55 protein-coding genes (2 of these 55 cut by a window edge) are annotated in these 56,070 nt (G+C 71.9%); 39 read left to right on the top strand and 16 right to left on the bottom strand.

The window, feature by feature from the left end:
• The 6 genes in view from ACFPFQ_RS36055 to ACFPFQ_RS36030 are tightly spaced (at most 31 nt apart) and all read left to right on the top strand, a layout consistent with a single transcriptional unit that may run on beyond the window.
• Positions 1–96: the final stretch of an ABC transporter permease gene (locus ACFPFQ_RS36055; protein WP_379627075.1), read on the top strand. Its footprint begins 1,710 nt before the window's first position; 96 of the gene's 1,806 nt are visible here — the last part of the coding sequence; its start codon lies off the left edge, out of view; its stop codon occupies positions 94–96.
• Positions 96–1,250 carry an ABC transporter ATP-binding protein gene (locus ACFPFQ_RS36050; RefSeq protein WP_379627105.1) on the top strand — a complete coding sequence of 385 codons (1,155 nt, stop codon included), beginning with the start codon at positions 96–98 and terminating at the stop codon, positions 1,248–1,250. The genes ACFPFQ_RS36055 and ACFPFQ_RS36050 overlap by 1 nt, the downstream gene beginning before the upstream one ends.
• Before the next feature lie 31 nt (positions 1,251–1,281).
• Entirely contained in the window at positions 1,282–2,424 is a 1,143-nt protein-coding gene (locus tag ACFPFQ_RS36045) for an ABC transporter substrate-binding protein (protein WP_379627073.1), read from the top strand.
• Positions 2,417–4,531, top strand: a complete 2,115-nt coding sequence (locus ACFPFQ_RS36040) for an acetate--CoA ligase family protein (protein ID WP_379627071.1) — start codon at positions 2,417–2,419, stop codon at positions 4,529–4,531. The genes ACFPFQ_RS36045 and ACFPFQ_RS36040 overlap by 8 nt, the downstream gene beginning before the upstream one ends.
• On the top strand, positions 4,528–5,484 hold the full coding sequence (locus tag ACFPFQ_RS36035) for a hypothetical protein (protein WP_379627069.1): 957 nt from the start codon (positions 4,528–4,530) through the stop codon (positions 5,482–5,484). The genes ACFPFQ_RS36040 and ACFPFQ_RS36035 overlap by 4 nt, the downstream gene beginning before the upstream one ends.
• Positions 5,485–5,502: 18 nt before the next feature.
• Positions 5,503–6,297, top strand: a complete 795-nt coding sequence (locus tag ACFPFQ_RS36030; RefSeq protein ID WP_379627067.1) for an enoyl-CoA hydratase/isomerase family protein — start codon at positions 5,503–5,505, stop codon at positions 6,295–6,297.
• Positions 6,298–6,431: 134 nt separating this feature from the next.
• Here the strand turns inward: ACFPFQ_RS36030 and ACFPFQ_RS36025 are convergent, their stop codons facing one another.
• Positions 6,432–6,854: a cobalamin B12-binding domain-containing protein gene (locus ACFPFQ_RS36025; protein ID WP_379627065.1), complete on the bottom strand. Its 423-nt coding sequence runs from the start codon at positions 6,852–6,854 to the stop codon at positions 6,432–6,434.
• The gene (locus ACFPFQ_RS36020) at positions 6,854–8,455 is read right to left on the bottom strand and encodes an acyl-CoA mutase large subunit family protein (protein WP_379627063.1); all 1,602 of its coding nucleotides are present in this window, start codon (positions 8,453–8,455) and stop codon (positions 6,854–6,856) included. Before ACFPFQ_RS36020 ends, ACFPFQ_RS36025 begins: the two co-directional genes overlap by 1 nt.
• Before the next feature lie 167 nt (positions 8,456–8,622).
• Here ACFPFQ_RS36020 and ACFPFQ_RS36015 point away from each other — a divergent pair, with 167 nt between their 5' ends.
• The 21 genes from ACFPFQ_RS36015 to ACFPFQ_RS35915 all read left to right on the top strand — a co-directional run bounded on the left by ACFPFQ_RS36015 (position 8,623) and on the right by ACFPFQ_RS35915 (position 29,370).
• Positions 8,623–9,798, top strand: a complete 1,176-nt coding sequence (locus tag ACFPFQ_RS36015; RefSeq protein ID WP_379627061.1) for a cytochrome P450 — start codon at positions 8,623–8,625, stop codon at positions 9,796–9,798.
• Positions 9,795–10,043, top strand: a complete 249-nt coding sequence (locus tag ACFPFQ_RS36010; protein ID WP_379627059.1) for a ferredoxin — start codon at positions 9,795–9,797, stop codon at positions 10,041–10,043. Before ACFPFQ_RS36015 ends, ACFPFQ_RS36010 begins: the two co-directional genes overlap by 4 nt.
• A 25-nt stretch (positions 10,044–10,068) precedes the next feature.
• Complete coding sequence (locus ACFPFQ_RS36005) at positions 10,069–10,929, top strand: branched-chain amino acid ABC transporter permease (protein ID WP_379627057.1); 861 nt, start codon at positions 10,069–10,071, stop codon at positions 10,927–10,929.
• A gap of 34 nt (positions 10,930–10,963) precedes the next feature.
• Positions 10,964–12,025: a branched-chain amino acid ABC transporter permease gene (locus ACFPFQ_RS36000; protein ID WP_379627055.1), complete on the top strand. Its 1,062-nt coding sequence runs from the start codon at positions 10,964–10,966 to the stop codon at positions 12,023–12,025.
• Positions 12,022–12,795 carry an ABC transporter ATP-binding protein gene (locus ACFPFQ_RS35995; RefSeq protein WP_379627053.1) on the top strand — a complete coding sequence of 258 codons (774 nt, stop codon included), beginning with the start codon at positions 12,022–12,024 and terminating at the stop codon, positions 12,793–12,795. The genes ACFPFQ_RS36000 and ACFPFQ_RS35995 overlap by 4 nt, the downstream gene beginning before the upstream one ends.
• Positions 12,788–13,555 carry an ABC transporter ATP-binding protein gene (locus ACFPFQ_RS35990; RefSeq protein ID WP_379627051.1) on the top strand — a complete coding sequence of 256 codons (768 nt, stop codon included), beginning with the start codon at positions 12,788–12,790 and terminating at the stop codon, positions 13,553–13,555. Before ACFPFQ_RS35995 ends, ACFPFQ_RS35990 begins: the two co-directional genes overlap by 8 nt.
• Positions 13,552–14,748, top strand: coding sequence for an ABC transporter substrate-binding protein (locus ACFPFQ_RS35985; protein WP_379627049.1), 1,197 nt, complete (start codon positions 13,552–13,554; stop codon positions 14,746–14,748). The genes ACFPFQ_RS35990 and ACFPFQ_RS35985 overlap by 4 nt, the downstream gene beginning before the upstream one ends.
• A complete protein-coding gene (locus ACFPFQ_RS35980; RefSeq protein ID WP_379627047.1) occupies positions 14,745–15,515 on the top strand; it encodes an SDR family NAD(P)-dependent oxidoreductase in 771 nt (256 codons plus the stop codon). The genes ACFPFQ_RS35985 and ACFPFQ_RS35980 overlap by 4 nt, the downstream gene beginning before the upstream one ends.
• Before the next feature lie 60 nt (positions 15,516–15,575).
• Entirely contained in the window at positions 15,576–16,043 is a 468-nt protein-coding gene (locus tag ACFPFQ_RS35975) for a nuclear transport factor 2 family protein (protein WP_379627045.1), read from the top strand.
• Positions 16,040–16,450 carry a GlcG/HbpS family heme-binding protein gene (locus ACFPFQ_RS35970; protein WP_379627043.1) on the top strand — a complete coding sequence of 137 codons (411 nt, stop codon included), beginning with the start codon at positions 16,040–16,042 and terminating at the stop codon, positions 16,448–16,450. Before ACFPFQ_RS35975 ends, ACFPFQ_RS35970 begins: the two co-directional genes overlap by 4 nt.
• The gene (locus ACFPFQ_RS35965) at positions 16,447–17,337 is read left to right on the top strand and encodes an isocitrate lyase/PEP mutase family protein (RefSeq protein ID WP_379627041.1); all 891 of its coding nucleotides are present in this window, start codon (positions 16,447–16,449) and stop codon (positions 17,335–17,337) included. The genes ACFPFQ_RS35970 and ACFPFQ_RS35965 overlap by 4 nt, the downstream gene beginning before the upstream one ends.
• On the top strand, positions 17,337–19,409 hold the full coding sequence (locus ACFPFQ_RS35960) for a hydantoinase/oxoprolinase family protein (RefSeq protein ID WP_379627039.1): 2,073 nt from the start codon (positions 17,337–17,339) through the stop codon (positions 19,407–19,409). The genes ACFPFQ_RS35965 and ACFPFQ_RS35960 overlap by 1 nt, the downstream gene beginning before the upstream one ends.
• Positions 19,406–21,079: a hydantoinase B/oxoprolinase family protein gene (locus tag ACFPFQ_RS35955; protein WP_379627037.1), complete on the top strand. Its 1,674-nt coding sequence runs from the start codon at positions 19,406–19,408 to the stop codon at positions 21,077–21,079. Before ACFPFQ_RS35960 ends, ACFPFQ_RS35955 begins: the two co-directional genes overlap by 4 nt.
• Positions 21,076–22,455: an MmgE/PrpD family protein gene (locus tag ACFPFQ_RS35950; protein ID WP_379627035.1), complete on the top strand. Its 1,380-nt coding sequence runs from the start codon at positions 21,076–21,078 to the stop codon at positions 22,453–22,455. The genes ACFPFQ_RS35955 and ACFPFQ_RS35950 overlap by 4 nt, the downstream gene beginning before the upstream one ends.
• A 59-nt stretch (positions 22,456–22,514) precedes the next feature.
• Positions 22,515–23,168 (top strand): GntR family transcriptional regulator, encoded by a 654-nt coding sequence (locus ACFPFQ_RS35945; RefSeq protein WP_379627034.1) that lies wholly within the window; start codon positions 22,515–22,517, stop codon positions 23,166–23,168.
• Between the two features lie 5 nt (positions 23,169–23,173).
• Positions 23,174–24,352, top strand: coding sequence for a CaiB/BaiF CoA transferase family protein (locus ACFPFQ_RS35940; RefSeq protein ID WP_379627032.1), 1,179 nt, complete (start codon positions 23,174–23,176; stop codon positions 24,350–24,352).
• 71 nt (positions 24,353–24,423) lie between these two features.
• Positions 24,424–25,242: an enoyl-CoA hydratase/isomerase family protein gene (locus tag ACFPFQ_RS35935; RefSeq protein ID WP_379627030.1), complete on the top strand. Its 819-nt coding sequence runs from the start codon at positions 24,424–24,426 to the stop codon at positions 25,240–25,242.
• A 9-nt stretch (positions 25,243–25,251) separates the two neighbouring features.
• Positions 25,252–26,244, top strand: a complete 993-nt coding sequence (gene meaB / locus ACFPFQ_RS35930) for a methylmalonyl Co-A mutase-associated GTPase MeaB (protein WP_379627028.1) — start codon at positions 25,252–25,254, stop codon at positions 26,242–26,244.
• A gap of 158 nt (positions 26,245–26,402) precedes the next feature.
• Positions 26,403–26,789, top strand: a complete 387-nt coding sequence (locus ACFPFQ_RS35925) for an amidohydrolase family protein (RefSeq protein ID WP_379627026.1) — start codon at positions 26,403–26,405, stop codon at positions 26,787–26,789.
• Between the two features lie 125 nt (positions 26,790–26,914).
• On the top strand, positions 26,915–28,489 hold the full coding sequence (locus ACFPFQ_RS35920; protein ID WP_379627024.1) for an acyl-CoA synthetase: 1,575 nt from the start codon (positions 26,915–26,917) through the stop codon (positions 28,487–28,489).
• Positions 28,486–29,370, top strand: a complete 885-nt coding sequence (locus tag ACFPFQ_RS35915; RefSeq protein WP_379627022.1) for an alpha/beta fold hydrolase — start codon at positions 28,486–28,488, stop codon at positions 29,368–29,370. The genes ACFPFQ_RS35920 and ACFPFQ_RS35915 overlap by 4 nt, the downstream gene beginning before the upstream one ends.
• A gap of 57 nt (positions 29,371–29,427) precedes the next feature.
• Here ACFPFQ_RS35915 and ACFPFQ_RS35910 read toward each other — a convergent pair whose 3' ends face one another.
• Positions 29,428–29,925, bottom strand: a complete 498-nt coding sequence (locus ACFPFQ_RS35910) for a hypothetical protein (protein WP_379627020.1) — start codon at positions 29,923–29,925, stop codon at positions 29,428–29,430.
• A gap of 132 nt (positions 29,926–30,057) precedes the next feature.
• Here ACFPFQ_RS35910 and ACFPFQ_RS35905 point away from each other — a divergent pair, with 132 nt between their 5' ends.
• A complete protein-coding gene (locus ACFPFQ_RS35905) occupies positions 30,058–30,783 on the top strand; it encodes a FadR/GntR family transcriptional regulator (protein WP_379627018.1) in 726 nt (241 codons plus the stop codon).
• A gap of 40 nt (positions 30,784–30,823) precedes the next feature.
• Here ACFPFQ_RS35905 and ACFPFQ_RS35900 read toward each other — a convergent pair whose 3' ends face one another.
• The gene (locus tag ACFPFQ_RS35900) at positions 30,824–31,720 is read right to left on the bottom strand and encodes an amidohydrolase family protein (protein ID WP_379627016.1); all 897 of its coding nucleotides are present in this window, start codon (positions 31,718–31,720) and stop codon (positions 30,824–30,826) included.
• A 161-nt stretch (positions 31,721–31,881) separates the two neighbouring features.
• Between ACFPFQ_RS35900 and ACFPFQ_RS35895 the strand changes: the two genes are divergently transcribed.
• The 3 genes from ACFPFQ_RS35895 to ACFPFQ_RS35885 all read left to right on the top strand — a co-directional run bounded on the left by ACFPFQ_RS35895 (position 31,882) and on the right by ACFPFQ_RS35885 (position 35,270).
• On the top strand, positions 31,882–32,997 hold the full coding sequence (locus tag ACFPFQ_RS35895; RefSeq protein ID WP_379627014.1) for a mandelate racemase/muconate lactonizing enzyme family protein: 1,116 nt from the start codon (positions 31,882–31,884) through the stop codon (positions 32,995–32,997).
• An 87-nt stretch (positions 32,998–33,084) separates the two neighbouring features.
• Positions 33,085–34,134 carry a LacI family DNA-binding transcriptional regulator gene (locus tag ACFPFQ_RS35890; protein WP_379627012.1) on the top strand — a complete coding sequence of 350 codons (1,050 nt, stop codon included), beginning with the start codon at positions 33,085–33,087 and terminating at the stop codon, positions 34,132–34,134.
• An 11-nt stretch (positions 34,135–34,145) separates the two neighbouring features.
• Positions 34,146–35,270 carry a mandelate racemase/muconate lactonizing enzyme family protein gene (locus ACFPFQ_RS35885; RefSeq protein WP_379627010.1) on the top strand — a complete coding sequence of 375 codons (1,125 nt, stop codon included), beginning with the start codon at positions 34,146–34,148 and terminating at the stop codon, positions 35,268–35,270.
• 83 nt (positions 35,271–35,353) lie between these two features.
• On the opposite strand, the gene ACFPFQ_RS35880 is transcribed toward ACFPFQ_RS35885, so the two are convergent.
• Positions 35,354–36,424 (bottom strand): Gfo/Idh/MocA family protein, encoded by a 1,071-nt coding sequence (locus ACFPFQ_RS35880; RefSeq protein WP_379627008.1) that lies wholly within the window; start codon positions 36,422–36,424, stop codon positions 35,354–35,356.
• Between the two features lie 102 nt (positions 36,425–36,526).
• Here ACFPFQ_RS35880 and ACFPFQ_RS35875 point away from each other — a divergent pair, with 102 nt between their 5' ends.
• Complete coding sequence (locus ACFPFQ_RS35875; protein WP_379627006.1) at positions 36,527–37,753, top strand: MmgE/PrpD family protein; 1,227 nt, start codon at positions 36,527–36,529, stop codon at positions 37,751–37,753.
• A 10-nt stretch (positions 37,754–37,763) separates the two neighbouring features.
• Here the strand turns inward: ACFPFQ_RS35875 and ACFPFQ_RS35870 are convergent, their stop codons facing one another.
• Both ACFPFQ_RS35870 and ACFPFQ_RS35865 read right to left on the bottom strand, forming a co-directional pair.
• The gene (locus tag ACFPFQ_RS35870) at positions 37,764–38,945 is read right to left on the bottom strand and encodes a cytochrome P450 (protein WP_379627004.1); all 1,182 of its coding nucleotides are present in this window, start codon (positions 38,943–38,945) and stop codon (positions 37,764–37,766) included.
• Positions 38,942–39,139: a ferredoxin gene (locus ACFPFQ_RS35865; protein ID WP_379627002.1), complete on the bottom strand. Its 198-nt coding sequence runs from the start codon at positions 39,137–39,139 to the stop codon at positions 38,942–38,944. The genes ACFPFQ_RS35870 and ACFPFQ_RS35865 overlap by 4 nt, the downstream gene beginning before the upstream one ends.
• Positions 39,140–39,225: 86 nt before the next feature.
• Between ACFPFQ_RS35865 and ACFPFQ_RS35860 the strand changes: the two genes are divergently transcribed.
• Entirely contained in the window at positions 39,226–40,089 is an 864-nt protein-coding gene (locus ACFPFQ_RS35860; RefSeq protein WP_379627000.1) for a helix-turn-helix domain-containing protein, read from the top strand.
• A 79-nt stretch (positions 40,090–40,168) separates the two neighbouring features.
• On the opposite strand, the gene ACFPFQ_RS35855 is transcribed toward ACFPFQ_RS35860, so the two are convergent.
• From ACFPFQ_RS35855 to ACFPFQ_RS35840, 4 genes are read right to left on the bottom strand one after another with little or no spacing between them, the layout of a single operon-like run.
• Positions 40,169–41,230: an ABC transporter ATP-binding protein gene (locus ACFPFQ_RS35855; protein WP_379626998.1), complete on the bottom strand. Its 1,062-nt coding sequence runs from the start codon at positions 41,228–41,230 to the stop codon at positions 40,169–40,171.
• Positions 41,230–43,188 (bottom strand): dipeptide/oligopeptide/nickel ABC transporter permease/ATP-binding protein, encoded by a 1,959-nt coding sequence (locus tag ACFPFQ_RS35850; RefSeq protein WP_379626996.1) that lies wholly within the window; start codon positions 43,186–43,188, stop codon positions 41,230–41,232. Before ACFPFQ_RS35850 ends, ACFPFQ_RS35855 begins: the two co-directional genes overlap by 1 nt.
• Complete coding sequence (locus ACFPFQ_RS35845) at positions 43,185–44,216, bottom strand: ABC transporter permease (protein ID WP_379626994.1); 1,032 nt, start codon at positions 44,214–44,216, stop codon at positions 43,185–43,187. Before ACFPFQ_RS35845 ends, ACFPFQ_RS35850 begins: the two co-directional genes overlap by 4 nt.
• Positions 44,213–45,751 (bottom strand): ABC transporter substrate-binding protein, encoded by a 1,539-nt coding sequence (locus tag ACFPFQ_RS35840; protein ID WP_379626992.1) that lies wholly within the window; start codon positions 45,749–45,751, stop codon positions 44,213–44,215. The genes ACFPFQ_RS35845 and ACFPFQ_RS35840 overlap by 4 nt, the downstream gene beginning before the upstream one ends.
• Before the next feature lie 412 nt (positions 45,752–46,163).
• Between ACFPFQ_RS35840 and ACFPFQ_RS35835 the strand changes: the two genes are divergently transcribed.
• Positions 46,164–47,417, top strand: coding sequence for a cytochrome P450 (locus tag ACFPFQ_RS35835; protein ID WP_379626990.1), 1,254 nt, complete (start codon positions 46,164–46,166; stop codon positions 47,415–47,417).
• 10 nt (positions 47,418–47,427) lie between these two features.
• Here the strand turns inward: ACFPFQ_RS35835 and ACFPFQ_RS35830 are convergent, their stop codons facing one another.
• The 4 genes from ACFPFQ_RS35830 to ACFPFQ_RS35815 are packed head-to-tail and all read right to left on the bottom strand — an operon-like array spanning position 47,428 to position 50,521.
• Positions 47,428–47,667 (bottom strand): biotin/lipoyl-containing protein, encoded by a 240-nt coding sequence (locus ACFPFQ_RS35830; protein ID WP_379626988.1) that lies wholly within the window; start codon positions 47,665–47,667, stop codon positions 47,428–47,430.
• 23 nt (positions 47,668–47,690) lie between these two features.
• Positions 47,691–48,704: a thiamine pyrophosphate-dependent dehydrogenase E1 component subunit alpha gene (locus ACFPFQ_RS35825; protein WP_379626987.1), complete on the bottom strand. Its 1,014-nt coding sequence runs from the start codon at positions 48,702–48,704 to the stop codon at positions 47,691–47,693.
• Entirely contained in the window at positions 48,697–49,698 is a 1,002-nt protein-coding gene (locus ACFPFQ_RS35820) for an alpha-ketoacid dehydrogenase subunit beta (RefSeq protein WP_379627103.1), read from the bottom strand. Before ACFPFQ_RS35820 ends, ACFPFQ_RS35825 begins: the two co-directional genes overlap by 8 nt.
• A 58-nt stretch (positions 49,699–49,756) precedes the next feature.
• Entirely contained in the window at positions 49,757–50,521 is a 765-nt protein-coding gene (locus tag ACFPFQ_RS35815; protein ID WP_379626985.1) for an SDR family NAD(P)-dependent oxidoreductase, read from the bottom strand.
• A gap of 168 nt (positions 50,522–50,689) precedes the next feature.
• Here ACFPFQ_RS35815 and ACFPFQ_RS35810 point away from each other — a divergent pair, with 168 nt between their 5' ends.
• From ACFPFQ_RS35810 to ACFPFQ_RS35795, 4 genes are read left to right on the top strand one after another with little or no spacing between them, the layout of a single operon-like run.
• On the top strand, positions 50,690–51,010 hold the full coding sequence (locus ACFPFQ_RS35810; protein ID WP_379626983.1) for an L-rhamnose mutarotase: 321 nt from the start codon (positions 50,690–50,692) through the stop codon (positions 51,008–51,010).
• Positions 51,011–51,053: 43 nt separating this feature from the next.
• A complete protein-coding gene (locus tag ACFPFQ_RS35805; RefSeq protein ID WP_379626981.1) occupies positions 51,054–52,733 on the top strand; it encodes a DUF4038 domain-containing protein in 1,680 nt (559 codons plus the stop codon).
• An 8-nt stretch (positions 52,734–52,741) separates the two neighbouring features.
• Entirely contained in the window at positions 52,742–53,746 is a 1,005-nt protein-coding gene (locus ACFPFQ_RS35800; RefSeq protein ID WP_379626979.1) for a zinc-binding dehydrogenase, read from the top strand.
• Positions 53,747–53,798: 52 nt separating this feature from the next.
• Positions 53,799–54,761, top strand: a complete 963-nt coding sequence (locus ACFPFQ_RS35795) for a zinc-dependent alcohol dehydrogenase (RefSeq protein WP_379626977.1) — start codon at positions 53,799–53,801, stop codon at positions 54,759–54,761.
• A 36-nt stretch (positions 54,762–54,797) separates the two neighbouring features.
• On the opposite strand, the gene ACFPFQ_RS35790 is transcribed toward ACFPFQ_RS35795, so the two are convergent.
• Positions 54,798–55,325, bottom strand: a complete 528-nt coding sequence (locus ACFPFQ_RS35790) for a M15 family metallopeptidase (protein WP_379626975.1) — start codon at positions 55,323–55,325, stop codon at positions 54,798–54,800.
• 87 nt (positions 55,326–55,412) lie between these two features.
• Between ACFPFQ_RS35790 and ACFPFQ_RS35785 the strand changes: the two genes are divergently transcribed.
• Positions 55,413–56,070, top strand: partial view of a response regulator transcription factor gene (locus ACFPFQ_RS35785; RefSeq protein WP_379626974.1) — the 5' portion only. It continues 29 nt past the right edge of the window; only the first 658 of its 687 coding nucleotides appear in the window; its start codon is at positions 55,413–55,415; its stop codon lies beyond the right edge, outside the window.

The raw sequence follows: 56,070 nt of genomic DNA, 5'->3' as shown, positions 1-56,070 counted from the left end.
GAACGTCTCGCGCTGCGGCTGCTCGGTGGCGCCCCGCGGCGTCGCCGGGTCGCGGCCACCCGGGTCGACGTGGGCGTCAAGGAGGTACTGGTGTGATGGCGACGGACGCCGGATCGAGCGCGACGGCGGTGCTGTCGGTGCGGTCGCTGCGCAAGCGCTTCGGCTCGTTCACCGCGCTGGACGGGGTGTCGTTCTCGGTGGAGAAGGGCCAGACGATCGCCCTGCTCGGCCCGAGCGGATCGGGCAAGACGACGGCGCTGCGCTGCGTGGCCGGGCTGGAGGCCGCCGACGCCGGCACGATCGAGATCGCGGGCCACGTCGTCGACGACGGGCGCCGCCGCGTGGCGGCCAGCCGGCGGCGGGTCGGCATGGTGTTCCAGAACTACGCACTCTGGCCGCACATGACGGTCGCGCGGAACGTGGCGTTCGTGGCCCAGCGCCAGGGCGGGCTCGGCCGCGCCGAGGCCAGAGCGCGCGCGGTGGAGCTGCTCACCTCCTACCAGCTCGGTGCGCTGGTCGACCGCAGGCCCGGCGAGATGTCGGGCGGGCAGCAACAGCGCGTCGCTGTCGCACGGGCGCTCGCGGGCGACCCGTCGATCCTGCTCATGGACGAGCCGCTGTCGGCACTCGACGCCCAGCTGCGGCTCGACCTGCGCCACGAGGTGCGCCAGAGCATCACCCGCTCCGGCCTCGCGTGCGTGTACGTCACCCACGACCAGGACGAGGCGCTCGCCGTCGCCGACCACATCGGACTGATGTGGCAGGGGCGGCTCGTCGAGCTGGGCACCCCGGTCGATATCTACCGCACGCCCGCCACGCTGATCGGAGCGCGCTTCTTCGGCGCCCGCAACACGCTGGCGGGCGTCGTCGGCGAGATCGGGACCGCGGGCCGCGCACCCCGGATGGCGATCGGAACGGGCGCCGCCACCGTCGCGTTCGTCGCCGCGCCGGGGTGGACGCCGCGCGCCGGCGAGCCCGTCACCGTCGCGTTCCGGCCCGAGACCGCCCGGCTCAGCGCGAGCGGCCGCAACCGGCCCACCGCGCAGGGCCGGGTCACCGCACTCGCGTTCCTGGGCACCACGTGGGAGTACGTCGTGAGCATCGACGGTGCCGACGGGATCGAGTGCCGCGTGCAGGACCACGCCGGCGTCGCGGGCATCGGCGACATCGTGACGATCCACCTCGAACCGGACGAGGCGTTCGGCTACCTCGCCACGCCTGAGAGCACTGAGCGCCCCGAGAACCCCTGACCGCCGATCCATCGATGAGGATGGCCAGCCCATGCCGCACGATCTGCTCGTTCCCCGACTCCGTTCCCGGTTCCGGCGCCAGGTGCTCGCGGCCGCCGTCGCCGTGCTCGCCGCGGCGGGCGTCTCCGCCTGCGCCGACGACGGCGGCGGTGGCGGTGGGACGGCGTCGAGCGGCGACACCGAGTTCGCGAACCTCGGCAAGGTCATCCCCGGCCTGGACAAGGCGGTGGTCGCGGCCGCGTGCCAGGAGGGGCAGCTGCAGCTTTACCAGATCAACGTGACGCCGTCGGCCAACGACGTCGTCGACAGCTTCAAGCAGATGGTGCCGTGCGTGAAGCTCAACGTCGTGCAGGCCTCCGGTGCGGAGCTCGCGCAGCGGTTCACCACCGGCAGGCGCACCGGTGACGTGCCCGACTACTTCGAGAACAGCGACCCCGGGATCCTGTCGCAGCTCGCGGGTTCCGGCGCCTTCCAGCAGTACCAGCCCCCCGGTATCACCGACCTCGCCTCGCCGAACCCGGGCCTGTGGTTCCCCGAGTACAACATCGCGATGGGCTTCCTCTACCGGCCCGATCGACTCTCCGATGCCCAGGTCGCGAAGCTCGCCACCTGGAAGGGTGTGCTGGACCCGACGTTCGCGAACACGAAGATGGCCGTCATCTCACCCGCGGCCGGTGGTACCCCGCTCGTCTCGTTCTACGACATGGTCACGACGAACGGGAAGGCGTTCGTCTCGGACCTGAAGTCGGACAAGATCACGGTCTTCCCGGCGTCGCGGCCCGCGGGGGAGAGCATCGCATCGGGCGAGTCCGACATGGCGTGGCCGTTCGCGAGCACCACGGCGCTGGAGCTGCTCGGCCACAGCGCGCCGGTGCGGATCGTCTTCCCGACACCTGTTGACCTCATCCCCGTCGGATCCGGCATCCCGACCGGGGCGAAGCACCCGAACGCGGCGAAGCTGTTCATCAGCTACATGCTGTCGGACGCCGTGCAGAAGCAGTACAGCCAGAAGAACGGGGCCGTGCCCGCCCGGTCGTCGGTGCCGTTCACGAACGACGTGACCAACCAGCCGTGGTGGAAGCTGCCCACCGAGCCCTACGGCTACCAGCCCGCCGAGGTCTCCGCAGCCGCCCCCGACCTCATCGCGGGGTTCAAGAGTGCCTTCGGTGGCTGACGTTCCTTCGGTAATGGCGTCCCGGCCGTCGCTGCGGCGGCTGTTCACACCCCGCTCGGTCGCGGTGATCGGCGCGACCGACCGCGCCGACTCGCTCGGCGGCTATGCGCTGCACAACATCCTCGGCAGCGAGGGCATCGGCGAGGTGTACCCGGTCAACCCGGGCCGCGCCGAGATAGCCGGGCGGCGCTGTTACGCACGGCTGCGGGATGTCCCCGAGGTCGATCTCGCCTACGTGTTGCTGCCGGCAGCGGCGTGCGCGCAGGCGCTCGCCGACTGCGCCGAGCACGGGGTGCCGTTCGCGATCGTCGCGTCCAGCGGTTTCGGTGAGGGCGGTGCCGCCACCGCCACGGCCGACCTCGGGCTGTCCGCGCAGGTCCGGGCGGTGACCCGGGTCGTCGGCCCGAACACCAACGGGCTGTGGAACGCGCGCGCCGGGATCCGGATCGGGTTCAACACCTCGCACGGGATGGTCCTGCGACCGGGGCGGGTCGCGCTCGTGTCGCAGAGCGGCGCCGTGCTCGGCTCGGCCATCGCGGCGCTCGACGGGCTGGGCGTCGGGCTGGCCTACGCCGTCGCCACCGGCAACGAGGCCGACCTCGCCGTGCCCGACTACGTCGCGGAGTTCCTCGCCGACGACGACGTGGCCGTGGTCGGCCTGCTGCTCGACGGGTTGGAGGATCCGGCGCGGCTGCTGGAGGTGCTGGTAGCCGCGCAACGACCGGGCCGGCCCCGCACCCCCGTCGTCGCGTTGAAGATGGGGGCGAGCGCCGCCGGTCGGCACGCGACCGAGCTGCACGCGTCGCGGGTCGCCGACCCCGCGCAGGCGCTGCAGGCGTGGTGCGCGCGTGCCGGTGTCGCGGTGACCGCCGACCTGGAGGACTTCCTCGCCACCCTCGCCGTGCTCGGATCCGGCCGGACCCTGCCCGCGGACACCGGGGTGCTCGCCATGTCCACCTCGGGTGCGGGGGCGGCGCTGCTCGCCGACGGCGCCGACGCCGCGGGGCTGACGATGGCGCCGCTGCCGGCGGCGGCGCGGGAGCGGCTGGCCGGGCTGATGCGGATGACCGAGCCGCACAACCCCTTGGACATCACCGGGGAGTCGCGAGTCGACGGCTGGGTCCACGACGTCTTCACGGCGTTCGCCGATGCCGCCCCGGAGGCCCCGCTGACCTACCTCGTCACGCTGCTCAAGCACGCCACCGACGCGCGCAGCCACGAGTTCGCCGTGCTCGCCGGGCAGCAGCCGCACCGGCTCTTCCTGGCCTGCCCACCATCGCCGTTGCCCGCGGCGACCGAGGCGGAGCTGCGCGACGCGGGCGTGCTGGTGCTGCGGTCCACACGTGCGGTCTTCGGTGGGCTCGCCGGTGCCCACGCGGCCCGGGCGGCGGCTCGCGCCGGCGTCGACCCCGCGTGGGTGCGCGCCTACGTGGCCGGCGTCGCGCGGCCCGTCCCGGCAGGCTCGCGGGTGCTCCTGCACGACGACGCGCGGACCGCGCTCGCAGCCGTCGGTGTCCCGTTCCTCGACGAGGCGGTCGTCGCCGACGCCGCCGCCGCGCAGTCGGCAGCAGCGGTCGGTGGTGGCCCGGTGGCGCTGAAGCTGCTCGCCATGGGTCAGCTGCACAAGGCGGCGGCGGGTGGGGTCGTGCTCGGCGTCGCTGCGCCGGCCGTGCGTGAGCGGGCGGCCGCCCTGCTCGCCGACGCGCCACCCGACGCCCGGGTGCTGGTGCAGGCCATGGCCCCGGCGGGCCTCGACCTGTTCGTGGGCTTCGAGCGGCACGAGCGCTTCGGACCGATGCTCATGGTCGGGGCGGGCGGCAGTGACGTGGAGCGCGACCCGGACGTCGCGACGTTGCTGCTCCCGACGGATGCCGGTGCCGTCCGTGCGGCACTGGCCGGGCTGCGGATCGGCCGGGTGCTGGGCGCGTCCGGGCCCGCCGGCCCCGCATGGGCGGTCGATGCCGCGGTCGCCGCGGTGCTGGCGTTCGCCTCCCATGTGGACGACGGCGTGGTGCGGGCCGCGGAGATCAACCCGTTGCGGGTGCTGCCCGCCGGGGCCGGCGCGGTGGCGTTGGACGTCCGGATGGTGCTGGGGGAGGACGGATGAGCGGCGTGACCGGCGACCGGGTGGAGATCATGGAGGTGGGGCCCCGCGAGGGCTTCCAGTTCGAGAAGCGGCAGCTCCCGACGGACGGCAAGGCGGCAGTGATCGACGCGCTGGCGCGGACCGGCGTCACCGAGATCCAGGCCGTGTCGTTCGTCAGCCGCCGCACGATGCCGCACCTGGCCGACAGCGACCGCGTCATGGAGCTGATCGACCCCCGTCCCGGGGTGACCTACAGCGGGCTGTGGTTCAGCCCCGGCAGCTTCGCCCGCGCCGCGGGCTCGGCGAACCTCACCCTCACCGGCATCGTCACGCTGTCGGCCAGCCCGGAGTTCACCCGGGCCAACTGGGAGACCGACGACGAGGGTTTCCTGGACCTGAACCGGCGACTGCTCGCTGAGTACGCGCAGCGCGGGCTGCCGGTGAAGCTCAACATCGCGGCGGCGTTCGGCTGCAACTTCGGCGGCCCCGTCGCGCTCGACCACGTGCTGGAGCTGGTCGCGACCGCACACGCCGCAGCGGCCGACGCGGGCCTGCCCATCGCGGAGATCGCGCTCGCCGACACGATGGCGTGGGCCAACCCGCAGCAGATCCGGACGGTGTGCGCGGCGGTCGGTGCGGCCTATCCCGACACCCCGATCCGCCTGCACCTGCACGACACCCGCGGGGTCGGGATCGCCAATGCCCTCGCGGCGCTGGAGGCCGGCGTGCGCCGGTTCGACGCGGCGATCGCCGGGCTCGGTGGCTGCCCCTTCGCGGGGCACACGGGCGCCGCCGGCAACATCGCCACCGAGGACTTCTTCTACCTGTGCGAGTCGCTCGGCGTCGCCACCGGGCTCGACGCCGACGCGCTGCTGGCGGCCTCGGCGCTCGCCGAGTCCGTCGTCGGCCACGACGGTACGAGCCGCACCCTGCGCGGCGGATTCGCCCCGCTCCGAAACCGACACCAGCCCTGACCCGAAAGGTCGCATCACGTGGTTCTCTACGGTGACGATGTCCTGCTCTACGAGGTGGTCGACGAGGTCGCCATCCTGACGATGAACCGGCCGGAGCGCCGCAACGCGCTCAGCACCGAACTGCACGCGCGTCTCGCCGAGGGGCTGCGCCAGTTCGACGCCGACGACTCCGCGCGCGTCGCCATCGTGACCGGGGCGGGCGACAAGGCGTTCTCGGCGGGTGGCGACCTCAAGGAGTTCGCCGAGCGCGGCCTGAAGAACATCGCCGACGTCGCGCGCACCGGCCCGGCCCGCTACCCCAGCGCCACCTACGCCTGGGAGGTCGACAAGCCCGTCATCGCCGCGGTGAACGGGTACGCGCTGGCCGGCGGGTTCATGGTGGCGCTGCGCGCCGACCTGCGCGTCGCTGCCGACGACGCCACGTTCGGGATCACCGAGGCGCACGTGGGCCGCGCTGCCCCGTGGGCGGTGCCCCTGCTGTGGAGCATGCCGGCGGGCATCGGGCTGGAGATGCTGTTGACGGGTGACCGGATCACCGCGCAGCGCGCCTACGAGGTCGGCTTCGTCAACCGGGTCGTGCCGCGCGAGCAGCTCATGGACGCCGCGATGGAGCTGGCGCGGGCCATCGCCCGCAACGCGCCGCTCACCGTGCGGGCGCACAAGCGGTTCTTCTACCGCGCCATGGACGTGGGGCGCGCCACCGGTTTCCAGATCGCCGACGACCTGTGCCGCGAGGTCTACGACAGCGAGGACTGCCAGGAGGGCCAGCGCGCCTTCAAGGAGGGCCGGGCCCCCGACTGGGTCGGCCGCTGACCCCTCCTCGCCGGCTGATGTCCGCGGCTGGTGCGGCTCTGCCGACCTCGCACACCGTTTCCCGTGTTCGCAGGGGTTGGAACGTGTGCGAGGACTGGTGACGGTATGCGATGTCGGCCGACAGGTCCCGGCACCTACAGGCCGACGCGCTTGCTCATCCGCGACACGACGTCCTCCAGCGGGGTGCCCGTCGGGAAGACGTCGGCGATCCCGAGCTCGTGCAGCTTGGGCACGTCGCTCGCCGGGATGGTGCCGCCGATGACGACGTCGATGTCCTCGGCGCCGCGCGCGGCGAGCGCGGCGATGGTCTTCGCGGCAAGGCCGAGGTGGGCGCCGGAGAGCACGGAGAGGCCGACGAGGTCGACGTCCTCCGCGATCGCGGTGGCGGCGATGACGTCGGGCCGCTGCCGCAGCCCCGTGTAGATGATCTCGAAGCCGGCGTCGCGCAGCGCCCTGGCGATGAGCTTGATGCCGCGGTCGTGGCCGTCGAGGCCGGGCTTGGCCAGCAGGATGCGTGGGGGAGTCGCCGGTGCGGAACCGGCTGCGTCTGCGCTCATCAGATGACCTTCGGCTCCTGGAACTCGCCCCACACGTCCTTCAAGGTGTTCACGATCTCCCCCACGGTGCAGTAGATCGACACCGCCCGTACGAGCAGCGGCATCAGGTTGACGTCGTCGGTGGCGGCGGCCCGCGACAGATCGGCGAGCGCCTTCTCGACCTCGGCGCCGTCACGGTCGCGCTTGATCTGTGCCAGGCGCTGCAGCTGCCGTTCCCGGCCCGCCTCGTCGAGCTCGTAGCCCGCGACGTCGGCGGCCGGCTCCTCGGTCTGGAACCGGTTGACGCCCACCGCGATGCGCCGCCCGTCGGCCATCTCCAGGTACTGGTGGTGCGACTCCTCGGCGATGAGCGACTGCACGTAGCCGGCCTCGATGGCTGCGACCATGCCGCCGCGGCCCTCGATATCGGCCATGATCGTCTGGATCTTCTCGTCCATCGCGTCGGTGAGCGACTCGACGAACCACGAGCCGCCCAGCGGATCGACGGTGCGGGTCACGCCCGTCTCGTAGGCGAGTATCTGCTGGGTCCGCAGCGCGAAGGTGGTGGTCTCCTCGGTCGGGAGGGCGAACGGCTCGTCCCAGGCTGCGGTGAACATCGACTGCACACCGCCGAGGACCGACGCGAGCGCCTGGTAGGCCACGCGGACGGCGTTGTTGAGCGGCTGCTGGGCGTGCAGGGTCGAGCCCCCGCAGACGACGCCGAAGCGGAACATGGCCGACCGGTCGTCCTCGGCGCCGAACCGGTCCCGGACGATGTGCGCCCAGCGGCGTCGCCCGGCCCGGTACTTGGCGACCTCCTCGAAGAAGTCGTTGTGCGTGTAGAAGAAGAACGAGATGACGCGGGCGAACTGGTCGATCGGGATCCGGCCGCGCCGCACGACCTCCTCGACGTAGGCGATGCCGTCGGCGAGCGTGAACGCCATCTCCTGCGCGGCGTTGGCGCCGGCGTCGCGGAAGTGCGCGCCGGCGACGCTGAGCGCGTTGAACTTGGGGCAGTCCGAGGCGCAGAACTCGACCGTGTCGGCGATGAGCCGGACCGACGGGCGCGGCGGCCAGATCCACGTGCCGCGGGCCACGTACTCCTTGAGGATGTCGTTCTGGATGGTGCCGCGCAGTTTCTCGCGCGGGATCCCGCGGCGGTCGGCGAGCGCGGCGTACATGGCGAGCAGGATCGCGGCCGTGCCGTTGATGGTGAACGACGTGCTGATCGAGTCGAGCGGGATCGAGTCGAAGAGGATCTCGAAGTCCGCCAGCGTGTCGATGGCCACGCCGACCCGGCCGACCTCCTCGGCCACCTCCTCGTCGTCGGAGTCGTAGCCGATCTGGGTGGGGAGATCGAGCGCGACCGAGAGCCCGGTACCGCCCTGCGCCAGCAGGGTGCGGTAGCGCTGGTTGGACTCCTCCGGCGTGCCGAAGCCCGAGTACTGCCGAAACGTCCACACCCGGTCCCGGTAGCCGCCGGCGAAGTTGCCTCGGGTGAACGGGAAGGCACCGGGATCGGGCAGTTCGTCGGCCCGGGCGGCATCGGCGGCCGAGGCGCGGTAGACGGCCTCGACCGGGATTCCGGACTCGGTGGTCACGGCACTCGCTGGGTCCGTCACGGGCGGCTCCTTGCAGACAGATCCGATCGATCGACCATATCCGATCGAATGACAGGATATATCCGATCGAGGCGACCGCCAACAGGGCCATTCGAGGTCTTGACAGATATCTGATCGGATGTCCAGACTCCGTCACCCCGTGTGACATGCGGCCGAGGAGCCACCCGATGCGAACAAGCGATCCCCTGCCTCCGGCCTCCGTGCCCGAGCGGGCGCGCGACCCACACCGCTGGTTCGCGCAACGGCGCGCCGCCGGTCCGGTCTTCCTCCTCGACGAGCCCGGCTGTGCCGAGCCCACCGCGGTCATCGTGGACGGGAACGAGGTCGTCCGGGCACTGTCCGACGACGCCTACTCCGTGGCGGGCAACGTCTCGTGGGGCCGGACGCGACCGACGATCCCCCTGCAGATCGATCCCCCCGAGCACGAGCGGTACCGCCGCTACCTCGACCCGCTCCTGCGCCGCGCGGAGATGTCGCTGCTCATGCCGCGCATCGAGCAGCACGCGCGGGAGCTGCTCGACCGGATCGAGGCGCGCGGGCGCTGCGAGTTCGTCACCGACTTCGCCCGGCCACTCCCGGTCACGATCTTCCTGACGTTGCTGGGCGTCCCGACCGACGACGTCGCCTTCCTACTGGAGTTCAAGGACAGCGTGACGCGTCCCCACGGCGACACGGTCGAGGCCCGGCGGGCGCTGCAGGAGCACTGGGCGCAGCGTGCGGAGACGTACTTCGCCGAGCGGCTGGACGCGGCCCGCCGCCACGGCAACGACGGCCTGATCGGGCGGCTGCTGGTGGCGGAGGTCGACGGCGTCCGGCTCACCGACGACGAGCTGCTCGACGTCTGCTACCAGCTGGCGCTGGGCGGGCTCGACACCGTGACGGCCACGATGGGACTGATCTGGGCCTACCTCGCCACCCACGACGAGCACCGCAGGCAGCTGGCGACGGACCCGGGCACCGCGCGGCTCGCGGTCGAGGAGCTGCTGCGCTGGGCAACCCCCGTCACCGGCTGCAAGCGGCGCGCCGTGCGCGACGTCGACGTGGCGGGCTGCCCGATCAGCGGTGGCCAGGTGGTGATGTTCGGGATCGCCTCGGCGAACTCCGACCCGGCGCTGTTCGACGACCCCGACACCGTCGACTTCACCCGGCGCGGTAACCGGCACTGGGCGTTCGGTGGCGGCATCCACCGCTGCCTCGGCTCGCACCTGGCCCGGCTGGAGCTCGTCGCCGCCGTGCAGGCCTGGCACGCGCGAATCCCGGAGTACCGCCTGGCCGAGCCCGATCTCGACTACACCGACGGCAACGTCATCCGCGCCGTCACGCGGCTGGAGCTGGTCTGGTGAGCGCCGACGCGTTGCCGGTCGAGCCGGTGCTGCGGGTCGACGCGGACCGGTGCCGCGGGCACGGGCTGTGCTACTCGGCCTACCCCGACCTCGTCGACGAGGACGGGCGCGGCCACGCGACCCCACGTCCACTCGCACCGGCCGCCCGGACCGCAGGCGCGCTGCAGGACGCAGGCGACGCCGTGGAGAACTGCCCGGAGCGGGCCCTGTCGATCAACGGGTTCGCGCACCGGCCACAGATCTGATCATCGAGATGAGAGGAGTGTCCCCGTGGGCCAGGTGATCGTCAGCGGCCTCCAGCTGGGCAGCTCGTACGCCCTGATGGCGCTGGCACTCGTGCTCGTGCTGAAGGCGACCGCCGTCCCGAACTTCGCCATGGCGGAGATGGGCCTGTTGCCCGCGTTCCTCGTCTGGGTCGCCGTCGGTCCGCTGCACTGGAACCTCTACGTCGCGGTCGGCTGCGGGCTCGCCGTCGCGTTCGTGCTCGGCATCGTGGTCGAGCGCGGGTTCATCCGGCCGATCGTGCGCCACTCCCACCTCTCGGCGACGTTCATGACGATCGGGTTGTTCTTCCTCGTCAACAGCATCGTGGCGCTGGTGTGGGGATCGGACCCGCGGCCGCTGGAAGCCCCGGTGACCGGGTCCTTCGCGCTCGGCGGCACCGTCGTGCCCTACGAGGCGATCGTGACGATCGTGGTCGCGGCGGCGATCATGATCGGGCTCGAGATCTTCTTCCGCAGCCCGGCCGGGGTGCAGATGCGGGCGATCGCCGAGGATCGCGTCACGCCGCGGCTGCTCGGGGTGAAGCTGCCGCGCATGTTCCGGATCGCCTGGGGCATGGCGACGGTCGTCTCGACGATCGCCGTGGTGCTCACCGCGCAGAGCACCGTCCTCAACGACCAGACCAGCCAGACGCTGATCCTCACCGGATTCGTCGCGGCCACCCTCGGTGGCTTCTCCTCCGTCGGCGGCGCGTTCGTCGGCGGGCTGGCGCTCGGCGTGGTGGAGAACCTCGTCGGCAACTACGTCTCGACCGCGAGCGCGTCAGCGGTCTCCCTGCTCGTGGTGGTGGCGGTGCTGATGATCAAACCTGAGGGCCTGTTCGGACGGGGTGGGGTGCGAGAGATATGAGCGCTCGGATGCGTGTTCCCGCGGAGGTGCCGTCATGACGAGCACGACCGGTGCCGCCGTCGCACCGGACACCGGTTCGCCCGGGGTCCGGGAGCGGCTCCGCCCGCTCGGCGTCGGCCCGGCCGGGTGGGGCGTCGGCGCCGTCGTGGTCACGCTCGTACTCGTCGGCGGGCTGCCCTACGTCCTCAACGCGTACGCGATCTTCGTGCTCACCCAGGTGGCGATCTACAGCATCGCCTGCCTCGGGCTGACGGTCGTGATCGGCTGGTCGGGCCAGGTCGCGCTCGCCCAGGCCGGCTTCTTCGGGGTCGGGGCCTACGGCGCGTCCTACCTGTTCAACCACGGCGTGCCATGGGTGCTGGCCACGCTGACCGCTGCGCTGTTCGCCGCGGCCGTCGGCGTGGCCATCGGCCTGCCCGCCGCCCGGCTCAAGGGCTTCTACCTGGCGATCGCGACGCTCGCGTTCGGCGATCTCATGGGGCAGGTCTTCAACGAGGCCACGGCGGTCACCGGCGGACCCAACGGGATGGCCGTCGAGCCGCTGCGCCTGGGCTCCCTCCCGGCGAACGTCGGGCTCTGGTACCTCTGCGCGGTCCTGCTCGGGGCGTGCCTGCTCGTGCTCGGCCACATCGGTCGCACGCGCTGGGGACGCTGCGTGCGTGCCGTGCGCGACATCGAGATCGCCACCGGGGCGCTGGGCCTGTCCGCGGTGAAGTACAAGGTGCAGGCCTTCGCGGTGAGCGGGTTCCTCGGTGCGCTCGCGGGATCGCTGTTCGGCCAGTCGCTCACCTACGTCTCGCCGGAGGCCTTCAACTCCACCCTCGTCATCTCCTTCCTCATCGTCGTGCTCGTCGGCGGCGCGGACCGCATCGTCGGTGCCGTCGCCGGTGCCGCGTTCCTCGTCGTGACGCAGGAACTGCTGCAGAGCGTCGGGGCCTTCCAACGGCTCGTGTTCGGGCTCGCACTCGTCGCCGTGGTGCGGTTCGTGCCCAACGGGGTGGTGCCGTGGATCGCCGAGTGGCTGCGCGGTAGATCGCGGCACCGGCGAGGCAGTGCTGCGAGACCGGGCGCCTCGACGTCAGGGAGCGCGACGTGACCGATCCCGTGCTCGACTGCCGCGGCCTCGCGGTGGCGTTCGGGGGCAACCAGGTCCTCGACGGCATCGACCTCACCGCCGGTCCCGGTTTCAACGGCCTCATCGGCCCCAACGGTGCCGGCAAGACCACGCTGTTCAACGTCATCACCGGGTACGTCCGGCCGCAGGCGGGGGAGGTGCTGCTGGAGGGCACGGCGCTGCTCGGGCGGGGCCCGGCCGCGGTCAGCCGCGCCGGGGTCGCCCGGACGTTCCAGACGCCCAAGCTCATCCAGGACATGTCCGCGGTCGAGAACGCCATGCTCGGCGTCGACGGGGCCCGCCGGCTCGCCGACTGGCGCGCGCTGCTCGGGCTGCCGGCCAGCGAACGGCGCTCCCGCGCGGAGGCGCGTGCACTGCTCGGCGAGTTCGGGCTCGCCCGGTTCGCCGACGAGCCCGTCGCGAACATGCCGCTGGGCAGCCAGAAGCTCGTCGAGGTCGTCCGCGCGCTGCTGACGCGGCCGCGGGTACTGCTCCTCGACGAGCCGGCCGCCGGGGTCAGCTCGGTCGACGTCGCGCGCATGACCGAGCCACTCGTGCGGGTCGCCGAGCGCGACGGCCTGTGCATCGTGATCATCGAGCACGACCTGGAGCTGGTCGCGCAGCTGTGCCCGACCGTGACGGTGCTGGACTTCGGTCGCGTGCTGGCCGTCGGCCCGCCTGCCGAGGTGACCCGGCAGCCCGAGGTCGTCCGGGCGTACCTGGGGGTGGGCTTTGTTGCTGCGGATGAGTGACGTCGAGGCGGGCTACGGGCGTGCCTCGGTGCTGCGCGGGGTGTCGCTGATGGTCGACGAGTGCGAGATCGTCTCGGTGCTGGGTGCCAACGGGGCCGGCAAGACCACGACGATGCGGGTGCTCTCCGGTGTCGTGGCGGCCACCGCGGGCACCGTCGAGTTCGCCGGCCGGACCTGGCGCGGTGAGCCACCGGAGGCCAGGGCCGCTGCCGGCCTCGGGCACGTGCCGGAGGGCCGCGGCATCCTCGGCACCCTCACCGTCGGCGAGAACCTGTCACTCGCCCGCGCGGCGCGCCGCGGCGACGCCGCCCGCTGGTCCGCCCATCTCGCCGAGGTCCTCGACGTCTTCCCGGCGCTGGGCCCGCGGCTCAAGCAGCGGGCCTCGGCGCTCTCTGGCGGGCAGCAGCAGATGCTCGCGGTCGCGCGGGCGCTGCTCGGCAGGCCCCGGCTGCTCGTGCTGGACGAGCTGTCCTTCGGGCTCGCCCCGATCGTCGTCAACGACCTGTTCGGCGTCATCGCCGGGCTGCGCACCGACGGCATGACGTTCCTGCTCGTCGAGCAGCAGGCCAGCGTGCTGCAGCTGTCCGACCGCACCTACGTGCTCGCCGGTGGCCGGGTGAGCCTGGAGGCCCCCAGCCGCGAGCTGGCCGTCGGCGACCGGCTGCTGCACAGCTACTTCGGGGGCGACCACGCAGGCGAGCACTCGCCTGCGCTCTCCCCGCCGCACACCGTCCTGGACCAAGGGAGTTCCTCGTCATGAAGCGATCGATCAGGTGGGGTGGAGCGGCCGTCGCGGCCGCCGTCTGCCTCGTGCTCGCCGCCTGCGGCAACGCTGCCGCCGGCGGGGGAGACAACGACCAGGGCGTCACCGACTCCGAGATACTGGTGGGCACGACGCTGCCGCTCACCGGCGCCGCGGCCGTCGCGGGCAACGACTTCAAGGCGGGCCTGCAGGCCTCCATCGACGAGGTCAACAACAAGGGCGGCATCCACGGCCGCAAGCTCCGGCTGGTCATCTACGATGACGGGTTCGTCACCTCGCGCTCGGTGGCCAACGTGCTGCGCCTCGTGCAGCAGGACAAGGTGTTCGCGCTCGACATGCCCGTCGGTTCCGCGGGCCTGCCCGGCACGTTCCCGACGGTGAAGTCCAGCGGCATCCCGATGTTCGGGCCGTACCTGCCGCCCGACCCGAACCTGCCGACGGTGTTCGAGCTGGCCACCCCGCACTCGGAGCAGGGCGCGATCCTCGCCGACTGGGTGAAGAAGAAGGGCTTCACGACCGTCGCCTACATCGGTCAGGACAACGACTACGGCAGCGCGGTGCTCGACGGCCTCACCAAGGAGGCCCAGAAGATCGGCCTCAAGCTGGTCGCCACGGCCAAGACGGAGGCCAACAGCACCAACGTCGGTCCGGCCGTGCTCACCGCGAAGCAGGCCGATCCCCAGGCGCTGGTGCTCGGCACCGACGGGGTGCAGGCCTCGCTCGTGCTCAAGCAGGCCCAGCAGCTCGGCTGGAAGCCGACGATCATCGGCGAGTCGTCGGCGGCCAACACCGGCACGACGTCGGCGGTCGGCCCGGCAGGCGCCGCCGCCAACGGGTTCTACGGCGCCGCGACGGCCGCGCTGCCGACGGGTGACACCCCGCAGGTCAAGGCCTACCGCGCGGCCATGCAGGCCACGGCGCCCGACCACGTCGACGCGCTCAACGCGTTGATCGCCTACGGCACCAACCAGGTGTTCTTCCACATCCTCGACCAGATGGGCGACGACCTGAGCTGGAAGAACTTCGTCGCGAAGACCGAGGCGCTCAAGGACTTCGACACCGGGCTGCTGCCGCCGATCACGTTCGGCCCGCTGCCGGGTGGGCACACGGGTGCGCACTCCGTGCTCGTCGCGCAGTACGAGAACGGGAAGTGGACGGTGACCGACCCGTACACGAGCACCCAGCAGTGAGCCCCGCTGCAGTTCTCGTCACCGGCGCCGGCTCGGGCATCGGCGAGGGCATCGCCGAGGTGCTGGCGCGGCGCGGCGCCGCCGTGCTGGTCAACGACGTCGACGCGGCGCTCGCCGAGTCCGTCGCGAAGCGGGTCGGTGGCACGGCGGTGCCGGGCGACGTCACCGGCGACGCCGCGGAGCTGGTGGGCCGGGCGGTCGCCGTGCACGGGCGCCTCGACGGGCTGGTGAACAACGCCGGGGTGCTGCGGCGCTCCACGCTGCTCGACGTGCCCGTCGAGGAGCTCGATCTGGTCTACCGCGTGAACCTGCGCGCGGTGGTGCTGCTCTCGCGGGCGGCGCTGCCGCACCTGGCGGCGGGCGGGGGAGCGATCGTCAACGTCTCGTCGATGACGGCGTTCACCCCGCAGGTCGTCGGTGGTCTCTACAGCGCATCGAAGGCCGGGATCGTCGCCTTGACGCGGCAGGCGGCCGTGGAGTGGGGCCCGGCGGGCGTGCGCGTCAACGCCGTGGCGCCCGGCATGATCCGCAGCGCCATGTCGGCGGCGGTGTACGCCGACCCCGTCTTCGCGGAGAAGCGCCGCGTCCTCGCCCCGCTGCGGCGGATCGGCGAGCCGTCCGACGTCGGGAGCGTCGTGGCGTTCCTGCTCTCGAGCGACGCCGGGTACGTCACGGGGCAGACCATCACGGTGGACGGCGGGCTGCTGCAGACGCTCATCGAGCACGTCCCGCAGCCGTTCGATGTGACGGCGGACGACGATGCTTGAGATATTCGATATCAGATCGTATCGTGGCCTGACGATCACCGGGCCGACTCTGGAGGATGCATGCTGAGCGCCGACCGACTCCGCGAGCTGGCCGCCGAGCACTTCGCTGCCGAGAACAGCCGCGACCTGCAGGCGATCGCCGACACCATCCACGACGACGTCGACTACGTCGTGAAGGCGCCCAGCTATCCCGACGACCCGTCGCCGTTCGGCGTGCTGAGCGGGGCGGAGAGCTACCTGAACGTCTGGCGCACGCTCTACCAGCAGTTCTCCGACTACTCCATCCACCTCGACGACGTGCTCCCGTGGCCCGAGCGCAACCAGGCACTCACCCTGGTCACGATCACCGCGACGCCTGCCACCGACTTCGAGGGCCTGCCCGCAGGTCGCCCGATCCGCTACTCGGTCGCCGCGCTGGTGAGCTTCGACGACAGCGGCGAGATGACCGCGGAGACCGTCTACGGCAACGCGTTCATGCTCAGCCAGGGGCTGCGCCGGATGCGCGAGTTCGCGGGGGCACAGGCGTGAGCGACTTCCTGGCGGTCGCCAACGCCGCCGTCGAGGCCGGCATCGCCCACGCGCGGCAGCACGGGCTGCGGGTCGCGGTGGTGGTGCTCGACGCGACGATGGCCCCGGTGTCGGTCCAGCGCCTCGACGGCTCCTACCACTCGGCGTTCGCCGTCGCGGTGGCGAAGGCCCGCACCGCGGTCAACTTCGGCGCTCCCACCGCGGCGCTGGCGGAACGGATCGTGCCGGCCAACCAGGCGGCGCTCGCGAACGTCGTCGACGGGCTGATGTTCGTCGCCGGTGGCGTCCCGATCGTCGCGGGCGGTGCGGTGGTGGGCGCCGTCGGCGTCAGCGGCGGTTCCGCCGACCAGGACGAGGCGTGCGCACAGGCCGCCGTCTCCGGATCGGGCACGGGGTCCGGCGCGTGACCACCACCCCCGCCGCCGCGCTGCGGGCGCGGCTCGCCGACCCCGCCGCGCCACAGGTGCGCTGCCCCGGTGCCACCGACGGACTCGCGGCACGCCTCGCCGCGGCGGCCGGTTTCGAGAGCCTCTACGTCAGCGGTGCGGGCGCCTCGGCCGCGCGCGGGCTGCCCGACATGGGCCTCTTGTCACTGACCGAGCTGATCGACGCCGTCCACGTCGTCGCCGACGCGGCCGGCCTGCCGGTCGTCGTCGACGGTGACACCGGTTACGGCGACATCGTCGCCATCCGCCGCACGCTGCGCGAGCTGGCTGCGGCGGGCGCGGCGGCGGTGCACCTGGAGGACCAGCCCTTCCCGCGCCGGTGCGGTTACCTCACCGCGGAGCCGTGTGTGCCGATCGCGGAGATGCTGCGCAGGCTCGACGCCGCCCGCGCCGCCGACTCCGGGCTCGTGCTCATCGCCCGCACCGACTCGCTGCTCACCGAGGGCATCGAGGCGACGGTCGAGCGGGCGAAGGCCTACGCGGGCGCGGGCGTCGACCTGTTGATGATCAACGGGGTGCGTGCGGTCGCCGACCTGGAGCGGGTGCACGAGGCCACCGGATTCCCCATGCTGCACAACGTGTCCGGCAGCGACCGCACCCCCGCGCTGTCCGACGCCGAGGCCCGCAGCCTCGACGTGCGGATCAGCATCTGGCCGATCCAGGCCGCGCGGGCGGCGACACTGGCCGTGCAGCGCTACTTCGCGGCGCTGGCCGCGAGCACGGCGCCGCCGGAGCTGATGGGCTTCACCGAGTACATGGACCTCGCGGGCTGGGCCGACGCGGACGCGTTCGAGGACGCGATCGCGCGCGGCGCGGGGCCGGCGGACGACGACAGGAGCACAGGCTGATGAGGGTCGGCGCCGACGTGGGCGGCACGTTCACCGACGTGGTGGTGCTCGACGACGACGGGCGGGTGTCGGCACGCAAGGTGCCGAGCTCGCCGCACGCGTTCGAGGAGGCCGTCGTCGAGGGCAGCGCCGCGCTGGTCGTCGACTGCGGCGGCACGCTCGATGCGGTCGTCGACCTGCGGCACGGCACGACGGTGGCCACCAACGCCGTGCTGGAGCGCAGCGGCCCCCTCACCGCCGTGATCACCACCCGCGGGTTCCGCGATGTGCTCGAGCTCGGCCGCCTGCGCACGCCCGCGCTCTACGACCTCGACTGGTCCAAGCCCGTGCCGCTGGCCACCCGCCGCTACCGGCTGGAGGTCGACGAGCGCATGAGCGCAGCGGGCGAGCCCGTCACGGCGCCGGACCTGGAGTCGCTGCGGCCCGCGGTGGAGCGCGCCGTCGCCGAGGGCGTCACCACCATGGCGGTGTCGCTGCTCAACGCCTACGCCGACCCGGCGCACGAGGAGCTCGTGGCGGGGTGGCTGGAGCGCGAGTTCCCCGAGCTGGACGTCACCGTCGCCACCCGGTTCGTGCGGGAGATCGGCGAGTACGAGCGCACCAGCACGGCCGTGGCCAACGCCTACCTGCGCCCGGTGGTGTCGGGCTACCTGCAACGGCTGGAGAGCTCGCTGGCCGAGCGGGGCAGCCGCGCGCCCGTGTTCGTCATGCAGTCCTCCGGCGGGATGATGCCGGTGGGGGAGTCGGGCCGGTTCCCCGCGCACCTGCTGGAGTCGGGCCCGGCCGCGGGTGTGCTGGCCGCCGCCGACGTCGCCAGGGCAGCGGGGCTCGACCACGCCATCAGCTTCGACATGGGCGGCACCACGGCCAAGGCGTCGTTGCTGGAGGACTACACCGTCGCCTTCGCCAGCGAGTTCTCCGTCGGCTCCGAGGTCTCGGCCGCGTCCCAGCTGCTCAAGGGCGGCGGCTACACCGTGCACCTGCCCGTCGTCGACCTCGCCGAGGTCGGGGCCGGGGGTGGCAGCATCGCGCGGGTCGACGCCGCGGGCGGCCTGCACGTCGGCCCGCGCAGCGCGGGTGCCGCACCCGGACCGGCCTGCTACGCCCGCGGTGGTGAGCTGCCGACCGTGACCGATGCCAACCTGCTGCTCGGCTACGTCGACCCCGAGGGCCTGCGCTCGGCGGGCATCGACGTCGACGTCGAGCTGGCCCGCACCGCGCTGGCGAAGTACGTCGCCGAGCCGCTCGGGATCACCGTCGACGAGGCGGCACTGGCCGTGCACGACGTCGCCGACCGGCAGATGGCGCGGGTCCTGCGCGCCGTCACCACCGAGCGCGGCAAGGACGTCGCCGCGCACACGCTCGTCGCGTTCGGCGGCAGCGGGCCGTTGCACGCGGCCACGATGGCCGCCACCGTGGGCATCGCGAGCGTTGTCGTCCCGCCGCTCGCCGGGGTGCACAGCGCCGTGGGGCTGCTGACGACGCCGTTCGAGCTGACGACTTCGGAGACGCTGCGCGTGGGCCTGGCGGCCGAGCACGCCGACCACGTGCGGGAGCGGACCGCCGCGATCGGGGCGGCGGCGCGGGAGCGGTTCGACATCGCCGGGGCGCCCAGCGGCGTCGGCACCGCGGGTGCGGTGTCGGTGCGGCAGGTGTTCGACGTGCGCTACCGCGGCCAGGCCTCCGAGCTGGCCGTGGAGGTCGACGTCCCGCTCGACGCCGCGGGCGTCGACGGGCTGCGCGAGCGCTTCCACGCGCTGCACCGCGAGAGCTACGGGCACGCCCTGAGCAGCCCGGTCGAGATCGTGCGGGTCCGCACCACCGTCACCGGCGGCGCGGGAGCGTCGGTCGACCTGCGAGGTGCGATCGTGACCCGGTCCGTCGACGTGGTCCGCAGGTTGCGGTTCCCCGGTGTCGACGTCGAGGTCATGGTGCTCGGCCGGGCCGATCTCGATGCTCCTCGCCCCGGGCCGTTCGTCGTCGACGACCCCGACACCACCACCGTCGTCCCGCCCGGCTGGACGGCCGTCCGCGACGAGCGCGGCAACCTCCGATTGGAGCGCCAGGCATGAGGGCACTCGACGACGTCCTGCAGTTCGAGGCGCTGCGCGGCGAGCTGCAGGCCATCGCCGACCAGGTGGCGATCCGGTTCGCGCGCAGCTCGCTGAGCCCGGTCATCCGCGAGTACCTGGACTTCTCCACCGCGGTGTGCCTGCCCGACGGGCGGATGCTCGCGCAGGGCTTCTCGCTGCCGCTGCACCTCGGTGCCATGCCGCGGGCGACGGCCGCGATGCTGGAGCGCTTCCCCGAGGGCCTCGACGAGGGCGACCTGGCGATCCTCAACGACCCGTACTCGGGCGGCATGCACCTGCCCGACATCTTCGCGTTCGCCCCCGCGCACCTGGACGGGGAGCTGCTGGGCTACCTGGTAGTGGTCGCGCACCACATCGACATCGGGGGCCGGGTGCCGGGTGGGTCGGGCGCCGACTCGCGGGAGATCTTCGAGGAGGGTCTGCGGCTGCCGCCGGTGAAGCTGTACCGCGCCGGGGTGGAGAACGAGGCGCTCTGGGAGGTGATCCGCGCCAACGTCCGCATCCCGGACGTGCTCGCGGGTGACCTCGCGGCGCAGGTGTCGGGGTGTCGGCAGGGCGGGGCCGCGCTCACCGAGCTGGTCCGACGGCACGGTCTCGCCGCGTTCCGCGCGCACTCCGCGGCGATCCTCGACCACGGCAGGCGCAGCCTCGAGAGCGAGCTGCGCGACTGGCCGGAGGGCCGCTACGAGTTCTCCGACGTGGAGGACCACGACGGGATCTCCGACAACCCGGTGCGGATCCACGCGACGGTCACGATCGCCGACGGCCGGATCGAGTTCGACTTCACCGGGTCCGCACCGCAGGTGGCCGGCTCGATCAACGCGACGCTGTCGTTCACGGAGTCGGCCTGTTACGCCGCGGTGCGCGCGCTGGCCCGCGAGGACCTGCCGGTCAACGCCGGCTTCATGGAGCAGGTCACCGTGACGACCGAGGAGGCCACGATCGTGCACGCCGCGTTCCCGGCGGGGGTCGCGGCCCGCGGTGTCATCGGCTACCGGGTCATCGAGACGATCTACGGGGCGCTCTCGGCCGCCATGCCCGACCGGGTGCCTGCCGCGGGTGACGGTGGCACGTCGGGCCTGCGGTTCGGCGGTTTCGTCGACGGCAAGCGGTTCCAGGTCAACGACATCGTGTGCGGAGCGTGGGGCGCCCGCCCGGCGGCCGACGGCATCGACGGCGCGGCCAACATGGCGGCCAACGTCGCGAACCGCTCGGCCGAGGAGATCGAGCGCGACGACCCGATGCTCGTGCGTTCCTACGGGCTCGTCGACGACACCGGCGGTGCGGGCCGCTACCGCGGCGGCATGGCGGTCGGGCGGGCGCTGGAGCTGCTCGCGCCCGAGGCGCGGCTGAGCCTGCGCAGCCACCGCAACGCCACCCCGCCCTACGGGCTGCACGGCGGCCACCCCGGCGCGACGTCCAAGACGTGGCTGGTCCGCGACGGTGAGCGACAGCTGCTGCCGGCCAAGGTCACGCTCGCCGTGCAGGCGGGCGACGTCATCGAGCACCACACGGCCAGCGGCGGCGGGGTCGGCGACCCGGCGCTGCGCGACCGCGACGAGCTACTGCGCGACGTGCGCGACGGGAAGGTCAGCGTCGCCACCGCCCGCGACGTGTACGGGGTGACGTTCGCGGAGGGCGAGCTGTGAGCGGGGCGGCCGGTCTCGGGGCAACGGGGGTCAGCGCCGCACTCGCGGCGTTCGTGGCCGAGACGCCCGCCGCCGCGATCCCGGCGCTCGTGCGCCGCAACGCCGTCGACACCATCGTCGACGCCTACGCGACCGCGCAGGCCGGCCAGCTCGAGCCGACGGCGGCGACGATCCGCGACAGCGTCCTGCCGCGGTCGGCCCCCGGCCGGGCGCGCGTGCTGGGCGCACCGGATGCGCGGGTGGAGGCGTCGGCGGCGGCATTGGTCAACGGCGCCACGGCGCACTGCCTGGACTACGACGCGATCAGCTTCGCGGTGAGCGGGTTCGTCGGGTCGGCGATGCTCGCCGCGCTCGCGGCGCTGGCCGAAGAGGCCGACACGCCGTACCCGGGCACGGACGTCGTCACCGCCTACTGCCTCGGCTGGGAGGCGGCCGCGGCGATCGCCCGCGCGGTGAACCCCGAGCACTACGCGATCGGATGGCACCCGACGGCGACGATGTCGGGCTACGCGGCCACCGCCGCGTGCGCCCGGCTGCTCGGCCTCGACGCCGAGCGCACGCTCGCCGCGCTGTCGATCGCGACGTCGGAGACGTCCGGTGTCAAGATCATGATCGGCAACATGATCAACGCGTACCACGTGGGGAAGGCGGCCCGCAACGGCATCAACGCCGCCCGGCTGGCCGCCGACGGCTTCGTGGGCCACCCCGATCCGATGGAGGCCGACCAGGGCTTCTTCGCGCAGTTCGCGGGTCCGGCGGGAGCTCGGCCCGAGCGCACGACCGCGACGCTCGGGCGGCACTGGGACCTCACCGAACCCGGCCCGGTGTTCAAGATCTACGCCTGCTGCGGGCTCGTCCACTCGGGACTCGACGCCGCCATCGCCCTGCGCGACGAGGAGGGCATCAGTCCCGACGAGATCCTCGACGTCGAGGTGCTCGTGCACGAGTTCGTCCCGCGCGTCATGCACGTCGACCGTCCCGACACCGGCTACGCGGCCAAGTTCTGCATCCCCTACTGCATCGCGGCGGGGCTGCGGGACGGGCGGGCCGGCCTCGCGCCCTTCGACCGCGTCGACGAGGATCTGGTCGAGCTCGGGCGCCGGGTGCGCTTCGGCGTGCATCCCGACCTGCACGGTGGGGACACGTTCTTCGCGAAGGAGTTCACGGAGGTACGGGTCAGCACGACGCGCGGGGTCTTCGAGCGGCGGGTCAACCGGCTGTCGAACCGGGGGTCGGGATCGCTGGCCACGGCCACGCTCGCCGACAAGTTCGCCGAGTGCGTGGCGCGACCGGGTACGGTCGCCGACCCGGGGGCGGACCTCGACAGGCTGCTCGGCAGCGACTCACATGGGGGATGGGCACTATGGTCGATGTGAAGGACGAGAACGCGCGGCGGCGCGGTCGGCGCGAGGTGCACCGGCCGCGGGTGCGGTCCATGAGCGACCAGGTCACCGACACCGTGCGCCGGATGATCCTCATGGGCGACCTGCACCCCGGCGATCAGATCACCCAGGACGCGCTCGCCGGCGAGCTCGGCGTCAGCACCATGCCGATCCGCGAGGCGCTGTTGCAGCTCTCGCACGAGGGCCTCATCACGGGCGGTCGCGGCCGGTCGTTCCGCGTGGCCCGCACCACGCGGCGCGACATCGCCGACGTCTACTGGCTGCACGCCACCCTCGCCGGCGAGCTCACCGCGCGCGCCTGCGAGCAGCTCGACGACGAGCAGCTCGCGTTGCTGGCCGAGGTGCACTCCGAGTGGAAGGAAGCGGTGCGCACCCACGACGTGGCCGGGCTCGAGACCACCAACTTCGAGTTCCACCGGATCATCAACCAGGCCGCCGGGGCGCCGACGATGCTGCGGCTGATGCGCAACACGCTGCGGAGGATCCCCGAGCGGTTCTACATGATGCTGCCCGACTGGGCCGATACCTCCACCACCAGCCACGAGGCCATCCTGCAGGCCCTGCAGGCGCGCGACCCCGAGCGCGCGCGCACGGAGGCGGCCAACCACGTTCAGGAGTCCGGCAAGATGCTCATCGAGTTCTTCGACGAGAAGGGCTTCTGGACCGCCCCCGAGACCGGGAGCTGACGGCCGTGGCGGCGCTCACCGGTGTCCGGGTGCTGGAGCTGACCCACTTCCTGGCCGGGCCCTACGCCGGGATGTGCCTCGCGGACATGGGTGCGGACGTCGTCAAGATCGAGGACCCCGACCACGCCGACGAGGCGCGCAGCATGCGCCCGCGTGACGAGCGCGACGAGTCGCTCTACTTCATGGCGCTGAACTGGGGCAAGCGATCGGTCGCTGCCGGCCTTGCCACGCAGGCGGGCCAGGAGCGGGTCCGGGACCTCGTCCGCTCGGCCGATGTCGTGCTCGACAACTACCGGCCCGGCGTGCTCGCCAAGCTCGGCCTCGACCACGAGGCACTCGCCCAGGTCAACCCCCGCATCCTCACGGTGTCGCTGAGCGGGTTCGGCGAGACCGGCCCGTACGCCCGCCATCCCGGCTACGACTACACGATCCAGGCCATGGCCGGGGTCATGGAGCTCGCGGGCGATCCGGACGGCCCGCCGACGAAGGCGGGCATCTCCTACGTCGACCATGCCGGCGGGCTGGCGGCGGCGCTCGCGGTGTGTGCCGGGCTGCTCGAGGTCGGGCGCACGGGCGTGGGCAAGCACGTCGACCTCGGTCTCGTCGACGTGCAGTACTCGATGCTGACCTACCTGTCCGCGTGGAACCTCAACGCCGGCGTCGTGCCGGCCCGGATCGCGAACTCCGCGCACCCGAGCCTGGTGCCCGCGCAGAACTTCCGCACCGCCGACGGCTGGCTCAACCTGTTCGTCGGCAACGACCCGATGTGGGCGCGGATGGTCGAGGTGGTCGCGCAGCTGGACGACGCTGCACAACTCGACGGCGCCGACGAGCTGCGCGACGAGCGCTACGCCACGCGGGAGGGCCGTGCCGCGCTCGCGCCGGAGCTGACGGCGCGGCTGCAGGCGGTGCTGCTGACGCGCACATCGAGCGAGTGGGCCACCCGGCTGGCGGCGGCCGGGGTGGCGTGCGCGGCCGTGAACCGGCTGCCGCAGGCGTTCACCGACCCGCACGCGGTCGCGCGCGGGCTGGTCACGGAGCAGGACGTGGACGGCGCGGTCTTCCGGCGCACCCGCGGGCCGATCCTGTCGCACTCGGTCGACACCGTGCTGCCGCCGCCGCGCCTCGGTGCGGACACCGAAGAGGTGCTGGCCGAGCTCCCGGGGCGCTGCCCCGCACCGTGAGCCGCCCTCGGCTCGGCGGGGCCGTCGCACGACCCATAGATCTCCGATATCCGATCAGTTAGGGTGATGGCATGGATCCCGGTGTCACGTTGACCGTCACGGGTGCGGTCGCCACCGTCACCATCGACCGACCAGCCACCCGCAACGCCATCGACCGCACCACCATGGCCGAGTTCGGCGGGGTGCTCGACGTCGTCGAGGAGCACCTCGACCGCGGAGACGTGCGCGTCGTCGCGGTCCGGGGCGGCGGGGACCGCGTCTTCATCTCGGGCGGAGACCTCAAGGAGCTGGCGCAGATCCGCTCGCTCGCCGATGCGCAGGCCATGTCGCGCACCATGCGCAGCTGCCTCGACCGGCTCGCGACGCTGCCCGCGCCGACCGTCGCCCTCCTCAACGGGCACGCGATGGGCGGTGGGGCGGAGGTCGCGGTGGCGTGTGACATGCGGCTCGCCGCCGATGACATCCGGATCGCGTTCAACCAGGTCGCGCTCGGGATCATGCCGGCGTGGGGCGGTGTGGAGCGGTTGACCGGGCTGGTCGGCCGCGGGCGCGCGCTGCAGCTGCTGCTGACCGGCACCCCGCTCACCGCGGCCGAGGCCGGCGCGCACGGGCTCGTCGAGACGGTGGTGCCGCGGCGTGACTTCGACACCGCGGCTGCGCAGCTGCTGGCCCAGCTCGCCGCCGTCCCGGCCGTTGCCGGGCGGGGGATCAAGGCACTCGTCGGGCTGGTCGCGCCGCCGTCGGCACCCGAGCACGAGGCCGTCGCCACCACCGCGTTCGCCCACGCCTGGGTGGCCGAGGACCACTGGGCGGCTGCGGCGGCCGCCGAGGCCGCTCGCGCGACTCGACCGAAGGCGGGCTCGGTCGCCCGGGCCGCCGCGGCGGAGTGACCCGGCGCCATGGGCCGTCGCGACGACGTCGCTCTCCCCGAGCTCGTCGAGCGGGCTCGGGGAGCCGACCCGCGCGCCGTCGCCCGGCTCATCACGATGGTCGAGTCGGGCTCGCCCGGCCTGCCCGAACTTGCCGCGCTGCTGGTCCCTGACTCGGGCTACGCGCACGTCGTCGGCCTGACGGGGGCGCCCGGCGTCGGCAAGTCGACCGCCACGTCCGCGCTGGTCGGCGCGTTGCGCAGGCAGGAGCGCCGGGTGGGCGTGCTGGCCGTCGACCCGACGTCGCCGTTCTCCGGCGGGGCGTTGCTCGGCGACCGGATCCGCATGCAGACCCACGCCACCGATGCGGGTGTGCTCATCCGGTCGATGGCGACCCGCGGGCACCTCGGCGGCCTGGCCGCCGCCGTGCCACTCGCGCTGCGGGTCCTCGACGCCGCCCGCTGCGACGTCACGTTGCTGGAGACGGTCGGCGTCGGGCAGTCGGAGGTCGACGTGGCCGGCAGCGCCGACACGACGCTCGTGCTGCTGGCCCCCGGTCTCGGCGACGGCGTCCAGGCGGCCAAGGCCGGGGTGCTGGAGATCGCGGACGTGTTCGTCGTCAACAAGGCCGACCGCGACGGTGCCGGCCGTGTCGCCGCCGACCTGCGGCAGATGCTCGGGCTCGGCGGCCCGCACTCCGCGGCCGGGTCATGGCGACCGATGATCGTCATGACGTCGGCGGAGCAGGGCACCGGGATCGACGACGTACTGGCGGCGATCGCGAAGCACCGCGCCTGGCTCGACGGCGCTGACCGGCTGCACCAGCGCCGCGTCCGCCGCGCCGCCCGCGAGATCGAGGGGCTGACGCTCGCGCAGCTGCGGGCCCGGCTCGGCGGGGTCCGCCACGGCGGCGCACTCGCCGAGCTCGCCGCCGCCGTCGTCGAGCGGCGCACCGACGCCCACGCCGCCGCCCGCCTGCTCGCCGACGGTGCGATCCCACCCGGATCCGGCCCGTCGCGCTGAACGGAGCCAGGTCACGTCATCGTCGGTCTTCGACGTAGGCGCGCAGGAGGTCGGTGAACAGCGTTTCGTCGATGGGCCGCATGGCCTGCGTGATCTGTGAGGGCGCGCGGGCTCGGGCAGGAGGGGTCCTGGGCCTGGTCGGGTGGCCCGTAGTCGCCGTGACCGTGCCGCTCGCCGAACCCGCGCGCATCATCGACTGTCACGTCCACGTGTTCGACCCGGCGCGCTTCCCGTACGCGCCCGACACGTTCTACGCGCCCGCAGGCCAGGAGCTCGGCACGCCGGCCCGCCTGGCCGCTGTGCTGGACTGGCACGGCGTCGAGCACGCCCTGCTGGTCGGGCCCAACTCCGGTTACGGCGAGGACAACCGCTGCCTGCTCGACGCGATCGCGACGGGCGGCGGGCGCTACCGCGCATGGCCGTGGTGCGCAACGACGTCCCCCGCGCCGGGCTCGCCGCGCTGCAGGCCGCAGGTGCCCGAGGATGTCGACAGGCGGCGGATCCTGTGGGACAACCCCTGCCGCGAGTTCGGTTTCCCCTCCTGATCCCTGAGACCAGTCCTGACCCCAGACATTGACCCGGAGCCGGGATGCCCGCGACGATCGGGCCCAGTACCCAGGACTCCCCAAATACCAGGACCCCAGCACCAGGACTCATCGAGGAGACGGCAGTGTACCCGGGAACGTTCGCAGCGCTCACTCCCGACAAGCCCGCCGTCGTGATGGCCGACTCCGGCGCGGTGCTGACCTACGCCGAGCTCGAGGAACGATCGATCCGCCTCTCGCGCGCGCTGCACGACGCCGGACTCCGGCCGGGCGACGCCGTGGCGCTGCTGTCGGAGAACAGCCTGCGCTACTACGAGGTGTTCTGGGCCGCGATGCGCAGCGGGCTCTACATCACCGCCATCAACCAGCACCTCACGGCCGCGGAGGTCGCCTACATCGTGGGGGACTGCGGTGCGCGCGCGCTCGTGGTGTCGGCGGCGCTCTCCGACGTCGCGACCGCGATCGTCGCGCTCACGCCCGGCGTCGAGGTGCGGCTCGCAGTGGGCGGGAGCGCGGTGGGCGGGAGCGCGGTGGGCGGCGGTATCGAGGGGCACGACGACTACGACGCGGCGCTGGCGGCAGCGTCGGCCGAGCCGCTGCCGCACCAGCCGCGCGGCCGGGACATGCTCTACTCCTCGGGCACCACGGGGTTGCCCAAGGGCGTCCGGGCACCCCTGCCGGTCCAGCAGGTGCAAGAGGGCGGCGATCCGCTGCTCGGCATCTTCGGCCCGCTCTACGGCTTCGACGCCGACACCGTCTACCTGTCGCCCGCTCCGCTCTACCACGCCGCACCGCTGCGGTTCGGCGGCATGATCCACCAGGTCGGCGGCACCGTCGTCGTCATGCCGAAGTTCGAGCCGCGCGCCGCGCTCGCCGCGATCGAGCGCTTCGGCGTGACGCACAGCCAGTGGGTGCCCACGATGTTCGTGCGGATGCTCAAGCTCCCGGCCGCCGAGCGGGCTCGCCACGACCTGTCGACGCATCGCGTCGCCGTGCACGCGGCCGCGCCGTGCCCCGTCGAGGTCAAGCAGGCCATGATCGCGTGGTGGGGGCCGATCCTCCAGGAGTACTATGCGGCCACCGAGGCCATCGGCATCACGGTGATCGACTCCGAGACGTGGCTGCAGCGGCCGGGATCGGTCGGCCGGTCGCTGCTGGGCGTGCTCCACATCTGCGGCGACGACGGCCGCGAGCTGCCCGTCGGGGAGGTCGGCTTGATCTACTTCGAACGCGAGGTCCTCCCCTTCGCCTACCACAACGATCCGGCCAAGACGGCGCAGGCGCAGCACCCCGAGCACCCGGGCTGGGGCACCACCGGTGACGTCGGCTACCTCGACGAGGACGGATTCCTCTTCCTCACCGACCGCAAGGCCTTCATGATCATCTCGGGTGGGGTCAACATCTACCCGCAGGAGGTCGAGAACGTACTGACGCTGCACCCGGCCGTGTTCGACCTGGCCGTGATCGGCGTCCCGGACGACGAGATGGGCGAGCTGGTCAAGGCCGTCGTGCAGCCTGCGGACGGTGCCGTACCCGGTCCCGAGCTGGAGCGTGAGCTGCTCGCCTTCCTCGCGGGGCGGATCGCCCGGTTCAAGATGCCCCGCACCATCGACTTCGTGACCGAACTGCCCCGCACGGCGACCGGCAAGCTGCAGAAGCACCGAATCAGGGAGAACCACATGTCGACGGTGACGCGATGACCCGGCAGACCACCCCGGTGACCTTCACCTTCGACGGGCGCGACGGCACCACGGTCACGGCCTACCGCTGGGAACCGGGCGGGGACGCTCGCGCCGTGGTGCAGCTGACCCACGGGATGGGCGAGCACGTGCTGCGCTACGGGCACCTCGCCGACGCGCTGACCGGCGCCGGCTTCCTCGTCGTCGGACAGGACCATCGCGGGCACGGTGCCAGCGCCGCGTCACCGGCCGAGCAGGGCCAGATCGGCGCCGACGGCTGGGCCGGCCTCGTCGACGACATCGACGTGCTGGTCGGGCGCAGCCACGACGAGCACCCCGATCTGCCACTGGTGCTGCTGGGCCACAGCATGGGCTCGTTCGCCGTGCAGCAGTACCTGCTCGACCACAGCGAGGACGTCACCGCCGCCGTGCTCACCGGTACGGCCGCGCTCAACCTGCTCGAACCCGCGCTCGACCTGGACAAGCCGATCGACCTGGCCATGTTCAACGCCCCGTTCGCGCCGGCCCGCACCGACTTCGACTGGCTCTCCCGCGATGAGTCGCAGGTGGACGCCTACATCGCCGATCCCGGTTGCGGCTTCGGCCTCGACACCGCAGCGGGCAAGGCGTTGTTCGCCGGGGCGCGTGATGCCGGTGACCCCGCACGGCTGGCCGCGATCCGCCCCGACCTGCCGCTCTACATCGCCGTCGGCGACAAGGACCCCGTCAACGGGCAGCTCGCGCTGGTCAACGCGCTCGTCGATCGGTACCAGGTGGCGGGCCTCACCGACATCACGCTCGTCACCTACCCCGATGCCCGGCACGAGATCTTCAACGAGACCAACCGGGCCGAGGTGGAGGCGGGCCTGATCGCCTGGCTCGACCAGGTCGTGCCCCGCTGACGATCCCGGCTGTCTCGGAGATCCCCACCGTGCGCCCGTTGCCGAGGTGGTGGCCGATCACGCCTTCGCCGCGGCGAGCCGATCGAGCACGCCGAGCCGCTCCAGCAGGTCGAGCCGATCCCACATGATCCGGTAGGCGGTGAGCCGCGAGGTGACGTGGCCCAGCGTCGAGGTGTGCCTGAACGATCCGATCGACACCGCGTTCACCGAGACGGTGCGTCCGGTCGGCGGAATGCCCGGCAGGAGCCACGGGAGCTCCCGGTCGTGGGTGAACGTCACGATCAGCTCGTGCGTGACCCGGCGCTGGTCGGACGTCTTCGACACCCGGCGGAAGGCGAGATCACCCGGAAGGTGCGGGACGACGTCCTCGGTGAGGAACCGGCGGATGTCCTCGATGCCGGTGGCCCCCACCGACCCGGCGACGGTCTGGAAGACGCACCCCGCATCGAGGGAGGTCAGCGCCGTCTCGACGTCGCCGTCGGCGAACACCGCCGCGTGCACCGTGTCGCGGATGGCCTCGATCCGCCACATCAGCTGCTGGATCTCCATGGTCATGACCGGCTCGACACCCCCCTCTTCCAGCCTGACAGACCACGCTACCCGGGTCAACAGATCATCAGATGAATGCACCTCGGCGTGGGAGTACGGCGCAGCGGGCGGGCCACCGGTCGAGTAGCTTGCTCCGGTATGGCAGAGAACGGGGGCGATCGACCCGATGCGCACCTCTCGTTGACCCCGGTGGTTCGAGGAGGGCTCACCGACCGGGTGATCGACCAGCTCCGGCAGCGGATCGCCGGCGGGATCTGGCCGGTCGGTGGCCGGCTGCCGGTCGAGGCGGAACTGGCGAGGGAGCTCGCGGTCGGCCGGTCCACGATCCGCGAGGCCGTCCGGGTGCTGGCACACTCCGGCCTGCTGGAGGTGCGCCAGGGAGACGGCACCTACGTGCGGTCCCGCCGCGAGATCGACGCCGCGCTGCGCCGGCGTGTGCACAGCGCCGACGTGCTCGACGCGTTCCGGGTGCGCAGGGCACTCGAGATCGAGATCGCCCGCTCGGCGGCCACCCTTCCCGCCGCCGCCGACGTCGCGCGCCTCCAAGAACTCGCCGCCGCCCACGAGGAGGTCGCCGAGTCCGTGGCGCGCCGCAGATCCGATGCGGCGCTGCACGAGCACATCCTCGACATGACCGGCAACGCCCTGCTCATCGACCTCTACCGCGGCCTGTTCGACCCGCTCGACATCCCGGCGCGGACCACGTTCGACGCCACCGAGCTCGCCCGCGACGACGTGGAGACCGCGCAACTGGTGCGGGCCATCGTCGAGCAGGACCCCGCCGCCGCGGTCGCCGCGGTCGAGCGGCGGATGGACACCGCACTGCGGGTACTGACCCTGTTGCTGCAGGCAGCCCCGATCTGACGGCGCGCATCACCCCGACGCCGCGGCCGAGCACGGTGGATCACGCGTGTCCCGGCGGGATCCGGAAGGTGGCGGCGGCATTGTCGTGCAGAACCTGCACCTGCTCGTCGGCCGACAGGCTCGCGACGAAGTCGCGGTAGAGGTTCATGATCACGTCGTAGGAGCTGAACAGCCGGTCGACCGGCCAGTTCGACCCGATCATGCAGCGGTCCGGCCCGAAGGACTCCAGGCTGTGCACCACCCAGGGCTCCAGCGACTCCCGGGTGAAGTGGGGGTCGGTCATGGCCACGCCGGACACCTTGCACAGGACGTTCTCTGCGCGGGCCAGCTCGGTGATCCCGTGTCGCCATCCCGCGAAGTACTCGGCATCGCGGCGCCGGGGGTAGCCGATGTGCTCCAGCACGATGACGAGCTCGGGGTGGCGGTCGGCCAGCTCGCGCGCGGCAGCCATGTGCGGCCACTCGCAGTCGAGGTCGAGGACGAGCCCCCGGCGCGACAGCTCGGTGAGCGATGCCTCGTAGTTCCGGGTGGTCGTGCCGGTGGTCAGGTAGGCCTCGGTGGCGAAGTCGCGGACGCCGCGCATCAGCGGCGACTCCTGATGCCCGTCGAGCTCCGGCACGGCATCCTCGCCGCCGAGGTCGACGTGAGCGACGAGCGCGGCGGGGTGTCCGGTGCGGCGGGCCATCTCGGTGAGCCACCGGGTCTCCTCCACCGGGTCCGGGGAGCCGAGGGCCGCCTCGACGTGCACGAACGCTGCCACGTCGGCGAAGCGTGCCTCGGCCCACAGGTTCTCGGCCTCGTACCCGGTCGACTTGATCCCGTCGATGTTGCCGAGGATCGGGTGGACGGCCTGCGGGTCGAGCCAGTCCCAGCGCAGGCTCGGATGCCGGCGGTTCCACAGGTGGACGTGGCTGTCGATGATCGGCGTCCGTGTCACGGTTGCCGCCTCCTCACTCGTCGCAGGCCTCATCCGATCGATCCTCCGGCACGCGGTGCGCACCTCGTCTTCGGGTGTTTGACCGAATCGGAACGATACTGGTACCGTTTCCAGAACGCCAATACGTGACCTCATCGGTCATTCGGAGGGGTGCGCCAACGATGCCGTTGATCGAGCAGATCGAGACCATCCCCATCAAGGTCCCGCTCAAGCACCTGTACAAGGGCAGCTACTACTCGATGCGGAACCGCTGCACGATCATCACCAGGATCCGCACCTCGGACGGCGTGGTCGGGCAGAGCTACAACGCCGACACCGACGCACAACAGTCCGACGTGCTGGACCTGATCCACAAGGAGCTCGCCCCGCTGGTCACCGGCCTGGACGTCATGCAGGTCGAGCGCATCTGGCACGCGATGATCCCGGCGACGCTGGACCAGCTGCGCGACCGGGCGCTGCCGATGCAGGCCATCGCGTGCGTCGACAGCGCGGTGTGGGACGCGGTCGGCCAGTACTCGAACCAGCCGCTGTGGAAGCTCTGGGGCGGCTTCCGCGACCGCGTCCCGATGATCGGGATCGGCGGCTACTACGGCACCAGCGAGTCCGACCTGGAACGTGAGCTGGAGTTCTTCCACGCCGAGCACGGCATGGTGGGCATGAAGTTCAAGATCGGGGCGAAGCCGCCGGAGGTCGACGCGGCGCGCCTGCGTGCGGCGAAGGCGCTGGTCGGTGACGACTTCGTGTTCATCGTCGACGCCAACCAGGGCTACAGCGTCGACGAGGCGCTGGCCTTCCTCCGACTGATCGCCGACGACGTCCAGCTGCGCTGGTTCGAGGAGCCGACGCGCTGGCACGCCGACTGGCGCGGGCTGCGCGACGTGCGGCTGCGGGGCAACGTCAACGTCGCGGCCGGGCAGAGCGAGATCTCCCGGGTCGGGATGCGGGAGTTGATGACCAACGGCGCGATCGACGTGTGCAACTATGACGCGTCGTGGGGCGGGGGGCCGACCGAGTGGCGTCGAGTGGCGGCGCTGGCGGGCGTCTTCGACGTGCAGCTCGGGCATCACGAGGAGGCGCAGGTCGCCGCCCCGCTGCTGGCTTCGGTGCCGCACGGTACCTACGTCGAGTCGTTCTCCCCGGACCGCGACCCGATCTTCTGGAACCTGCTGGCCAACCGCAAGCCGCTGGAGAACGGCGCGCTGGTGCTGCCCGACGGCCCGGGGTTCGGCTGGGTGCTCAACGACGACTTCATCGAGCAGTACCGGGTCGATCGGTAAGGCTCGATACCCCGCCTGGCCTTCTGCGCTCCCACGGGTGGACTAGCGTTTCCCCGCGTATCGGACCCCACCTGACGAAGGCGTGCCATGCATCTACCCGGAGATCCCTCGGTGGTGACGATCCGCGACGTTGCTGCCCGTGCCGGCGTCGCCCTGTCGAGCGTGTCGCGGGTGCTGTCGGACCACCCGGACGTCTCCGCGGCGATGCGGGCCCGCGTGGAGCGGGCGGCGGCGGAACTGGGCTACGAACCGGATCTGCTGGCGCAGTCGCTGCGTCTGGGATCCACCCGCACGGTCGGCTTCCTGCTGCGCGACATCTCCAACCCGCTGTTCGCCACGATCGCCCGCCGCTGCGAGCAGGAGCTGCGCCGGTCGGGGTACTCGATGCTGCTGACCAACTCCGACGGCGATGTGGGCGCGGAGCTGAAGAACCTCACGCTGCTGCGGCGGCGCCGTGTCGACGGGGTGATCGCCTCGTTGGCGTCGGAGACGGCCGAGACGACCCGCAGCGCGCTGGCCGAGCTGCGGGTGCCCGTCGTCCTGCTCGACCGTGAGGTCGGCGGGCTGAGCGCCGGCGCGGTCCTGTGCGATCACTACACCGGCGTGCTCACCGCCGTGTCCGAGCTGCTGCGCCGGGGCCACCACCACGTCGGGCTCGTCACCGGCTCGCTCGACGTCCGCTCGTCACGGGAGCGGCGCCGGGGCTACGTCGCCGCGCACGCCGCGGCCGGGGTGCCGGTGAACGAGTCGATGCAGTCCTTCGGTGGTTTCGACGAGGGCTTCGCCAAGTCCGAGTTCGTCCGGATGATGTCGCGTTCTCCCGCGCCGACGGCCCTGATCAGTGGGGGAGTCGGGAGTACCGCTGGGGCGCTGCGGGCGCTGCGGCAGCTGGGCCGCAAGCCGGGCGTCGACATCGCGCTGATCGTCCTCGACGAGTGGCCGCTGTTCGACGTCTCCACCCCCGACCTGGCCTCGGTCGCCCGCGATGCCGACGAGATCGGCACGTCGTCGGCCCGGCTGCTCCTGGACATGCTGGCCGGGGGCGAACCCCAGACGCTCACCGTCGACACCATCTTCACCCCGCGCGCCAGCATCACCACGCTCGCTGCGACCTCGGCCGAACACCAGCCGACCTGAACGGAGAACCCGTGAAGATCGCCACCGTGGAACCGATCCCGGTCGCCTATCCGGAACCGAACGACTTCGACGCCACCCGCTACCTCTGCTTGGTCAAGATCACGACCGACGAGGGCGTGGTCGGGTGGGGTGAGTCGATCACGCAGTTCCCCGAGGCCAACCCGGCGGTCGCGGCGCTGATCGAGGGACTGGCGGAGTTCGTCATCGGCAAGGACCCACTGCACAACCTCGAGATCTGGCACGCGCTCAAGGAGCGGGCCTGGTGGTACGGCTACGGCGGCGGGCTCGTCTCGTACGCCGTGGCCGCGATCGACATCGCGCTCTGGGACATCAAGGGCAAGGTGCTCGGCACCAGCGTCTGCGAGCTGCTCGGCGGCCCGGTGCACGACCGCCTGCCGGCCATCGCGTCGTCGCACGCCCACCACTCCTCGATCGCGGCGATGGCCGACGAGGCGGTGTCCTGGTTGGACAGTGGCCTGCAGGGGATGAAGGTCGGGTTCGGCAAGCGCGGCGACGCGCGGCTGGGCTACGAGCACGACCGCGACGTCGAGTACGTGCGGGCGATGCGCGAGGCGATCGGCCCCGACAAGAAGCTCATGATCGACCTCGGCTACGCGATCCAGTGGGACGTCTCGACGGCCGTGCGCCGGGTGCAGGCGTTCGACGAGTACCGCATCGACTGGATCGAGGAGCCACTCGGGGCCTGGGACCCCGAGGGCTACCGCACCCTGCGGGCGAAGACGACGGCGCTGATCGCCTACGGTGAGAAGGAGTGGACCCTCGCCGGCTACGAGCGCGTCCTCGACACCGGCACCTGCGACGTCATCGGCGTCGACCCCGGCCGTGCCGAGGGCATCACCGGTTTCAAGAAGGTGGCCGACCGCGTCGAGGCGCACCGCAGGCAGGCCAACGCCCACGCGTGGTCGTCGGCGATCGTCAGCGCCGCGAGCCTCGCGGTCAGCTTCTCCAGCCGCGCCTGCACCCTGTTCGAGCTGAAGCCACTCGCCAACCCGATGCAGCACGAGCTGGTCACCGAGCCGTTCGGGCACGTCGACGGGTGGATCGCGCCGCCGGTCGGTCGGCCGGGCCTGGGCATCACGATCGTCGAGGACGTGGTGGACCGCTACCGGCAGTGAGGCGTCGAGCGAACGGCACTCTCGTCCACCCCTGGTGCACGAGCGTGCCGTTGGTCCACCGCCCGGAGTCCCGCAGCACCCTCCTAGCGCGCCGACCGCACCGTGACCGGCACCCCGCCTGCCGTGCTCGCGTACAGCGCCTCCAGTACAGCCACCGTCGCCAGGCCCAAGGCGCCGGGGGACCGGTTCTCGACCGGGCGGCCCAGGGCGAGGTCGACTAGCGCGTGCGGGGGACCGTCGCACTCGTAGCGTCCGCTGCCGTCGGGGAAGGTGATGTCGATCTCCTCGCGGCCCGTCCGGTACATGCGGAACCGATCGCCGTCGACGTCGAGGGTGAACTGCCCGGCACTGCCCACCGCGCGGATCTGGAGCTGGTCGCGGTGGTCCATGGCCAGCGCGTGGGCCGAGGCGCCGGTGATCGTCCCGATGCCCCCGTGCTCCAGCCGCAGGACGGCGGCGTTGTGCTGTTCCACGGGGCCGCCGAGCGGGCTTGCGGCGAGCGCCTGCACGGACTGGACACCCAGTGGCTGCAACCATTCCGCGAGGCCGATCGCATGGGTCAGCTGTGCCTGCGCGTAGCCGCCGCCCGACATCCGCGGGTCGGTCCAGGTGGCGGCGTCGGGCGCGGCGGTATCCGCGGCCCTGGCGTACGAACCGGTGCCCGAGAGCAGCTCCCGGGTGCCGGAGGCCATGAACAGCGCGACGTTCTCCAGCTCGCCGATGCCGCCGAGGTCGGTGATGACCTCCTTGGCGCGCACCATCATCGGGCGGTAGTTGTAGCCGTAGGACACCAGCAGGTGCCGGTCGAGCCGCTCGGCCTCGGCGACCAGCTCGCGGGCCTGGTCGCTCGTCGCGGTGAACGGCTTCTCGACCAGGACGTGCGCCCCGGCACGCAGCGCCGCGAGCGCGTGCTCGTGGTGCAGCGCCATCGGGCTGGCGACGATGACGACGTCGGCACCGTGGCGCAGGACCTCGCGGTGGTCTTCGCTCGCGACCGAGAACCCCCAGTCGCCCCGGATCTTCTCCAGCAGGCTCCCGCCGTGCCGGCAGACGCCGAAGAACTCGACGTCGTCCGCGCGCCGGGCCAGCTGCGGGAGGTGTGACGACACCACCCAGGACCCGGCGCCGATGACGCTCAGCCGGAGTCTGCTCATCGCGGGATGCCTCCAGTGCTGCCGTCCGGTATCGTTTCCAGAAGAATACGTGACGTGCTCGCTGGTTGCACGCACCGGCGGATCGGCAACCTGGGGGCACGGATGGAGACGTCGACGGGGTCGCTGCTCACGACGGCCGCCCTGCGGGCCGGTGACCGGGCCGCGGAGCTGGTCGAGCCGGCCACCGTGCTGCTGGCGGACCACCTCGCCTGCCTGCTGGCCAGGGCGGTCGGGGAGGGGCGCCCGGCCGGCGGCGTCCGGGCCACCCCGTGGGAGCAGGACGGCACGCTCGGCCTCGTCGCCTCCTGGGCGATCCGTGCGCACGCCCTCGACATGGACGACATCAACTGGTCGACCCTCACCCATCCCGGATCGATCGTGTGGCCGGTGGTGCTCGCGCTCGGCGCCGAGTCGTCCGCGCCGGCCGAGACCCTCCTGCGGGCCGCCGCGGCCGGGTACGAGATGGTCACGGCGGTCGCCAGCGTCATCGCGCCCGTGCACGGCCCGCGCCTGCACGCCACCGCCACGTCCGGGGGTGCCGGTGCCGCCGTGGCTGCTGCGGTGCTGCTCGACCTGGGCCCGGAGCACGTCACCGCGGCGGTCTCCCATGCGCTGTCCATGTCAGGCGGCGCCGGGCAGGCCACGCTGGAGCGGTCGGGAACGACGGCGTTCCACCGGGCCGTCGCCGCGACCACCGGCGTACTCGCGGCGCGGGCCGCGCAGCGCGGTCTGACCGCGTCGCTCTCGTCGCTGGACGGTCCGCGGGGTCTGCTCGCGATGTGGGGCGGCAGCGGACCCGTCGAACTGCCCGACAGCCCCGGCGGGCTCGCAACCACCTCGATCCGGCCCTATCCGGTGAGCGGGTTCCTGCAGACCGTGGTCGCCGTGGTGGTCGCCGCCCGAGCGGCGGCCACCGGCCGGGTCCGCTCGATCACCGTCCGGGCCGCCTCGGTCGTCCTCGATCTCACCCGGGACAGCGGGGATCCACGATGGAGCCTCGTCGACGTCGTTGCGGCCGCCTGGGACAGCGCCGACCCGTACGCCGCTGCGGACGGACCGGCGTACTCCCGTGCGGCGCTGCGCGGGCTGATCTCGGCCGAGCCGGACGGCCGGAGCGTGTGGGCGGCGGGCGTGGAGGTCGTCACGGAGAACGAGCGGATCGTGCGCGAGTCGTCCGATCCACCGGGCCTGCACCCGACCGTCGCCCAGGTGCAGCGGAAGTGGGAGCACCTGGGCGCCGGTGACCCCGCCGACCCGTGCGGGTGGGCAGGCGACCTCCTGACCGGGCGCGCCGCCGTCACGGAGATGGTGCGCGACGGTCGGTGGTGACGTGGCGCCGTCAGGCATCCCACGCCACGTCGACGGCCCCGGCGGTGTAGGTCGGGAGGTCGGAGAACAGGGGTTGCGCGATCTCCTCGGGTGGGCGGACGAGCCGCAACGTGGGGAACCGCGCGAAGAGCCGCGACAGCGCCGTGGCGATCTCCAGGCGCGCCAGCTGCTGGCCAAGGCACGCGTGCACGCCGTGCCCGAAGGCGAGATGGCCGAGCGCGTCGGTCCTCGTGATGTCGAAGCGGTCGGGTTCGGCGAAGCGCCGGCGGTCCCGGTTCGCGGCCATCGGCGAGACGGCGACGGTCTCGCCCTTCCGCACGTGCACGCCGGCGAGGTCGACGTCCTCGGTCGCGGTTCGGGGGAGCACGCTGGCGAACAGCGTCGCGAAGCGCAGGATCTCCTCGACAGCGCCTGCGGGCGGTGATGATCCGGCGCGGAACGCGGCCAGCTGCTCGGGGTGGGCGAGCAGGGCGACGGCACCGAGCGCGATCACGCTGGTGACGCTGTCGTGGCCGGACGCGAGCAGCGCGAACGTGATTCCCTGTACCTCGGTGTCGCTCAGCTCCGACGACCTCAGCAGGTCGCTCAGCGCGTCGTCGCCGGGACTCGCCCGCTTCTCGGCGAGGACCTCGCGGAGGAAGTCGAACCTGGCCTGGTTCGGGTGGAACGACGTGAAGAGGTCCATGAAGGTGGGGACGTGGGCCGGGGGCACGCCGAGCACCAGGCACTGCGTCCGCATGGCGATCGGTGTGGCGTAGACCTCGGTCAGGTCCACCGGTGATCCCGCGGCCGCCATGGCATCGAGGCGGTCGTCGACGATCTGCTCGACGCCCTCGCGGTACCCCTTCACCGCGCGGATGGAGAATCGGCTCATCGCCGATCGCCGGATGCGCGTGTGCACGGGCGGATCGAGGATGAGGAAGTGCGCCTCCGCGCGCGCCTGTTCGGCCACCGCGTCGATGGTGAATCCGGCCGGCTCGGCAGGGCCGACCGGCAGCCGCCGGGGGTGCAGGCTGAACCGCGGGTCGTGGAGGATCTCCCGGGCCGGCTCGTGCCGGGTGACGAGCCAGCCCTGGTGCCCGTCGGCGAAGCGGAGGGGGTGGGCCGGGCAGGTCTCGCGGATCGCGTCGAACTCCGCGGGCGGGTCGAGTGGCGTTCCCACGAGGGGTATGGACATTGCTTCGGCGGTCACGCCGACTCCCGGATCGTGATCGCGCGCGCCGGGCAGAGCGACGCTGCCCGCCGGACCGCGTCGTGCATGCCGGGCTGCGGGCTGTCGTCGAGGAGCACGACGATGCCGTCGTCGTCCTGGTCCATCACCTCGTCGGCGGCGAGAACGCACAGACCTGCCCCGATGCACACCGATGTGTCGACGTCGATCTTCATTCCGCGGCATCCTCCTGCCGTCAACGTAGGCTGCCCGCGGGGCGTTCGGGATGGTATTTCCCCTCCCATACCTGGATAATCCGAGCATGGGGGAGGCGACGTTCCCGACCGTCGTGCTGGCCGCGGATGTTCATTTCGATCCGGGTGGCCACTTTCGGTACTCCTGTGTCGAATCCGTCTCCGTCATCCACTGCCGCACCGGTCGGGGACATGTCGTGGCCGGCACCGAGCGCATCGCGCTCGAGAGGGGCACCCTCGTGGTGCTGCCGTGGGGAGTCGACCAGCAGTTCGCGGCTGATGCGTCGAGCCCACTCGGGATCGGTGCCGTGCACCTCATCCCGGCGCACTCCGCCACCGAACCCGTTGTCACCGGGATCTCGACGAACGCCCATCACGCACTGGCCGGGCATCCGGCGCGGCGCGACGACGCGGCACCGGTGCTGCGCAGGCCCTTCGTCGGTTCCGCCGGCGACTACCCCCACCTCGTCGGCGTGCTCCGGCACGCCGTGCGGCTCTATGACGACCGGCCGCCGCCGACGGAACTGCTCCAGGCGCTGGGCATCCTGCTGCGTCACGAGCTCCGCTCGCTCGACAGCCCCCGTCGAGCACCGGGGGAGGTGGCGCTGCCGGCCGACGTCGACGCGGTCGTCCGGCACATCGACGCGAACCTGGCGGCGGCTGTGACGGTGCGCGGCCTCGCCGAGGTGGGCGGCTGCACCGAGGTCACGCTCACCCGACGGTTCCGCGACGTGCTGGGCGTGCCTCCCATGGCGTGGGTCATCGAGCGACGGCTCCGGCGCGCGACCGATCTCCTGCGCACCACCACGTTGCCCGTCGCGCAGATCGGGTCGCGGTGCGGATACCCCGATCCCTACTACTTCTCCCGCGCCTTCCGGGCGCGCTACGGGGAGTCGCCCGCGCGGTGGCGCCGGACGCAGGGGCTGACCTGACCCGACCGCGCCGACCCCGTGGCCACGGCGCCGACGTTAGGACGTCGGCGCGGTGGCGAAGTGGTGGGCGCGGTCGCCGTTACGCGACGCCGGCGTTGGCCGCGGCGGGCCGCGGGGCGCGGGCCGGGGGAGCTGCCAGCTCGGCCCAGCGGTGGCAGGCGACCTGGGACCCGTCCGGGGTGGCCTCCAGCGCCGGGCGCACTGTCCGGCAGACGTCGATTGCGTGCGGGCAGCGGGGGGCGAACGGGCAGGCGTCCGCCGCCACCTCGGCGACGGGGCCGGGCTCCGCGCGCACCGCCGACGTCCGCCGCCTGCGCTGCTCCTCCGGGTCGGGCACCGGGGCGGCTGCCAGCAGCGCCTGCGTGTACGGGTGGGCCGCGCGGCCGTAGACGGTGGCCGCGTCGCCCTGCTCCATGATCCGGCCGTGGTAGAGCACGATGATCCGGTGGCTCAGGTGCCGCACGACGGCGAGGTCGTGGGCGATGAACAGGTAGCTGAGGCCGAACTCGTCCTGGAGCTGCCGGAGCAGGTTGAGCACCTGCGCCTGCACGGACAGGTCCAGGGCGCTGACGGGTTCGTCGCAGATGACCAGGCGCGGCTCGACGATCAGGGCGCGCGCGATCGCGATGCGTTGGCGTTGACCACCGGAGAACTGGGCGGGGTAGCGGTGCGCCGCATCGGCGCTGAGCCCGACCTTGTCGAGCAGGGAGCTCACCTGCGCCGTCACCTCGGCCGCGGGCACGCGGTGGTGCACGCGGAAGGTCTCGGCGAGGGTCTGGCCGACGGTGCGCGTCGGGTTCAGCGAGCTGTAGGGATCCTGGAAGACGACCTGGAGCTCGGAGCTCAGCAGGCGGCGCTCGCGATAGCCGGCACGGGTGATGTCGTTGCCGGAGAAGGAGATCGTGCCGGAGGTGACGGGCGTCAGGCCGAGGATCGCGCGGCCGATGGTGGTCTTCCCCGACCCGGATTCGCCCACCAGTCCGACGGTCTCGCCGAGCGCGACCGTCAGGTCGATGCCGTCGACGGCACGCAGCGGTGCCTGCCGGCGGCCGCCCAGGTACTCGACGGTGAGCCCGCGGACGTCGAGCAGCGGATCCACTCCAGCGCGGTGATCGACAGGACGCCGATGCGGTGCCGTCATCAGGTCAGAACTCCTTCCTTGCGCGCGGCGAGCAGGTCGTGGTGGATGCACCGGGTCAGCCTGCCTTCGGCGGGCGCGAGCAGGGCGACGGCGGTGTCGCGGCAGGCAGCGGTGGCGTAGGGGCAGCGCGGGTGGAAGTGGCAGCCGGCGGGCCACTGCCCCGGCTTGGGCACGGTGCCGCTGATCGTCGGCAGCATCCCGGCGCCGATCGCGTTGTGCGGGTTCGCCGCGAGCAGCGCATCGGTGTAGGGGTGCAGGGGCTCCCGGAACATGGCCTGCAGCGATCCCTGCTCGACCACCTGGCCCGCGTACATCACGACGGCGCGGTCGCAGCTGTCGGCGACCACGCCCCAGTCGTGGGTGACGAGCAGGACGGCCATGTTGCGGTCGCGGCGGATGTCGCGCAGGAGATCGAGGATCTCGGCCTGGACCGTCACGTCGAGTGCGGTGGTGGGCTCGTCGGCGATCAGGAGCTTGGGCTCGCCCGCCAGCGCCCGCGCGATCGCCACGCGCTGCGCCATCCCACCGGATAGCTCGTGCGGGTACTTGCGGGCGACCTCGGCGGGGCGCGGCAGCCGGACGCTCTCCAGCAGTCCGACGGCACGGGTGCGGGCCTCCCGGCCCGTGCAGCCGTGGTGCTGCCGGATCGCCTCGGCGAGCTGCCAGCCGATCCGGAACGCCGGGTCCAGGCTGATCATGGGCTCCTGCGAGATCAGCCCGATCTCCTTGCCGCGCAACCGGCGCAGCTCCCGTTCCGGCATCGTGGTCAGGTCGCGACCCTCGAACCAGATCGATCCGGCCGTGACCCGGCCGTTGGCGGGGAGCAGCCCGAGCACCGACATCGCGGTGATCGACTTTCCGCAGCCGGACTCCCCGACGAGCCCGACGCACTCGCCGGCCCGCAGGTCGAGGTTGACGTCGTCGAGCACCGGCTGCAGGCCCTGCGCGGAGGCGAAGGCGACTCCCAGCTGCCGGATGGACAGGAGTGCGTCCCGGGCGGGCGGGTCGCCTGCCGAGGCGGCGAGCGGGGTGGCCACGGGAACGACCGGACGCCGCCGGGCCGGTTGTGGTGACCAACCCTCGGTCGTCGCGTCGCGGGCGATGTCGGCCAGCAGGCCCAGCGCCAGGCCCGTCGCCACGATGGCGATGCCGGCCGGCCAGATCAGCCAGGGCTGGAGCACGATCGCCTTGATGCCGTCGGCGACCATCCCGCCCCAGCTCGGCGCGGGAGCGTCGACGATCAGGCCGAGGAACGACAGTCCGGTTTGGACGACGAGGGCGAACGAGGCGATCAGCGACGCCTGCACGATGATCGGCCCGGCGATCCGCGGCAGGACGTGGCGCACCACGATGTACCCACGGGACAGGCCCGACACCTGCGCGGCGGCGATGTAGGGCTCGCTGCGCACGGCGACGGTGGCCGACCGCACGACCCGCATGAGACTGGGCGCGGTGAGCACGCCGAAGCTGATCATGGCCGCGGTCATGCTGTGGCGGAAGGCCGAGAGCACGACCAGGATGACGACGATCGACGGGATCGAGAACGTCAGGTCGGCGAGCCAGCTGATGACGGCGTCGATCCGCCGTCCGAAGAACCCGGCCACCAGCCCCAGCGGGACGCCGAGCACCAGCACCGCCACGAGCGCCTCGGCGACCCCGAGCAGCGTCGGCCCGGTGCCCACGAGCAGCCGGTCGAGCACGTCGCGGCCGAGGGTGTCGGTGCCGAGCAGGTGGGCGGCGCTGGGGCCCTTCAGGGTGCTCAGCAGTTCGCCCGCGTTCTGGACCGCCACCCCGGGCAGCGCGATCGGCGCGATGATGCCGACGGCGACGATCAGGAGCAGGTAGGCGAGGCAGACGATGGCGAGTGGCCGCCGCAGCACGCGACGGAGTAGGCGCGGCGGGTCCACCTCGTTCGGTGGCGCGCTGCCGGGGGTCGCGGCGCCGTCGATGCTGGTCATGATCGGCTCACCTTCGGGTTCAACCACCGGTAGCTGACATCCACCACGAGGTTGATGACGACCACGATGATCGTGAAGTACACGACGAGACCCAGCACGACGGGGACGTCGCTGCGCTGGGTGGAGTTGACCACCTGGAAGCCCAGTCCGGGCACGGAGAACACCGACTCGACGACGACGGTGCCGCCCAGCAGCGCGACCGCACGCAGGCTGACGACGGTCACGATGCGGATCGCCGAGTTCTTCAGCGCATGGCGGAACGTGAGGGAGCGCGGGCTGATCCCGTTGGCCCGGGCCATCCGGATGTACTCGCTGCCCAGCACGTCGAGCATGACCTCGCGGGTCTGCTTCGCCACCATGGCGACGCCGTCGAGCGACAGCGCCGCGACGGGCAGGGCCAGCGCCACGGCCCAGCGCCACGGCGACTCGCCCAGCGGCACGTAGCCGATGGCGGGAAACCAGCGCAGCTTGACGGCGAACACGGCGATGAGGATCGCGCCCGCCCAGAACGACGGGACGGCGAGCCCGATCAGGGAGAGCCCGTCGACCAGCCTGCCGAGCACGCCGCCGCGCACGGCGCTGACGACACCGAGGCCGACGCCGACGATCGTGGTGACGATCAGGACGGCGGCCAGCAGCGAGACGGTGACCGGCACCCGCTCGTTGATCAGGTCCGTGACGCTGCGCCCGCTGAACAGCGACGCCCCGAGGTCACCGTGCAGGGCGGCGGAGAGCCAGTTCCAGTACTGCTGGTAGACCGGCAGGTCCAGCCCCAGCCGCTGGCGCAGCGCGTCGTAGGCCTCCTGGGTGGAGTCGGGGCCCAGGATCTCCTGGGCCGCGTCCCCCGGCGCGATCGAGATGAGCAGGAACGTCAACGCCGTGACGATCAGCAGCAGCGCCACCGTCGTGAGCAGCCGCCTCAGTACCGTCCGCAGCAGCGTCCGACGGGGCGCTCCGGGCCGCCTGGCCCGGTGGGTCGCCCCGTCGGCAACCGCTGCTCCGGAGGGTTCCCCGGAAACCACAGTCATCCCTTGGGAATCCAATCGATGATGAACGGAGCGGGCTTGCTGAAGCCGAAGTCGATCCCCTCGATGCCCGGCTTGGCGAACCAGACGGAGTCCTGCAGCAGGACCGGGAGCGTCAACGACTGGTCGGTGACGTAGTCGGCCATCTGCGTAAGGTACGGAGCCGGGTCCTTGGCGGCCAGCGTCTCGTTGTAGAGCACATCGAGTTGGGCCGGACGGCCGAGCTTGAACGGGTCGGTGATCGAGACGTTCGACCACATGTCGTTGCCGACGTCCCACGCCATCGACGTCTTGCGCGTCGTGTAGAAGGCCGAGTACACGCCCTTCTTCATCTCGTCGATGAACTGCGCCGCCGGCACCGTCACGACCTCCATGGTCACGCCGACCTTGCGGAGGTTCTCGGCAACGGCCAGCGCCTCGTTCTGGCGGTTGCCCGTGGTCACGGTGACGATCTTGAAGCTGAACCCGTTCGGGTAGCCGGCCTCGGCGAGCAGGGACTTCGCCTTCTCGGGGTCGAAGGGGTACGCGGCGTCGGCCTTGGTCTGGTTCCACGCGTCGTCGGTGTAGTGCGCCGTGATCGGGGCCGCGTAGCCGTTGGCGAGACCCTGCGCGATGGCCTTGCGGTCGATCGCGTAGTTGAGCGCCTGGCGCACCTTGGCGTCACCGAGTGGCTTGACGAGCGTGCCTGCGCGGTCCATGAAGTAGATCTCGGAGCTGCCGAACGGCTTGTGGATGACGTTCAGCCCGGCCGAGACCGCTCCGGCCGCCATCGAGGGCTGCCCCAGCGCCACATCGAGCTGGCCCGTCGTGGCCGCCTGCAGCATCGAGGCGGGATCGACCACGATCTTGATGACGATCTTGCTGAACCGGATCTTGGACTGGTCGTAGTAGTGCGGGTTCGGCACGTAGGTGTTGTGGTCGCCCTCGACCGTCTCCTTCGGGTCGAGCATGTACGGCCCGGCGCCGAAGGTCTGGGTCTTCAACTGGTCGGGCTTGGCGACCGCGGCGGGCGAGCCGATGAGGCCCCAGGTCCACATGTCCGACAGCTGGGTCAGCAGGGTGGGCTCGGGAGCCGCCATGTGCAGCCGGACGATGCTGTCGCCCTCGGTCTCGATCGAGCTGATCTTCAGTCGCTTGGAGAAGGCGCCGCCGGAGTTGGCGTAGTACTCGAGCCAGGTCTTCACCGCCGCCGCGTTGACGGGCATGCCGTCGGAGAAGGCCGCGCCGGTGCGGAGGGTGAGCTCGAAGACCGTCCGCTTGTCGTCGATGTACTTCCACGACGTGGCCAGGCCCGGCGTGAACGACCCGTCGGGCGCGGTGCGCAGCAGCGGGTCGTACGCCAACGTACGGATGATCATGGATCCGTCGTTCCCGCGGTTGTCCAGCGCGGGGTTCAGGTTGGAGAGCGCGGAGTCGATGCCGACGGTGATCGCGGGCTTCTCACCGCTGGGTGCGGTGCCCGGCTGGGCGGAGCTGCAGGCGGTGACCGCGAACAGCACGGCTGCCGCCGCGAGGACGAGTGCTCTCGGCCTGGACATCCACCGGGTACTCATGAGTGCTCCGGCCACGATGATGTTCCCCCCGGGCGCAGAACGATCATGGCAACTCCTTTGTTGGTGGGTATCGACAGCGCGGAGATCGTGGTGAGGGTCGGTCGCGGAAGAGGAAACGTTTCCGATTGCAGGCGCATCGGATCCCGCGGAAGCGGTGCGGGGATGGTCTCGACCGACTCGGACCGCGTCATGGTCTGCCGTTCCTCAGATGTCCTGGTGCCTGCGGGGCTGACGCTTGAACTCTCCACGAACGGGGTGGTAACGTTTCCAATCCGGGGGGAGGGTACCTGCCTCCCGTCGAAGTTGGCAAGAAGTCCTCGGCCACCTGACCGTCGGGAGTGGCCTGCAGCGGCGCCGAAGATCGGCATCTGCGTGATGCTCGTAGGAGGCAGCGACCATGCCCGTAACGACCACCAGCGATCACGATCAGCCGGTCACCCTGCCGACGGTTCGGGCCGGCCTCTTCGATCCGCCGGGGCAGTTGGCACACCTTCGGGAGACGAGCCCGATCCGCCGGCTGGTCTGTCCGGACGGCTCCCTCGGATGGCTGGTCAGCAGCTACGAGCTGGCCAGGACGGTACTGGGCGACACCCGTTTCAGCGCTGTTCCCAATGCCTTTCGGCGCCGCCCGGTGGACACCGCCGACGCCATCACCGCGCACGCGTTCCTCGAGTCCGAACAGGACTCGTCCGTCGTGGCGTCCCGGGTCGGCGGCTTCATCCACATGGACGCACCCGAGCACACCCGGTTCCGGCGGCTGCTCGCCGGGCACTTCACCATGCGGAAGATGAACCAGCTGCGCTCGCGCATCGAGGAGCGGACGCGCACGCAACTGGACCTGATGGCGCAGCTGGGCTCGCCGGTCGACCTCGTGGAGAGCTTCGCGCTGCCGATCCCGCTCGCCACCATCTGCGACCTGCTCGGGGTGCCGGACGCCCACCACGCGACGATGCATCGCTACGTCGCGGCGCTGGAGGATCCCGAGGCCGGGCCGCAGGTGGTCGCCGCCGCCCTGCAGGAGTTCGGTGAGCTGCTCCGGACCGTGGTGCGCGAGCGGCAGGTCCGGCCGGCCGACGACCTGATCAGCACCATGATCGACGGCGGCGACCTGACTGAGGACGAGCTGGTCGGGGTGTCGATCCTGCTGGCCATCGGCGGGCAGCACACCACCTCGAACATGCTGGCGCTCGGGACATTCGCCCTCGTCCACGACCGCCGCCGGTGGGACGCGCTGCGGGCGGATCCCGCGCTGATCGGCAACGCGGTCGAGGAGCTGCTCCGCTATCTCACCGTGTTCCAGCTCGGGGCCTTCACCCGTGCCGCCAAGGAGAACGTGGAGCTGGGCGGGGTGCCGGTCGCCGCAGGCGAGACGGTGTACGTCTCCCTGCAGGCCGCCAACCGGGACCCGGCGAAGTTCGGCGATCCGGATCTGCTCGACCTCGCCCGCGATGCCGGCGGCCATCTCGCCTTCGGCCACGGAATCCACCAGTGCATCGGGCAGCACCTCGCCCGGGCGGAGATGCAGATCGCGTTCGCGGGTCTGATCGAACGGTTCCCGACGTTGCAGGTGGCGGTGCCGGCCGAGGACGTACCGATGCATCCGGGTGACATCGACGTCTGCGGGCCCTACCGGTTGCCCGTGAGCTGGTGACCGGTTCGGGCTAGGCGATCTCGATGACGCAGATGTGGTGCCCGGTCGACACCTCGTCACCGACCTCGACGAGGAGCTCACCGACGACACCGGTGACCGGGCTGACCACTTCGGCGGTGACCTTGTCGGTCTCGGCATTGACGATGGCCTGACCGGAGTGCACCGTGTCGCCCACGGCGACGAGCCACTCGTCGATGACGACGACATCGGTGGTTTCCCCGAGCTTGGGCATCGGGACGTGATGGAGCACGGCTGATCGATCTCCTCGCAATGTCACGCGGTGCCGGCGAGAACGTGCCGGAACATCTCTCGGACGTCGGGTTCCGGACTGGACCTCGCCGTCTGCAGCGCGGTCTCGACCTCTTCCGCGACGGCCTGGCGCAGCTTCTCCAGCGTGTCCTCGTCGGCGTGGCCGCCGGTGACGAGCCGATCGCCGTAGATCGCGATCGGGTCCCGCGCGAGCCAGGCGTCGAGCTCACCGGCGGGCCGGTAGGTGGCGGGGTCGGAGCGGGAGTGCCCCGAGTAGCGGTAGGTCTTCATCTCCAGCAGGGTCGGCCCGGAACCCGACCGGGCCCGCTCGGTCGCCTGCGTCATCGCGGCGACGACCGTGTCGAGGTCCTGGCCGTCGACGACCTCGCCCGGCATCCCGTAGGAGTCGGCGCGCCGCGCGATGTCGTCGATCGCGGTGGTGGCGTCGATCCTGCTGTACTCGCCGTAGAGGTTGTTCTCGCAGACGAAGACCACGGGCAGCGACCACACGGCGGCGAGGTTGAGTCCTTCGTGGAAGGCGCCGATGTTGCTGGCTCCGTCGCCGAACAGGCCGATGGCGATGCCGCCGTCTCCGGCGACCTGCGCGGCCCAGGCCGCACCGGCCGCGATGGGAATGCCGGCACCCACGATGGCCATCGTGGGCATCAGCCCGATCTCGCGGCTCGACAGGTGCATGGATCCGCCGATGCCGCCCACGCAGCCGCCGGTGCGCCCGAGTATCTCGGCGAGCACCTGCTCGGGCCGCATGCCGAGCGCCATCGCGTGGCCGTGCCCCCGGTAGGTGCAGACCAGCTGGTCCGAGGGTCGGGCGACCGCGGCGATGCCGACCGAGACCGCCTCCTGGCCCTGGCACGTGTGGGTGGACCCGGAGACGAGCCCGGCGGCGAACAGTTCTTTGATCGAGTCCTCGGTGCGCCGGATCTCGACCATGCGCCGGTAGCGCTGCAGCGGCTCGGCGAGTGCGGCGCGGCGCTGCAGCGGGGTCTCGGCCTCCAGATCGGACATCGACTCAGGCATCGACGATCTCCTTCCACCAGGGGGTGGGCACCCGGTTGTTGGCGATGAGGTGGGCGATCTGGCTGCTGACGTACCCGGCGTCGGGCACGTAGCGCGACTCCAGAGCGCGGGAGTAGGGCACGGGGATGTCGGGGGAGGTGATGCGCAGCACCGGGGCCCGCAGCTCGCCGAACAGCTCCGTGGCGACGTCGGCGGCAATCCCGGTGCCCCACCCGCCGGTCCACGGGTTGGCCTCGACGATGGCCAGCCGCCTGGTCCGGCGCACCGAGTCCAGGATGGTGTCGCGGTCTACCGGGCTGATCGTCTGGAGGTCGACGACCTCGGCGTCGATCGACCCGAGGTCGGCGGCGGCCAGCGCCGTCGGCACCGTCTGCCCGAGCGCCACGACCGTCACGTCCGCGCCGGTGCGCACGATGCGGGCGCGGCCCAGCTCCGGCAGCGCGAGAGCGGTGTCGACGTCCTCGCGGTCGCCGTAGAGGATCCGCGGCTCCAGGAACACCACGGGGTCCTCGTCGCGGATCGCGGCGCGCAGCAGGCCGTACGCCGACTGGGCGCCGGACGGGGCCACGACCTTCAGGCCCGGCGTGTTGATCAGCCACGACTCGAGCGTCTGGGAGTGCTGCGCTCCGAACCCCAGCCCGGGCCCGGCCGAACACCGCACCACCAGCGGCGCGGTGTACTCGCCACGGGACAGGTAGCGCAGGTTCGCCGCCTCGGTGACCACCTGGTCGAGCGCGACGCCGAGGAACTCGGCGAACATGATCTCGACGACGGGCCGCAGCCCCGCGCTCGCCGCGCCGACGGCGGCTCCGAGGAACCCCATCTCGGCGATCGGGGTGTCGCGGACCCGCTGGGCGCCGAAACGGTCGAACAGCCCCTCCGTGGTCTTGAACACCCCGCCCGCAGCGCCCACGTCCTCGCCGAGCAGGACGACGCGCGGATCCGCGTCCATCTCGTCGGCAAGAGCCGCAACGATGGCCTGGCGCATTCGCATCTTCGGCACGTGGTCTCCCTTCCTCTCATCGGCTGTCGTGTCGCTCGTCGGGTCGGGATCAGTACATGAGAAAGCCCCCGCTGACGTTCAGGGTGGTTCCGGTGATGAACGAGGCGTGGCTGCTGACGAGGAAGACGGCCGCGGCCGCCACCTCGGCGGGCTCGGCGATGCGTCCGAGCGGGGTCTGCTCGGTCATGGTGGCCAGCACCCGCTCGTCGAGGTCATCCAGCAGCATCGACGTGCGCGCCTGGCCGGGCGCGACGGCGTTGACGGTGATGCCGTCGGGCCCGTAGGCGCGGGCCAGGCCGCGTGTCATCGAGACGACACCGCCCTTCGTGGTCGCGTACACCACCGAGCCGCCGTAGCCTCCCGTCCACCAGCCCTGGGACGAGAACGTGACCACCCGGCCACCGTGACCGGCGGTCCGCATCGCGTCCGCGGCGGCACGGCAGAGGAAGAAGGTGCCCTTGAGGTTGACGTCGACCTGCGCGTCCCAGTCGTCCTCGGTGATGTCCGCGACCTGGGCTCGGCGACGCAGGACCGCGGCGCAGTGCACCAGCCCGTAGAGGGGCCCGGACTCCTGTGCGGCGGCGATGAGCTGCGCGTGGGCGCCGATGTCGGCCAGGTCGGCCGCGATGCGCCGCGCCGTCGCCAGCTCCGGCGCGTCGAGAGCGGCGTCGAGCGCCGGCCGGTGCAGGTCGACGGCGACGACCTGGGCTCCGGCCGCGACGAGGCCGGCGACGACCTCCCGCCCGATGCCTCCGGCCGCACCGGTGACCAGCACGACCCTGCCGTCCAGCCCGGCTCCGAGGCTCCATGCCATCCCGTCGCCCTCCGCTACCGTTTGGAATCGTTACCAAGCTACCGGCCGGTCCGTTGCTGTCAAGATGTCGCCGCGAGGTCGAGCCGCACGGACCTGGACCAGGGCCGGGGCTTGCACGCCTTCGACATTCGTGGAATCGTTACCAGCGCCCGGAGCTGGGAGGGAACCATGGAACGCGTCTGCTTCACGATGCAGGTGAGGGCGGGCCACCTCGACGAGTACCGCAGGCGGCACGGGCAGGTCTGGCCTCAGATGCAGGCAGCGCTCCGCGACGCCGGCTGGGGCGATTACAGCCTGTTCCTGCGCGACGACGGGTTGGTGGTCGGCTACGTCGAGACCGAGTCGTTCGAACGGGCGCTGGCGGGCATGGACGGGCTCGAGATCAACCGCCGCTGGCAGCAGGAGATGGCCCCGCTGATCGAGGCGCGGCCCGGGCGGCGGGTCGACGAGTCGCTCGAGCGGCTGCCGGAGATCTTCCACCTCGACTAGGCACCGTGGATCACCGCTGACCCGACCCCCACCGGAGGACCCGATGAGCCCCGCCGCGGCGGCCCCCTACGAAGTGCTGGAGATCCGACTCGGTCCGGCACCCGCCGATGCGTCGGGTACGGGCGTCGACGTCGTCTTCACCGAGCCCGCCGGCCGGGAGCGACGGGTACCGGCCTTCGTCACGGGCGGCGAATGGCGGGTCCGGTATGCGTCGGACCAGCTCGGTACCCACTCCTACCGCGCCTGCCCGGCCGGGGTCGATGCCGCCGATGGCCCCGAACTGCCGGACCCGGGCGAGGTCGAGATCGCCGGAGCGGGCGGCCCGGGAGCGCTCGGGCAGCACGGTCCGTTGCAGGTGGCCGCTGATCAGCGCCACCTGGAGCACGCCGACGGCACCCCGTTCCTCTGGCTGGCCGACACGTGGTGGAACGGGCTCGTCGACCGGCTGTCCGACAAGGAGTTCCGCGAGCTGGCTGCGATGCGCGCGCAGCAGGGCTTCTCGGTGGTGCAGATCGTCGCAGGCCTCTACCCGGAGATGGCGCCGTTCGCGCCCGAGGGGCGCAGCGCCAGCGGGTGGGCATGGCACGAGGACTTCACCGCGCCGAACCCCGACTGGTTCGACGAGGCCGACCGGCGGGTACTCACCCTGCTGGAGCACGATCTCGTGCCCTGCATCTTCGGCTCCTGGGCCTACTACCTGCAGTTCATGGACGTCGAGCAGACGAGCCGGCACTGGCGTGAGCTGGTCGCCCGCTGGGGCGCCTACCCGGTGGTGTGGTGCCTGGCGGGTGAGCCGCCGCTCGTCCTGCCTGCGGAGCTGCTCGCCGGCACCACGGATGCGACGCTGACCGCGGCGGACGCGGTGCGGATGATCCAGGACGAGGCGGCCATCGCCGACCAGCTCGCGCGGCTCAACGAGGTGGCGCGCGCGGTCCGACGGGCCGAGCCCTTCGGGCGTCCGATCACGATCCACTCCTATCCCGCCACCTGCCCGTGGGACTACCTCGACGACGAGAGCGTCGTCGACTTCTGGCTGCTGCAGACCGGGCACTCGGGTCAGAACAGCCTCGAACCGTCCGTGAACGCCGTCCACGAGGCCGTCGAGCACCGTCCGGCCAAGCCCGTGATCAACGGCGAGGTCTGTTACGAGGGCATCTGCGGATCGAGCTGGCACGAGACCCAGCGGTTCCTGTTCTGGAGCCACCTGCTCTCGGGGGCCGCGGGACACACCTACGGTGCGCAGGGCCTGTGGGGGTTCAACACGGCCGAGTACCCCAACGGTCTGCGGGGCCGCTGGGGGGAGCTCGACTGGCCCGAGGCCGCGGAGCTGCCCGGCGCCGCACACCTGGGAACGGGGCGGCGGCTCCTGCTCGACCTCCCGTGGCACGAGTTCACGGCGCACCCGGAATGGATCGAACCCCATCAGGACGCCGACGACCGGTTGCGGCCCTACGCGGCCGGGATTCCCGACGGCGTTCGCGTCATCTACTTCCCGGTGGCGGCCTTCATGAAGCAGCGCCTGGGTTCCCTGCGGCTGCCCGACCTCGGGCGCGGCGCGTGGCAGGCGAACTACGTGAACCCGCGCACCGGCCAGGCCGGGGACCCGTTCGTCGTCGAGCCCGACAGCGACGGCGTCGCCACGGTGCGCGGAGCGACGCCGCTGGCGCACTTCGCCCTGCCGAGCGCGGAGGACTGGCTGCTCGTACTGCGGCCGGCGAGATAGGAGAGGTCATGCGTTCTCGAGCGGTGGTGTTCACCGGGCCCGGTGTGGTCGAGGTCGGTGACGTCGAGTGCCCGGAGCCCGGTGCGGAGGACGTGGTGATCGCGCTGCGGCACTCGTGGATCAGCACCGGCAGCGAGTCGTCCTTCCTGCGCGGTGAACGGATCGCAGGCGACACGCCGCGCGGCGAGGGCGATCCGCTGCCGTTCCCGATGGTGGCGGGCTACCAGAAGGTCGGCACGGTCGTGAGCGTGGGGGAGCGGGTGCTCGGGCTCGAACCCGGTGACACCGTCTTCGCCACCCGGGGCCGGGTCGAGGGGATGACGGAGCTGTTCCCATACGGCGGCCACGTCTCGCCCGCGGTCGTGCCCCGGGCGGCGGTGTGGCGCCTGCCCGATCATGTGGACCCGCTGGCGTTCTCGGGACTCGTGCTCACGCAGGTCGGCTACAACTGCGGCGCGCGACCGCCGGTCGCGGTGGGGGACCCGGCCGTCGTGCTCGGTGACGGGCTGGTCGGGCACTGGGCCGCGCAGACGCTGGCGTGGCGCGGGGCCGAGGTGGTGCTGGTCGGTCGCCACCCCGACCGGCTGGCGCGGTTCGAGCCCGGCCCCCCGCACGCCACCATCGACTCCCGCGTCGTCGAACCGCACGAGTGGCTGGCGAAGCGCTTCCCGGACGGGCTCGCCGTCGTGGTCGACACGGTCGGCAGCATCGCTGCCGTGGAGGCCATGGTGCCGGCGATGCGGCGCTTCGGACACATCGTCTCGGCAGGCTTCTACGGCAACGACGACCGACTGGCGTTGCAGCCGCTGCGGGAGCGTGAGATCACCGTCGACGTCGTCTCCGGCATCGACAAGGGCCGGATGGACATCGCGTTGCAGCTCATCGCGGCCGGTCACCTGCAGACGCTGCCCCTGATCACCCACCACTTCCCGGTCGATCACGCAGCGCAGGCCTGGCAGCTGATCGTCGATCGCGCCGAGCCCTTCCTCGGTGTGGTGCTCGACTGGCAATGACTCCCCGCACGTCACGCTCGGCACATGACGCTCGGCAACGAAAGGACAGCGCATGAAGGCACTGCAGATCACCGGGCCCGACCAGGCGGAGATCATCGAGATCGAGCGTCCCGTTCCCGGCCCGGGCCAGATACTCGTCGAGATCGAAGCCGTCAACACGTGCCCGCAGTGGGACCTGCACATCATGGGCGGCAACTCGATGTTCCCGGGCCGGCCGCTGCACTACCCCTACAGCCCGGGGCAGCCGGGTCACGAGGCCATGGGCCGCGTCGTCGAGGTCGGTGCGGGCGTCGAGGATCTCGTCACGGGTACCCGGGTCGCGGCGTGGAAGGACCCGGGACACGACGTGCAGGGTTCCTACGCCGAGTTCGTGGTTCGTGACGAGGCCGACTTCCTGCGCGTCCCCGAGGAGATCTCGGCGGAGTCGGTGGCCTCGCTCGAGCTGGCGGCCGCCGTGCAGACCGCCGTCGAGTCGCTCCAGCGTTTCGATGCGGTCGTGGGCCAGCGGATCGGCGTGTCCGGTCTCGGGAACGGCGGGCTGATCGCCATCCAGATCGCGAAGGCCGAGGGTGCCCGGGAGGTGATCGGGTTCGATCTCTCGCCTGCTCGCCGAGAGCTGGCGTTGAAGCTCGGCGCCGACCAGGTGTTCGACCCGCGCGAGCTGACCACTCCGGAATCACGCACGAGCGACGAGATGCTCGACGCCGCCGTCGACTGTGCCGGCAACGGGACGTCGGTGCAGTTCCTGATGGACCGCACGCGCCGCGCGGTGGCCCTGTTCGGGGTCCTGCGCGACGACGTCCGCTTCGGCTGGGAGCACTGGCGGCTCGCGCTGTTGGGCCACCCCTCGCCGCCCTACCACCGCGGAACCGCCCAGGCCGCTCTGGATCACATCGTCGCGGGCGAGCTCGACCTCACCGCGCTCGTCTCGCGCACCATGTCCCTGTCCGAGTACAGCGACGGCGTCGCGCTGCTGCGCGAGCAGAAGGCGCTGAAGATCTGCTTCCGACCCTGACCGGTGGCCCTGCTGGTCGGGGCCGTCCTCGGGGAGTCACTGCTGCATCCTGGGGTCGTGCGTGGGGTCGGGGTAGAGGGGCGGGCAGCCGTGCTCGACCGCCTCGGGACGGAGCTCGAAGTGCCAGGGCTCGTTGCGGTAGATCTGGCACAACCCGTACCGGGCGCCGTGCTCCGCCAGCCACTTCGCGGCCTCGACGGGCCCGACGTCGACCGCGTCGCCCCGGACGTGAGCGGATGTGGCGGGGGTGGCCACCCACCGGGCGGCCTCCTGCTCCGAGCCGTACTTCGCGACCGCCCGCCTACGGAGCTGCACCTGGTAGGCCGGGGAACGCCAGCCGCTGTTGACGACGAACCCCACCCCGTCGGTGGCGGCATCGGTGGCGGCCCGGCGCAGGGCACCGCGCAGCGCGGGGTCGAGATTGCCGATGGCCGGGACGTCGGTGTCGAAGACCGTCACCCGGTCGGAGACGACACCGTCGGTTGCGTCGAGGGCGCTCCGGGAACTGCGGACGGTCGATCGGATACGGCGGGCTGCGGTGCGGACGGGTTCGCTGTAGGCCATGGTCCCAGCCAAGGCAGCAGGGCGTTGCCAGCGGGTATGGGCTTTCTGATATGTCGACGATAGGTGCCGGCTCGTAGCATCGTGATCATGCGTGTGTTGATCGTCGAGGACGAGCCCTACCTGGCGGAGGCCATTCGCGACGGGCTGCGCCTGGAGGCGATCGCGGCCGACATCGCCGGCGACGGTGACACGGCGCTGGAGCTGCTGAGCGTCAACGCCTACGACATCGCCGTGCTGGACCGGGACATCCCCGGGCCCTCCGGTGACGAGGTCGCCGAGAGCATCGTCGCGTCCGGCAGTGGCATGCCGATCCTGATGCTCACCGCCGCCGATCGGCTCGACGACAAGGCCTCCGGGTTCGAGCTGGGCGCCGATGACTACCTCACGAAGCCCTTTGCGCTCCGCGAGCTCGTGCTGCGGCTGCGAGCGCTCGACCGCAGGCGTGCCCACAACAGGCCGCCGGTGCGGGAGATCGCCGGTCTGCGGCTGGATCCGTTCCGGCGGGAGGTCTACCGCGACGGGCGCTACGTCGCCCTGACCAGGAAGCAGTTCGCGGTGCTGGAGGTACTCGTCGCCGCCGAGGGCGGTGTCATCAGTGCCGAGGAGCTGCTGGGGCGGGCCTGGGACGAGAACGCCGACCCCTTCACCAACGCCGTGCGCATCACGGTCTCGGCCCTGCGCAAGCGCCTCGGCGAGCCCGCGATCATCGACACGGTGGCCGGCGTCGGCTACCGCATCGACGGCT

Source organism: Pseudonocardia sp. GCM10023141, from assembly GCF_042653605.1.
This window is presented reverse-complemented; position numbering and strand designations above follow the sequence as displayed.

Coding starts and splice junctions, on each gene's coding strand:
- ACFPFQ_RS36000 (WP_379627055.1), top strand. CDS start 10,964: ATGACGAGCACGACCGGTGCCGCCGTCGCACCGGACACCGGTTCGCCC.
- ACFPFQ_RS35810 (WP_379626983.1), top strand. CDS start 50,690: ATGGAACGCGTCTGCTTCACGATGCAGGTGAGGGCGGGCCACCTCGAC.
- ACFPFQ_RS35820 (WP_379627103.1), bottom strand. CDS start 49,698: ATGCGAATGCGCCAGGCCATCGTTGCGGCTCTTGCCGACGAGATGGAC.
- ACFPFQ_RS35790 (WP_379626975.1), bottom strand. CDS start 55,325: ATGGCCTACAGCGAACCCGTCCGCACCGCAGCCCGCCGTATCCGATCG.
- ACFPFQ_RS35865 (WP_379627002.1), bottom strand. CDS start 39,139: ATGAAGATCGACGTCGACACATCGGTGTGCATCGGGGCAGGTCTGTGC.
- ACFPFQ_RS36045 (WP_379627073.1), top strand. CDS start 1,282: ATGCCGCACGATCTGCTCGTTCCCCGACTCCGTTCCCGGTTCCGGCGC.
- ACFPFQ_RS35975 (WP_379627045.1), top strand. CDS start 15,576: ATGCTGAGCGCCGACCGACTCCGCGAGCTGGCCGCCGAGCACTTCGCT.
- ACFPFQ_RS35935 (WP_379627030.1), top strand. CDS start 24,424: ATGGATCCCGGTGTCACGTTGACCGTCACGGGTGCGGTCGCCACCGTC.
- ACFPFQ_RS35840 (WP_379626992.1), bottom strand. CDS start 45,751: ATGTCCAGGCCGAGAGCACTCGTCCTCGCGGCGGCAGCCGTGCTGTTC.
- ACFPFQ_RS35915 (WP_379627022.1), top strand. CDS start 28,486: ATGACCCGGCAGACCACCCCGGTGACCTTCACCTTCGACGGGCGCGAC.
- meaB (WP_379627028.1), top strand. CDS start 25,252: ATGGGCCGTCGCGACGACGTCGCTCTCCCCGAGCTCGTCGAGCGGGCT.
- ACFPFQ_RS35910 (WP_379627020.1), bottom strand. CDS start 29,925: ATGACCATGGAGATCCAGCAGCTGATGTGGCGGATCGAGGCCATCCGC.
- ACFPFQ_RS35985 (WP_379627049.1), top strand. CDS start 13,552: ATGAAGCGATCGATCAGGTGGGGTGGAGCGGCCGTCGCGGCCGCCGTC.
- ACFPFQ_RS35890 (WP_379627012.1), top strand. CDS start 33,085: ATGCATCTACCCGGAGATCCCTCGGTGGTGACGATCCGCGACGTTGCT.
- ACFPFQ_RS35800 (WP_379626979.1), top strand. CDS start 52,742: ATGCGTTCTCGAGCGGTGGTGTTCACCGGGCCCGGTGTGGTCGAGGTC.
- ACFPFQ_RS35895 (WP_379627014.1), top strand. CDS start 31,882: ATGCCGTTGATCGAGCAGATCGAGACCATCCCCATCAAGGTCCCGCTC.
- ACFPFQ_RS35845 (WP_379626994.1), bottom strand. CDS start 44,216: ATGACTGTGGTTTCCGGGGAACCCTCCGGAGCAGCGGTTGCCGACGGG.
- ACFPFQ_RS36050 (WP_379627105.1), top strand. CDS start 96: ATGGCGACGGACGCCGGATCGAGCGCGACGGCGGTGCTGTCGGTGCGG.
- ACFPFQ_RS35955 (WP_379627037.1), top strand. CDS start 19,406: ATGAGGGCACTCGACGACGTCCTGCAGTTCGAGGCGCTGCGCGGCGAG.
- ACFPFQ_RS35880 (WP_379627008.1), bottom strand. CDS start 36,424: ATGAGCAGACTCCGGCTGAGCGTCATCGGCGCCGGGTCCTGGGTGGTG.
- ACFPFQ_RS35835 (WP_379626990.1), top strand. CDS start 46,164: ATGCCCGTAACGACCACCAGCGATCACGATCAGCCGGTCACCCTGCCG.
- ACFPFQ_RS35945 (WP_379627034.1), top strand. CDS start 22,515: ATGAGCGACCAGGTCACCGACACCGTGCGCCGGATGATCCTCATGGGC.
- ACFPFQ_RS36035 (WP_379627069.1), top strand. CDS start 4,528: ATGAGCGGCGTGACCGGCGACCGGGTGGAGATCATGGAGGTGGGGCCC.
- ACFPFQ_RS36015 (WP_379627061.1), top strand. CDS start 8,623: ATGCGAACAAGCGATCCCCTGCCTCCGGCCTCCGTGCCCGAGCGGGCG.
- ACFPFQ_RS35825 (WP_379626987.1), bottom strand. CDS start 48,704: ATGCCTGAGTCGATGTCCGATCTGGAGGCCGAGACCCCGCTGCAGCGC.
- ACFPFQ_RS35815 (WP_379626985.1), bottom strand. CDS start 50,521: ATGGCATGGAGCCTCGGAGCCGGGCTGGACGGCAGGGTCGTGCTGGTC.
- ACFPFQ_RS35855 (WP_379626998.1), bottom strand. CDS start 41,230: ATGACGGCACCGCATCGGCGTCCTGTCGATCACCGCGCTGGAGTGGAT.
- ACFPFQ_RS36025 (WP_379627065.1), bottom strand. CDS start 6,854: ATGAGCGCAGACGCAGCCGGTTCCGCACCGGCGACTCCCCCACGCATC.
- ACFPFQ_RS35795 (WP_379626977.1), top strand. CDS start 53,799: ATGAAGGCACTGCAGATCACCGGGCCCGACCAGGCGGAGATCATCGAG.
- ACFPFQ_RS35905 (WP_379627018.1), top strand. CDS start 30,058: ATGGCAGAGAACGGGGGCGATCGACCCGATGCGCACCTCTCGTTGACC.
- ACFPFQ_RS35960 (WP_379627039.1), top strand. CDS start 17,337: ATGAGGGTCGGCGCCGACGTGGGCGGCACGTTCACCGACGTGGTGGTG.
- ACFPFQ_RS35860 (WP_379627000.1), top strand. CDS start 39,226: ATGGGGGAGGCGACGTTCCCGACCGTCGTGCTGGCCGCGGATGTTCAT.
- ACFPFQ_RS35850 (WP_379626996.1), bottom strand. CDS start 43,188: ATGACCAGCATCGACGGCGCCGCGACCCCCGGCAGCGCGCCACCGAAC.
- ACFPFQ_RS35990 (WP_379627051.1), top strand. CDS start 12,788: ATGAGTGACGTCGAGGCGGGCTACGGGCGTGCCTCGGTGCTGCGCGGG.
- ACFPFQ_RS35875 (WP_379627006.1), top strand. CDS start 36,527: ATGGAGACGTCGACGGGGTCGCTGCTCACGACGGCCGCCCTGCGGGCC.
- ACFPFQ_RS35805 (WP_379626981.1), top strand. CDS start 51,054: ATGAGCCCCGCCGCGGCGGCCCCCTACGAAGTGCTGGAGATCCGACTC.